This window comes from Aminobacter sp. MDW-2 (assembly GCF_014250155.1).
In the GTDB taxonomy this organism is placed as follows: Bacteria; Pseudomonadota; Alphaproteobacteria; order Rhizobiales; family Rhizobiaceae; genus Aminobacter; species Aminobacter ciceronei.
Genome location: NZ_CP060197.1, coordinates 2,581,014 through 2,635,967, shown reverse-complemented (window position 1 = coordinate 2,635,967; position 54,954 = coordinate 2,581,014). Strand labels below are relative to the sequence as shown.

Annotated in this window: 60 protein-coding genes (2 of these 60 running past the window's edge); 27 read left to right on the top strand and 33 right to left on the bottom strand. The window is 63.4% G+C overall.

The features are described 5' to 3' along the window. A protein-coding gene (gene trxB, locus H5P29_RS12880; RefSeq protein WP_154384817.1) for a thioredoxin-disulfide reductase crosses the window boundary here: on the bottom strand, positions 1-813 show its 5' portion. 162 nt of this gene lie to the left of the window's left edge; only the first 813 of its 975 coding nucleotides appear in the window; its start codon is at positions 811-813; the stop codon falls past the left edge of the window. Positions 814-1,054: 241 nt separating this feature from the next. Between trxB and H5P29_RS12875 the strand changes: the two genes are divergently transcribed. After that, entirely contained in the window at positions 1,055-1,525 is a 471-nt protein-coding gene (locus H5P29_RS12875; protein ID WP_067959664.1) for an Lrp/AsnC family transcriptional regulator, read from the top strand. 28 nt (positions 1,526-1,553) lie between these two features. On the opposite strand, the gene H5P29_RS12870 is transcribed toward H5P29_RS12875, so the two are convergent. The 6 genes from H5P29_RS12870 to greA form a co-directional block, all read right to left on the bottom strand. Further along, positions 1,554-2,426: an FkbM family methyltransferase gene (locus H5P29_RS12870; RefSeq protein WP_154384816.1), complete on the bottom strand. Its 873-nt coding sequence runs from the start codon at positions 2,424-2,426 to the stop codon at positions 1,554-1,556. A gap of 102 nt (positions 2,427-2,528) precedes the next feature. Next, positions 2,529-3,320 carry a glycosyltransferase family 25 protein gene (locus tag H5P29_RS12865; RefSeq protein WP_182573288.1) on the bottom strand — a complete coding sequence of 264 codons (792 nt, stop codon included), beginning with the start codon at positions 3,318-3,320 and terminating at the stop codon, positions 2,529-2,531. A 44-nt stretch (positions 3,321-3,364) separates the two neighbouring features. Then, positions 3,365-4,138 carry a glycosyltransferase family 25 protein gene (locus H5P29_RS12860; RefSeq protein WP_067959657.1) on the bottom strand — a complete coding sequence of 258 codons (774 nt, stop codon included), beginning with the start codon at positions 4,136-4,138 and terminating at the stop codon, positions 3,365-3,367. 12 nt (positions 4,139-4,150) lie between these two features. After that, positions 4,151-5,005, bottom strand: coding sequence for a glycosyltransferase family 25 protein (locus H5P29_RS12855; RefSeq protein ID WP_185910350.1), 855 nt, complete (start codon positions 5,003-5,005; stop codon positions 4,151-4,153). A 295-nt stretch (positions 5,006-5,300) separates the two neighbouring features. Continuing rightward, positions 5,301-6,386: a glycosyltransferase family 4 protein gene (locus H5P29_RS12850; RefSeq protein WP_371818634.1), complete on the bottom strand. Its 1,086-nt coding sequence runs from the start codon at positions 6,384-6,386 to the stop codon at positions 5,301-5,303. Between the two features lie 43 nt (positions 6,387-6,429). Continuing rightward, positions 6,430-6,903: a transcription elongation factor GreA gene (gene greA / locus H5P29_RS12845; RefSeq protein ID WP_115731214.1), complete on the bottom strand. Its 474-nt coding sequence runs from the start codon at positions 6,901-6,903 to the stop codon at positions 6,430-6,432. Between the two features lie 281 nt (positions 6,904-7,184). Here greA and H5P29_RS12840 point away from each other — a divergent pair, with 281 nt between their 5' ends. After that, positions 7,185-8,318, top strand: a complete 1,134-nt coding sequence (locus H5P29_RS12840; protein WP_154384813.1) for a PQQ-dependent sugar dehydrogenase — start codon at positions 7,185-7,187, stop codon at positions 8,316-8,318. A gap of 122 nt (positions 8,319-8,440) precedes the next feature. Here the strand turns inward: H5P29_RS12840 and H5P29_RS32330 are convergent, their stop codons facing one another. The 5 genes from H5P29_RS32330 to H5P29_RS12815 all read right to left on the bottom strand — a co-directional run bounded on the left by H5P29_RS32330 (position 8,441) and on the right by H5P29_RS12815 (position 11,632). Continuing rightward, complete coding sequence (locus tag H5P29_RS32330) at positions 8,441-8,731, bottom strand: hypothetical protein (RefSeq protein ID WP_210252515.1); 291 nt, start codon at positions 8,729-8,731, stop codon at positions 8,441-8,443. A 268-nt stretch (positions 8,732-8,999) separates the two neighbouring features. Continuing rightward, positions 9,000-9,509, bottom strand: a complete 510-nt coding sequence (gene msrA, locus H5P29_RS12830) for a peptide-methionine (S)-S-oxide reductase MsrA (RefSeq protein WP_067959640.1) — start codon at positions 9,507-9,509, stop codon at positions 9,000-9,002. Beyond that, positions 9,506-9,964 carry a peptide-methionine (R)-S-oxide reductase MsrB gene (gene msrB, locus H5P29_RS12825; protein WP_210252518.1) on the bottom strand — a complete coding sequence of 153 codons (459 nt, stop codon included), beginning with the start codon at positions 9,962-9,964 and terminating at the stop codon, positions 9,506-9,508. The genes msrA and msrB overlap by 4 nt, the downstream gene beginning before the upstream one ends. Positions 9,965-10,034: 70 nt before the next feature. Then, the gene (locus H5P29_RS12820; RefSeq protein ID WP_154384811.1) at positions 10,035-10,934 is read right to left on the bottom strand and encodes a LysR family transcriptional regulator; all 900 of its coding nucleotides are present in this window, start codon (positions 10,932-10,934) and stop codon (positions 10,035-10,037) included. A gap of 158 nt (positions 10,935-11,092) precedes the next feature. Beyond that, positions 11,093-11,632: a tetratricopeptide repeat protein gene (locus tag H5P29_RS12815; protein ID WP_154384810.1), complete on the bottom strand. Its 540-nt coding sequence runs from the start codon at positions 11,630-11,632 to the stop codon at positions 11,093-11,095. A 126-nt stretch (positions 11,633-11,758) separates the two neighbouring features. Here H5P29_RS12815 and H5P29_RS12810 point away from each other — a divergent pair, with 126 nt between their 5' ends. Beyond that, positions 11,759-12,190, top strand: coding sequence for a hypothetical protein (locus H5P29_RS12810; RefSeq protein ID WP_154384809.1), 432 nt, complete (start codon positions 11,759-11,761; stop codon positions 12,188-12,190). A gap of 84 nt (positions 12,191-12,274) precedes the next feature. Here the strand turns inward: H5P29_RS12810 and H5P29_RS12805 are convergent, their stop codons facing one another. Then, a complete protein-coding gene (locus H5P29_RS12805) occupies positions 12,275-12,859 on the bottom strand; it encodes a tetratricopeptide repeat protein (RefSeq protein WP_067959626.1) in 585 nt (194 codons plus the stop codon). Between the two features lie 60 nt (positions 12,860-12,919). After that, the gene (locus tag H5P29_RS12800; protein ID WP_067959623.1) at positions 12,920-13,270 is read right to left on the bottom strand and encodes a DMT family protein; all 351 of its coding nucleotides are present in this window, start codon (positions 13,268-13,270) and stop codon (positions 12,920-12,922) included. 154 nt (positions 13,271-13,424) lie between these two features. Here H5P29_RS12800 and H5P29_RS12795 point away from each other — a divergent pair, with 154 nt between their 5' ends. The 5 genes from H5P29_RS12795 to H5P29_RS12775 all read left to right on the top strand — a co-directional run bounded on the left by H5P29_RS12795 (position 13,425) and on the right by H5P29_RS12775 (position 18,289). Then, a complete protein-coding gene (locus H5P29_RS12795) occupies positions 13,425-13,850 on the top strand; it encodes a DUF3775 domain-containing protein (RefSeq protein WP_185910348.1) in 426 nt (141 codons plus the stop codon). A 502-nt stretch (positions 13,851-14,352) separates the two neighbouring features. After that, positions 14,353-14,937: an extensin family protein gene (locus tag H5P29_RS32550; RefSeq protein WP_246670736.1), complete on the top strand. Its 585-nt coding sequence runs from the start codon at positions 14,353-14,355 to the stop codon at positions 14,935-14,937. 112 nt (positions 14,938-15,049) lie between these two features. Further along, a complete protein-coding gene (locus H5P29_RS12785) occupies positions 15,050-16,051 on the top strand; it encodes an extensin family protein (RefSeq protein WP_067959617.1) in 1,002 nt (333 codons plus the stop codon). Between the two features lie 147 nt (positions 16,052-16,198). After that, on the top strand, positions 16,199-16,906 hold the full coding sequence (locus H5P29_RS12780; protein ID WP_154384806.1) for an LssY C-terminal domain-containing protein: 708 nt from the start codon (positions 16,199-16,201) through the stop codon (positions 16,904-16,906). 93 nt (positions 16,907-16,999) lie between these two features. Next, complete coding sequence (locus H5P29_RS12775) at positions 17,000-18,289, top strand: hemolysin family protein (RefSeq protein ID WP_154384805.1); 1,290 nt, start codon at positions 17,000-17,002, stop codon at positions 18,287-18,289. Between the two features lie 225 nt (positions 18,290-18,514). On the opposite strand, the gene H5P29_RS12770 is transcribed toward H5P29_RS12775, so the two are convergent. Then, the gene (locus tag H5P29_RS12770; RefSeq protein WP_154384804.1) at positions 18,515-19,120 is read right to left on the bottom strand and encodes an NADPH-dependent FMN reductase; all 606 of its coding nucleotides are present in this window, start codon (positions 19,118-19,120) and stop codon (positions 18,515-18,517) included. A gap of 102 nt (positions 19,121-19,222) precedes the next feature. Between H5P29_RS12770 and H5P29_RS12765 the strand changes: the two genes are divergently transcribed. Further along, on the top strand, positions 19,223-19,591 hold the full coding sequence (locus tag H5P29_RS12765; protein ID WP_067959608.1) for a helix-turn-helix domain-containing protein: 369 nt from the start codon (positions 19,223-19,225) through the stop codon (positions 19,589-19,591). 194 nt (positions 19,592-19,785) lie between these two features. Here H5P29_RS12765 and H5P29_RS12760 read toward each other — a convergent pair whose 3' ends face one another. Continuing rightward, positions 19,786-20,178, bottom strand: a complete 393-nt coding sequence (locus H5P29_RS12760; RefSeq protein ID WP_154384803.1) for an acyl-CoA thioesterase — start codon at positions 20,176-20,178, stop codon at positions 19,786-19,788. A gap of 181 nt (positions 20,179-20,359) precedes the next feature. Between H5P29_RS12760 and H5P29_RS12755 the strand changes: the two genes are divergently transcribed. The 4 genes from H5P29_RS12755 to H5P29_RS12740 all read left to right on the top strand — a co-directional run bounded on the left by H5P29_RS12755 (position 20,360) and on the right by H5P29_RS12740 (position 24,646). Then, positions 20,360-21,976, top strand: coding sequence for a GMC family oxidoreductase (locus H5P29_RS12755; protein WP_154384802.1), 1,617 nt, complete (start codon positions 20,360-20,362; stop codon positions 21,974-21,976). 88 nt (positions 21,977-22,064) lie between these two features. Then, complete coding sequence (locus H5P29_RS12750) at positions 22,065-23,276, top strand: mandelate racemase/muconate lactonizing enzyme family protein (protein ID WP_154384801.1); 1,212 nt, start codon at positions 22,065-22,067, stop codon at positions 23,274-23,276. A 7-nt stretch (positions 23,277-23,283) separates the two neighbouring features. Beyond that, on the top strand, positions 23,284-24,201 hold the full coding sequence (locus H5P29_RS12745) for an NAD(P)-dependent oxidoreductase (RefSeq protein ID WP_185910347.1): 918 nt from the start codon (positions 23,284-23,286) through the stop codon (positions 24,199-24,201). Positions 24,202-24,424: 223 nt separating this feature from the next. Then, positions 24,425-24,646 (top strand): DUF6500 family protein, encoded by a 222-nt coding sequence (locus H5P29_RS12740; RefSeq protein ID WP_067959595.1) that lies wholly within the window; start codon positions 24,425-24,427, stop codon positions 24,644-24,646. 64 nt (positions 24,647-24,710) lie between these two features. On the opposite strand, the gene H5P29_RS12735 is transcribed toward H5P29_RS12740, so the two are convergent. Then, positions 24,711-25,649, bottom strand: a complete 939-nt coding sequence (locus H5P29_RS12735; protein WP_067959591.1) for a diacylglycerol kinase family protein — start codon at positions 25,647-25,649, stop codon at positions 24,711-24,713. Between the two features lie 248 nt (positions 25,650-25,897). Between H5P29_RS12735 and H5P29_RS12730 the strand changes: the two genes are divergently transcribed. Continuing rightward, positions 25,898-26,311, top strand: a complete 414-nt coding sequence (locus H5P29_RS12730) for a hypothetical protein (RefSeq protein ID WP_182573297.1) — start codon at positions 25,898-25,900, stop codon at positions 26,309-26,311. A 144-nt stretch (positions 26,312-26,455) separates the two neighbouring features. Here H5P29_RS12730 and H5P29_RS12725 read toward each other — a convergent pair whose 3' ends face one another. Further along, positions 26,456-26,698: a DUF1344 domain-containing protein gene (locus H5P29_RS12725; protein WP_067959585.1), complete on the bottom strand. Its 243-nt coding sequence runs from the start codon at positions 26,696-26,698 to the stop codon at positions 26,456-26,458. Positions 26,699-27,161: 463 nt separating this feature from the next. Between H5P29_RS12725 and H5P29_RS12720 the strand changes: the two genes are divergently transcribed. Further along, the gene (locus H5P29_RS12720; RefSeq protein ID WP_154384799.1) at positions 27,162-27,419 is read left to right on the top strand and encodes a SemiSWEET family sugar transporter; all 258 of its coding nucleotides are present in this window, start codon (positions 27,162-27,164) and stop codon (positions 27,417-27,419) included. Positions 27,420-27,530: 111 nt separating this feature from the next. Here the strand turns inward: H5P29_RS12720 and H5P29_RS12715 are convergent, their stop codons facing one another. The 3 genes from H5P29_RS12715 to H5P29_RS12705 form a co-directional block, all read right to left on the bottom strand. After that, positions 27,531-28,373 carry a DUF3137 domain-containing protein gene (locus H5P29_RS12715; RefSeq protein ID WP_348640613.1) on the bottom strand — a complete coding sequence of 281 codons (843 nt, stop codon included), beginning with the start codon at positions 28,371-28,373 and terminating at the stop codon, positions 27,531-27,533. A 216-nt stretch (positions 28,374-28,589) separates the two neighbouring features. Further along, a complete protein-coding gene (locus H5P29_RS12710; RefSeq protein WP_067966272.1) occupies positions 28,590-29,651 on the bottom strand; it encodes a CapA family protein in 1,062 nt (353 codons plus the stop codon). Positions 29,652-29,723: 72 nt separating this feature from the next. Further along, the gene (locus H5P29_RS12705) at positions 29,724-30,815 is read right to left on the bottom strand and encodes a glycosyltransferase family 4 protein (protein ID WP_154384797.1); all 1,092 of its coding nucleotides are present in this window, start codon (positions 30,813-30,815) and stop codon (positions 29,724-29,726) included. Positions 30,816-31,066: 251 nt separating this feature from the next. On the opposite strand from H5P29_RS12705, the gene H5P29_RS12700 reads away from it, so the two are divergent. The 3 genes from H5P29_RS12700 to H5P29_RS12690 all read left to right on the top strand — a co-directional run bounded on the left by H5P29_RS12700 (position 31,067) and on the right by H5P29_RS12690 (position 35,954). After that, entirely contained in the window at positions 31,067-31,501 is a 435-nt protein-coding gene (locus H5P29_RS12700; RefSeq protein ID WP_154384796.1) for an SH3 domain-containing protein, read from the top strand. A gap of 110 nt (positions 31,502-31,611) precedes the next feature. Beyond that, positions 31,612-34,665 (top strand): excinuclease ABC subunit UvrB, encoded by a 3,054-nt coding sequence (gene uvrB, locus H5P29_RS12695; protein ID WP_154384795.1) that lies wholly within the window; start codon positions 31,612-31,614, stop codon positions 34,663-34,665. Between the two features lie 116 nt (positions 34,666-34,781). Continuing rightward, the gene (locus H5P29_RS12690) at positions 34,782-35,954 is read left to right on the top strand and encodes a hypothetical protein (protein ID WP_154384794.1); all 1,173 of its coding nucleotides are present in this window, start codon (positions 34,782-34,784) and stop codon (positions 35,952-35,954) included. Here the strand turns inward: H5P29_RS12690 and H5P29_RS12685 are convergent. Next, the gene (locus tag H5P29_RS12685) at positions 35,940-36,200 is read right to left on the bottom strand and encodes a hypothetical protein (protein WP_185910346.1); all 261 of its coding nucleotides are present in this window, start codon (positions 36,198-36,200) and stop codon (positions 35,940-35,942) included. The two genes, H5P29_RS12690 and H5P29_RS12685, sit on opposite strands and share 15 nt — an antisense overlap. Positions 36,201-36,287: 87 nt before the next feature. Between H5P29_RS12685 and H5P29_RS12680 the strand changes: the two genes are divergently transcribed. Continuing rightward, entirely contained in the window at positions 36,288-37,160 is an 873-nt protein-coding gene (locus H5P29_RS12680; protein ID WP_067959567.1) for a LysR family transcriptional regulator, read from the top strand. Between the two features lie 197 nt (positions 37,161-37,357). Next, positions 37,358-37,780, top strand: a complete 423-nt coding sequence (locus H5P29_RS12675) for a glyoxalase/bleomycin resistance/extradiol dioxygenase family protein (RefSeq protein ID WP_067959564.1) — start codon at positions 37,358-37,360, stop codon at positions 37,778-37,780. A 42-nt stretch (positions 37,781-37,822) separates the two neighbouring features. Here the strand turns inward: H5P29_RS12675 and H5P29_RS12670 are convergent, their stop codons facing one another. Then, a complete protein-coding gene (locus H5P29_RS12670) occupies positions 37,823-38,440 on the bottom strand; it encodes a glutathione S-transferase family protein (protein WP_154384792.1) in 618 nt (205 codons plus the stop codon). 228 nt (positions 38,441-38,668) lie between these two features. Here H5P29_RS12670 and H5P29_RS12665 point away from each other — a divergent pair, with 228 nt between their 5' ends. The 3 genes from H5P29_RS12665 (at position 38,669) to H5P29_RS12655 (ending at position 40,447) form a co-directional block, all read left to right on the top strand. Next, the gene (locus H5P29_RS12665) at positions 38,669-39,100 is read left to right on the top strand and encodes a hypothetical protein (protein WP_154384791.1); all 432 of its coding nucleotides are present in this window, start codon (positions 38,669-38,671) and stop codon (positions 39,098-39,100) included. After that, complete coding sequence (gene dapA, locus H5P29_RS12660; RefSeq protein WP_067959555.1) at positions 39,075-40,055, top strand: 4-hydroxy-tetrahydrodipicolinate synthase; 981 nt, start codon at positions 39,075-39,077, stop codon at positions 40,053-40,055. Before H5P29_RS12665 ends, dapA begins: the two co-directional genes overlap by 26 nt. A gap of 128 nt (positions 40,056-40,183) precedes the next feature. Then, a complete protein-coding gene (locus tag H5P29_RS12655) occupies positions 40,184-40,447 on the top strand; it encodes a hypothetical protein (protein ID WP_154384790.1) in 264 nt (87 codons plus the stop codon). Positions 40,448-40,499: 52 nt separating this feature from the next. On the opposite strand, the gene H5P29_RS12650 is transcribed toward H5P29_RS12655, so the two are convergent. Beyond that, positions 40,500-40,868 carry a hypothetical protein gene (locus H5P29_RS12650; RefSeq protein WP_067959549.1) on the bottom strand — a complete coding sequence of 123 codons (369 nt, stop codon included), beginning with the start codon at positions 40,866-40,868 and terminating at the stop codon, positions 40,500-40,502. Between the two features lie 133 nt (positions 40,869-41,001). Beyond that, the gene (locus H5P29_RS12645; RefSeq protein WP_067966271.1) at positions 41,002-41,487 is read right to left on the bottom strand and encodes an Lrp/AsnC family transcriptional regulator; all 486 of its coding nucleotides are present in this window, start codon (positions 41,485-41,487) and stop codon (positions 41,002-41,004) included. Positions 41,488-41,589: 102 nt separating this feature from the next. Between H5P29_RS12645 and H5P29_RS12640 the strand changes: the two genes are divergently transcribed. Beyond that, entirely contained in the window at positions 41,590-42,786 is a 1,197-nt protein-coding gene (locus tag H5P29_RS12640) for a diaminopropionate ammonia-lyase (RefSeq protein ID WP_154384789.1), read from the top strand. 86 nt (positions 42,787-42,872) lie between these two features. Further along, entirely contained in the window at positions 42,873-44,228 is a 1,356-nt protein-coding gene (locus tag H5P29_RS12635; RefSeq protein WP_154384788.1) for a serine hydrolase, read from the top strand. A gap of 78 nt (positions 44,229-44,306) precedes the next feature. On the opposite strand, the gene H5P29_RS12630 is transcribed toward H5P29_RS12635, so the two are convergent. The 7 genes from H5P29_RS12630 to H5P29_RS12600 form a co-directional block, all read right to left on the bottom strand. Next, positions 44,307-47,450: an efflux RND transporter permease subunit gene (locus H5P29_RS12630; protein ID WP_067966267.1), complete on the bottom strand. Its 3,144-nt coding sequence runs from the start codon at positions 47,448-47,450 to the stop codon at positions 44,307-44,309. Positions 47,451-47,558: 108 nt separating this feature from the next. Beyond that, entirely contained in the window at positions 47,559-48,698 is a 1,140-nt protein-coding gene (locus H5P29_RS12625) for an efflux RND transporter periplasmic adaptor subunit (RefSeq protein ID WP_067959538.1), read from the bottom strand. Between the two features lie 52 nt (positions 48,699-48,750). Beyond that, on the bottom strand, positions 48,751-49,359 hold the full coding sequence (locus H5P29_RS12620) for a TetR family transcriptional regulator (protein WP_067959534.1): 609 nt from the start codon (positions 49,357-49,359) through the stop codon (positions 48,751-48,753). Positions 49,360-49,573: 214 nt separating this feature from the next. After that, positions 49,574-51,307 (bottom strand): cation:proton antiporter, encoded by a 1,734-nt coding sequence (locus H5P29_RS12615; protein ID WP_154384787.1) that lies wholly within the window; start codon positions 51,305-51,307, stop codon positions 49,574-49,576. Between the two features lie 222 nt (positions 51,308-51,529). Then, on the bottom strand, positions 51,530-52,057 hold the full coding sequence (locus H5P29_RS12610) for a GNAT family N-acetyltransferase (protein ID WP_154384786.1): 528 nt from the start codon (positions 52,055-52,057) through the stop codon (positions 51,530-51,532). 6 nt (positions 52,058-52,063) lie between these two features. Next, entirely contained in the window at positions 52,064-52,636 is a 573-nt protein-coding gene (locus tag H5P29_RS12605) for a helix-turn-helix domain-containing protein (RefSeq protein ID WP_154384785.1), read from the bottom strand. A 32-nt stretch (positions 52,637-52,668) separates the two neighbouring features. After that, the gene (locus H5P29_RS12600; RefSeq protein ID WP_154384784.1) at positions 52,669-53,277 is read right to left on the bottom strand and encodes a TetR/AcrR family transcriptional regulator; all 609 of its coding nucleotides are present in this window, start codon (positions 53,275-53,277) and stop codon (positions 52,669-52,671) included. 138 nt (positions 53,278-53,415) lie between these two features. Between H5P29_RS12600 and H5P29_RS12595 the strand changes: the two genes are divergently transcribed. After that, positions 53,416-53,901 carry a hypothetical protein gene (locus H5P29_RS12595; RefSeq protein ID WP_154384783.1) on the top strand — a complete coding sequence of 162 codons (486 nt, stop codon included), beginning with the start codon at positions 53,416-53,418 and terminating at the stop codon, positions 53,899-53,901. 33 nt (positions 53,902-53,934) lie between these two features. On the opposite strand, the gene H5P29_RS12590 is transcribed toward H5P29_RS12595, so the two are convergent. Continuing rightward, positions 53,935-54,600: a methyltransferase gene (locus H5P29_RS12590; RefSeq protein ID WP_169808321.1), complete on the bottom strand. Its 666-nt coding sequence runs from the start codon at positions 54,598-54,600 to the stop codon at positions 53,935-53,937. Between the two features lie 189 nt (positions 54,601-54,789). Here H5P29_RS12590 and H5P29_RS12585 point away from each other — a divergent pair, with 189 nt between their 5' ends. After that, positions 54,790-54,954, top strand: the 5' end (the start) of a protein-coding gene (locus H5P29_RS12585; RefSeq protein ID WP_154384782.1) for a polysaccharide deacetylase family protein. Its footprint extends 579 nt past the window's final position; 165 of the gene's 744 nt are visible here — the first part of the coding sequence; the start codon lies at positions 54,790-54,792; its stop codon lies beyond the right edge, outside the window.

The following is a 54,954-nucleotide window of genomic DNA, read 5'->3' as shown; positions in this document are numbered from 1 at the left end:
CGGCTCGGTCCAGAGATAGCCGTTCGGCTTCTGCTTGAGCTTGCCGACGAACAGCTCGACCGCCGGTGCATGGCCGATCGCCACGAACACGCCGTCCGTAGTCATTTCGGTGATGGCGCCGGTATGCACATTCTTCAGCCTCACGCCGTTGACCGACGGCGGCAGCGGCTTCTGCGCCGGCGCACCGACAATCTCCTCGACTGCCGAGTCCCAGATCACCTTGATGTTGGCCTTGGCAAACAGCCGTTCCTGCAGGATGCGCTCGGCGCGGAAATGGTCGCGGCGATGAACGACGGTCACCGTCTTGGCCAGATTGGAGAGATAGAGCGCCTCTTCGACCGCCGAATTGCCGCCGCCGACGACCACCACGTCCTTGCCGCGATAGAAGAAGCCGTCGCAAGTGGCGCAAGCCGAAACGCCAAAACCCTGGAACACCTGCTCGGAAGGCAGGCCCAGCCACTTGGCCTGAGCACCGGTGGCGATGATCAGCGCGTCGGCGGTGTAGATGGTTCCGGAATCGCCCTTGGCGCGGAACGGCCTAACGTCGAGATCGACCTCGGTGATGATGTCGTTGATCATCTCGGTGCCGACATGCTCGGCCTGCAGGCGCATCTGCTCCATCAGCCACGGGCCCTGGATCGGCTCGGCGAAGCCGGGATAGTTTTCGACCTCGGTGGTGATCATCAGCTGGCCGCCCTGCTGGATGCCGGCGACGAGCACCGGTTTCAGCATGGCACGCGCCGCATAGATCGCGGCCGTGTATCCGGCAGGTCCGGAACCGATGATGAGAACTGGCGCATGTTTGGCGGTCATCGAAGGGCCTTCGTGGTCGATGGAAAATGCAGCAGCCGTCAAAACGGGCTGCGGATCGTCCCTAATCTAGGTGTTCACCCACACCCCGCGCAAGGCGGCAAGATGTTACTCCCCCGAAAGCTGCGCAACTAACGGTGCAATTGTTCCGTCTGCGGCGTTTCACCGGCCATGGGCTTCCCAAGGGCTTCGAGTAGTTTTATTACGTCATTGCGCAAGATTCTTGCGCAAACGCGGAGCACATATGCCGATCAAGGCCGACCTCGACGCCATCGACTGGAAGATTCTGCGTGAGCTTCAGGACGACGGCCGCATGACCAATGTCGAATTGTCGCGCCGCGTCGGTATCTCGGCGCCGCCCTGCCTGCGCCGCGTCAAGCGGCTGGAAGACGAAGGCATCATCCAGCGCTACCGCGCCCTGCTCAACGCGCCCGCGCTCGGCATGGACGTCGTCGCCTTCTGCCTCGTCGGCCTCAACCGCCAGTCGGAAGTCGACCTCAAGGCGTTCGCCGACCGCACCCGCAACTGGCCGATCGTCCGCAGCGCCTGGATGGTCTCGGGCGAATCCGACTTCATGCTGCACTGCCTCGCTCCCGACCTCGGCACCTTCCAGGGCTTCGTCATCGAGGAACTGACCTCCTCCCCCAACGTCGACACGGTGCGCACGGCGCTGACCATCAGGCAGGTCAAGGACGACGGCCTAGTGGCGATCTAGGCACAACCCTCGCCCTGCCTGCCAAGCGTTATGGCAGCAGCAGGATGTTTGTTTGGGCGATGCTGATCGGAAGGTCGACGACCTTCATCTCCGCTTGGTTATGTCCATCGAAGATCATGCACTTTTCGTAGTAGCGCGACAGAAGCGCTATGAACTCACGAGCGGTTCCCGGTGGATAGACGCCAGGCGAGTACTCGAACATGACCGGCACACGACGCTCGAAAAGTTCGTGCATCGATTGGCTGGCAAGGGGCTCCGCCCCTTCGATGTCCATCCACACGAAATCGATGTCGGCGGCAAGAACATCAGCCTCTGCAAGCACCTGCGCCATGGGCTTGATCGCGACCGCCACCTCGCCTTCAGAATTTGGCAGCGGAAACAGACTGCTGCCGCCGAAATTGCCTTCAGCGCGATGCAAATTGCCTGTCGCGATATCGTTTCCGACCGCACAGGGGATGATGGTGACACGTTGCTCAAGATCGTTGTCCGCAACATTGCGCCGAAGCAAAGACAAGTTTCTCGGATCCGGCTCGACGGCGATAACCCTCGCCACTTTGCCAGACCGGCAAAAATACACCGTCTGAGTGCCGATGTTCGCGCCTATCTCCAGCACGGTCGCCCCACCGCTCGGCAAATAGCCTCGACGAGATAGGAAGGCGACCAATGCGTCAGAGAGATGCCGATCAAAATCTCCCGAGAGAAAAATACTTCTCCCGATGTACTCATGTGGCGAAAAAGACATGAAGTGGTCATCGAATTTCATAGTGACCGAGGTGACGTTCGTCAAAAGCACCTCGGATGAAACGCGTCGGCCATGCTTGCCGGAAACCAGTTTCCGGATGAACGCAACCTTCCAATTTCTCAGGGCGTTTTCTATTCCCTTTAAAGCGGCGATCTTCACAATCCCTCAATCCAAAACGTCTGTTTCAGTCCCGTATTTTCCAACGTCCAAATACAGTATCTGCAAAAATGGCCTGTAGCCGGCCACAGGGGTAAACAAAACTCAGGAAAAAGGAACCCTGATCCTCTCAAGGCCGCGCAAGCGCGAGTTCAAGAACATCCACGCCTGCCGTAAGGGTCTCATGATTTCTCTTAGCGGCTTGCTCAGCCGCTCTTTTTGGCTCTTGAGTTCGGGCCGCTCATCTTCGAGAGTACTTTGGAAACCGACAACCTGGCTACCTGCTCCAACCAGCATATCCTGAATGCAGATTGCTGGCGTCAACTGGTAGATCGTAAGATCAGCCCAAGCCGTACAAGCCGGATTGAACATGAATTGATCGACCGGATCGACAAAATCCTCACTCAAAGCAATGAGCTTCCGAGCGGCCGACTTCGACAAGATGTAGCCGCTTGCACCAGTATGTGTTGACCGAAGCCTCTTGAGAGAACGTCCCAGGGCAAGCTTGTTGCCCGTTCTGTCGAGGAGGGCATGCACCCTGGTGGTCTCCAGCTTCACCACGTCGGCATCGCCAGGAATCCAGGCATCGTTGCTCAGCAATTCGGCGAGGCCGGATCCGAAATGGACGTCGTCCTCGAAGACCGCCCCATGGTTCTGCTCGGCGTTGGCGATCGCCTCCCAGCACGCCCGGTGGCTGAGAAAGCAGCCTGTTTCCCCAGGTCCGAGCTGGTAGATCAGCCCTGCCCGCTCAGGTCGGTGCAGTTTGCCCTCGGCAATCAGCTTCGCTCCGTCGACAGCCGGCATCCTTGTGAAGTCGAGGCCGAGATCGCTGAAGATCGTGGCCATACGCTGCAGGCGATCGGGCGAGCGATCCAGATTGATCAGGTAGATGTTCATTGGATGGTCGTTCAATTCCTGCCTCAACAAGTGGCCGGCGCCGGTCAGCGGAACCGCACCTTGCCCCATCGCTGCCCCCGAAGACCTGCGCCGACGGACGCGGCAAGGCGCCCAAGCGGTCTGGCAATCTCCCGCATCAGCTTTTCCGTGCCGCGCGCTTTTTCCTGCACCGGCCGTTCGTGTTTCAGCCCGCTGGCCAAGGCATCGGCGGCACCATCCTTGCCGACGACCACCTCCTGGACACAGATCGCCGGGTCGACCTGATATATCGTCAGCGCATTCCAGGCGACGGAGACCGGATTGAACATGAACTGGTCGACCGGATCGGCGAAATCCGCGCTCAGTTCGAGCAGCTTGCGCGCCCCCTCGCGCGACACGATGTAGGCGCCCGTCCCCGGATGCGTATCGCGCAAGCGCCGTACCGAGCGGTCGCCGGCACGGGCAGCACTGTCGCGGTCGACCAGCGTCCGCACCAAGGTGGTTTCAAGCTTCACCACGTCGGCATCGGCTGGAATCCAACTGGTGTCGACAAGCAGTTCTCGTGCACCGGCTCCGAAGTGGACGTCATCCTCGAAGATCGCGGTGTACTCGCCGTCTGCCTTCGTCGCAGCGTCCCAGCACTTGATATGGCTGAGAAAGCAGCCGATCTCGCCACTGCCCAGGTCGTAATACATGCCCTTGCGAGCCTGTCGGCCAGCCAGGTCCCGGCCGTCGACGGCCGACACCCTGGTGAAGTCGAGCCCCAGCTCGCCAAACAGCGACGCCATGCGCTCGAGGCGCTGCGGTGCGCGGTCCAGATTGATGACAAAAATCTTCATTCCCGCGTACGCTTACCCTGCGCGCTGCGTGTCAGATCGCACCGTCAATTCGATGGACACCTTCTTGAACACCGACTGCCTGGCAGTCGCCAGCAGCGCCATGCGGAAGGGACTCGCCAGCTGGCGCCCGACCCGCCAAAATTCATGCGTGAGCTTCGCGATCCCTCGCCGTCTTGCGGAACGAGAATCGCTGCGGTGAAACTGGCGCCGGTCCTGGGCAATCTGGCTCGTCAGCGAGCCGCCGACGGTAGCGTTCGGCGCCCACATGTCTTGAATGCAGGCCGCCGGCATCAGCTGCAGCACCACGAGTTCATCAAGGATGCCACGCTCCGGAGAATAAAGAATGACGTCGGCTGGTTCGCAGTGGCGCTCGGTATAGCCGAGCAGGCGGCGCGCGGCAGTCCTCGACACGAAGTAGCCTGCCGACCCCAGTTGCGCCGATTTCAGCCTGCGCAGTTCGTGTCCGGCAGGCTCGCCCCAGGTCTTGTGGGACAATTCGGCCCGGGCCAGATCCGTTTCAGCCCTGACCAGATCCACCCCCGCCGGAATCCAGCGGTCGGACTTCAGGAAGCTCGCGGCATCGGCGGAGAAATGGATGTCGTCTTCGGCGACGAAAGCCCAGTCGTCATCGCCTTCGGCCACCAGCGCCCACGCCTTGCGGTGGCTGAGCAGGCAGGCCACCTCGGCGGGCGACATCGAGTTGACGCCGGAGGACAGGCACCGCAGCCGCTCGAACTCCCGTTCGGGCAGCTGTTTGGCGTCGACCGCCGGCACACGGACTGTTGCAACGTCCATGCCGGCGACCTGCGCCATGAACCAATCGAGCCGGCCTGGCGACCGGTCGAGATTGATGAAATAGATTTTCAAAGCACGATCTCTACCATAGTCGTGCCCCCGACCCGCGGTTGCCATAAGGCAAGCGAGGGCGGGCAGCAAGCCGGGGGCGCATTGCGGTGCAATATAGAGCATCCTTGATCAAGAATTCAGCATTATTTCAGGCGCCCAAGTGTTTTTCCGCATTAATCGCCTTGTTGCAGCTTCCGGTGGAGAACCGGAAAGCAAAACTGACTTAATACGAGAAATTCAAAGCATTTAAGCGGGCGTTACATTAGAATCGGCGGAGAAACTCGGGCCAATGCGGCAAGCCGGCTCCAGGCCCCTGTCAGCCCTTCGCCCACACCTGGTCATAGATCTCGCGCAACCCGGCCGCCTCGTTTTCGAGCCGGAAGCGTGTGGAGACGTCTTCATGCCCGGCAGCGCCATGAGCCTCGGCAAGAGCCGGATCGGCGAGATATGGCCTGATCGCCTCGCGCAAGGCATTTCCGTCATTGGCGGCAACAAAATCGCCGGTCACGCCTCGCGTCACGATCTCCGAATAGGAGCCGGCGTCGCTGGCAACGACAGCCGTGCGCGATGCCATCGCCTCGAGCGGCGTCAGCCCGAAGCCTTCATTGCGCGACGGCGCGACATAGAGTGTGACGCGCCGGTACCACACGGCAACGTCGGGCACCTCGCCGAGCAGCAGGATCCGTTCCGACAAGCCGGCTGCCGCGATCCGCTGCCTTAGCTCGTCGCCGAAACCCTTGTGCTCCGCCGTGATGCGCCCGGTGATGACAGCCGTCCACTCGGGATAGTGCGGCAGCAACGCAATCATCGCATCGACGAACAGGTCGGTGCCCTTCGAATGCCTGACCCTGCCGAAGCAGCCGATGGCATATTTGCCGGGCAACCCCGCGGCTGCAAAGGCGTCGTCGGGCCCGCGCGGCGGGTGGAACTTTTCGAGGTCGACCCCGTGCATCACCACCTTGTGCGGCACCTCGAGGAAACGCCCTGACATCAGGCTGGTCGCGATCACGCCATCCATCTGGCGGATCAGCCATTTGGTGAAGGGCCTGTGGTCGCGCTGTGCCGCCGAGGTGAACACCAGCCTGATCTGCGCCCGAAAGAAGTGGCGCAGGACAAGCCCTGCCACCATCTCTGTGTTGCGCCTGGCGTGCCAGATGCGCGGCCGCCCGGTCTCAGGCCGCCTGAGCAGCCAAGGCAGTTGCCACCAGCGCATCTTGGGCAGGCTGTCGGGCAGACCAGGCCCGAACACGGCAATGCCGAGGTTGCGCGCCTGCACCGGCACCAGTTGCACGATGGTGCTGGTGACGCCGGAAAGCCGGTGCTTGAGATTGGGCGCGATCACTTCGGTGCGCGCCATGTCGACCGCGCCGGCGTTTTCGGCGCGGTTGCCTGCCTTGTTCATCGTGTCTGATCCGGCATCGCCACAGCCAATGCCACCTGTTGCCTCAGATGAACTGGACCTGGACGATCTCATAGCCGCGTGCGCCGCCCGGGGCGTTGACCTCGATGGCGTCGCCCACTTCCTTGCCGATCAGCGCGCGCGCTATGGGCGAAGAGATCGAGATGCGGCCCGACTTCACATCGGCTTCCTGGTCGCCGACGATCTGGTAGGTCTTTTCCTCTTCGGTATCCTCGTCGAGCAGCACGACGGTGGCGCCGAACTTGATCTTGTCGCCATTGAGCTTGCTGACGTCGATCACCTCGGCACGCGCGATCAGGTCCTCGAGTTCGTTGATGCGACCTTCGTTGAGGCTCTGCGCTTCCTTGGCCGAGTGATACTCGGCGTTTTCCGAAAGGTCGCCGTGCGAACGTGCCTCGGCAATGGCTTCGATGATGCGCGGACGCTCTTCCTGCTGGCGCCAGCGCAGTTCTTCCTTCAGCGCAGCGAAACCACCCGCAGTCATCGGAACCTTGTTCATAATCGACCTCTCCTGGCCTTTGCCGCGCGGCCTTATGCTGCCGCGAGGCACAAAAAAAGAAAACGGTCCGGCAGCCTCGGCTAACGGAACCGTCTCACCTCTATCTCCATTGAATATAGCAACCCTGTCGCAGAATTCACGTCAAAAAATGCGTTGGCCACCACTGACGTTGCAGCAGCGCAACCTGACGCTGCGCCCCCTCACCCGCTTGTGATTGAAGCTGTCGCGCTTTGATGCTCTGTAGCGGTTGCCGCAGCAGCCAACGCACCTATGTCGGATAGATGAGCATCAACACACCGCATTTCGTTTTCATCTTCGCATTGGCCGCCTCGCCGGCCTTCGCCCAGACCCAGAGCTTCAACACCGAAGCCGTCACCGTGCGCGCCGACGTCATTGCCGGAGGGCTCGATCATCCTTGGGGCCTCGATTTTCTGGCCGGCAACGAGGCAATCGTCACCGAGCGCTCGGGCCAGATCCGCATCCTGTCGCAGAACGGCTTGTCCGAACCCGTGTCGGGTGTGCCCGAGGTTGCCGCAAGCGGCCAGGGCGGCCTGCTCGACATTGCCGTCGCCCGCGATTTCGCAACGTCTGGCACGATCTTCGTCAGCTTCTCCGAGCCGGGACGCGGCGGCGCCGGCACAGCGCTTGCCCGGGCCAAGCTGGTCCGGGACGGAGCCAAGGCGCGGCTCGAAGATGTCAAGGTCATATTCTCGATGAACCGCAAGAGCGGCACCAGTCACCATTTCGGCTCGCGCATCGTCGTCAATGACGACGACACATTGTTCGTCACGACCGGCGACCGCGGCCAGGGCGATCGCGCCCAGGACATGCAGGACCATGCTGGCGCGGTCATCCGCATCAACACCGACGGCTCCATCCCCAAGGATAATCCCTCGCCCGACGGCAAGGCCATGGCAGCCGAAATCTGGTCGAAGGGCCACCGCAACCTGCAGGGAGCGACCTTCGATCCCGTTCTGGGCAGCCTCATCACTGTCGAGCATGGCGCCAAGGGCGGCGACGAGTTGAACCGCCCTCAGGCCGGCAAGAACTATGGCTGGCCAGTCATCACCTATGGCCGCGACTATTCCGGCGCCAAGATCGGCGTCGGCACCTCGGCCAAGGGCTACGAGCAGCCGCTCTATTACTGGGATCCGTCGATCGCGCCTTCAGGCCTCGCCAGCTACCAGGGCGACATGTTCCCGGAATGGAAGGGCGACCTGCTGATCGGCTCGCTGAAGTTCGAGCTTTTGAGCCGCCTCGACCGCGACGCAAAGGGCAACATCCTGGACGAGGAGCGCATTCTCGACGGCGCCTTCGGTCGCATCCGCGACGTCAACGTTGCGCCCGACGGCTCGATCTGGCTTCTGACCGACGAAGGCGACGGAATGGTCGTCAGGCTGTCGCGCGGCGACTAAAGCAATTCAAGGAAAAGTGTGCAGCGGTTTTCCGTCCGGAATTGCGGAAAACAAAGCGATAGAGAGATTCCGCGATTCGAAGAAAAGCGAAATCTCTCTAGCGCCCGCGTGGTTTCAATGCGTCAGGCGGTGGTCGGGCTGCTCATCGCCGAGATCAGCAGGTCGGCATCAATGTGAAAGTCGTTGAAGACGACCTTGCCGGCCGGATCGATGATAATGAACCACGGCGTGCCGCCGGTACGATAGTCCTGCATGACAGTCGGATAGTGTTCGCCCTCCGGCGGGACGTCGTGCCCGAACGGGATCATCAGCCTGTAGCGCGCCTGTTCGAGCTTCGGCTTGTCGTCGGTGTTGATGCTTGCACCCTCGAACACCGTCTGGATGGCGGCAAAACCGAACTTGTCGGCCGGCAATGCCTCGACCAGCCGCTTCAGCGTCGGAAATCCACGGGCATGGCATCCGGGACACCAGTGCTGGAAGCAGTAGAGTATCTTGCAGCCGTCGCCCAGGTCGGAAAGCAGCAGCGGCTGCCGGCGTCGATCCAGTTTCCGCCCCTGAGCTCAGGGGCGCGACGCCCCAGGAGTCCGAGTTCCATGGCATCCTCCTAGACACGCTAAACCGTTCCGGACGCCCGCGTCAGCAAGGCGTCCGGTTGCAGTTCTTTGCGGTGACGTCGTCAGATCAGGCGGCGCTCGACCGGCGCGGCAGCTTCCAGCCCGGGCGGACGAAGTGGCAGGTGTAGCCGTTGGGATAGCGCTCCAGATAGTCCTGGTGCTCGGGCTCGGCCTGCCAGAAGTCGCCGGCCGGCGCCAACTCGGTCACCACCTTGCCCGGCCACAGTCCGGAGGCATCGACGTCCTTGATCGTCTCCTCGGCAATCTCCTTCTGCGCCTCGGAGGTGTAGAAGATCGCCGAGCGATAGCTCGTACCGCGGTCGTTGCCCTGCCGGTCCTTCGTCGACGGGTCATGGATCTGGAAGAAGAACTCCAGCATGCTGCGGAAATCCGTCTTCGACGTATCGAACACGATCTCGATCGCCTCGGCGTGGCTGCCATGATTGCGATAGGTCGCGTTCTGGACGTCGCCGCCCGAATAGCCGACACGGGTGGAGACGACGCCGGGAAGCCGACGGATCAGGTCCTGCATGCCCCAGAAGCAGCCACCGGCCAGAATTGCAGTTTCGGTTGTCATGCAACGTCTCCCTTGTTCACGAATAGCTTCACATAGTGCCCGAGGCCTTCGCTTTCGAGCTCGTCGACCGGCACGAAGCGCAACGACGCCGAGTTGATACAATAGCGCAAGCCGCCAGCGTCGCGCGGGCCATCTGGAAAGACATGGCCGAGATGGCTGTCGCCATGCGTCGAGCGCACTTCGGTGCGCACCATGCCATAACTGCGGTCGCTGATCTCGACGACATTTTCGGCATCGACCGGCTTGGTGAAGCTCGGCCAGCCACTGCCGCTGTCGAACTTGTCGACGGAGGCGAACAACGGCTCGCCGGAAACCACGTCGACATAAAGGCCCGGCTCCTTTTTGTCCCAGTACTCACCGGTGAAGGGACGCTCGGTCCCATCCTTCTGGGTGACGCGATACTGCTCCAGCGACAGTGCCGAGACGGCGTCGGGATTCTTGTTGTAGGCCCTCATCATCTGCCCTCCATTTCGGTGATGAGGCAGAGATGGGTATCGGAGGGGTGCCTGCGCCAATGCATGTTGGCTATTGTTTCGATGCACCGGCTGAATGCGGCCAGCGATGCGAGCCGACCATCATGCGCAGATGGCGCAGTGCCGGCGCATTGCCCGATCCGCTGACCGAAACGAAGGACACCTGGCGCTCGAGATTCAGCCCCGATACCGGGCGCAGGGCCAGCCCCGGCACGATGGCGGAGAATTCGGGCAACAGGCAAATGCCGGCGCCATCGGCGACGGCCTGCTGCATCCAGTCCTCGCGTTCGGACTGAAGCCGAGGCTGCATCACCAGCTCGGCGTTCATGAAATAGTCGATTGCCTGGCTGCGAAAATCGCAGCCGAGCCGGTCGAGATAGCTTTCGACACCAATTTCCTCCGGCGGAACCATGTCGAACTTCGCCAGCCGATGGCTGCTCGCGCAAGCCAGCATCAGCCTCTCGCTGAACAGCTCGATCACCGACAGCTTCGGGTTGTCGGCGGGTTTGTCGGCGAGGAAGACGCCGTCCAGCGTGCCGGCCAGCAGCAGTCCCGACCCCATCTTCCCGTCGATTGGATGAAGCAGGATCTCCAGCATCGGCATCTCGCCGAGCGCGTGCGTGATGAACCGGCTGATTGGCGCCGGCGCCACCGAATGCGCAATCCCCAGATTGAGGCGCTCGCGCCGGCCCGAGATGCGACTGTTGACCGAAGCACGGATCCTGTCTTCGGCGCCGACGATGGCCGCGAACTCCTCACGGACATCGCTGCCGAGCGAAGTCAGCCGTGTGTCCTTGCCGTCCCGGTAGACCAGCGTGCCGCCAAGCTCATGCTCGAGCTTCTGGATCGCGCGCGTCAGTGTCGGCTGCGCGACACCGCACAATCGCGCCGCGTCGGTGAAGTTCAATGTTTCGGCAAGGGTCAGGAAGTAGCGGATCTGGGCGAGGTTCATGGCCCAACCCTAAGCAATTCCGGGAAAAATGTGCAGCGGCTTTCAGTCAGGAGTTGCGCAGAATGAAGGCCGCGCGACCTGCACTGCCGTCACCGCATTCGTGTCAAGGAAAAGGACCGGGCCAAGCCCGGTCCTTTGGATCATGTCATCGGCACAAATCAGCCGGCGCGCAGATAGGCGTCGATCTGCTCTTCCAGCATGCCGTATTCACGGCAACCCTTGCCACAGCGCTTTTCGATTTCCGACAGCTGCAGGCGGGCGGCCGCGACGTCGCCGAGCATCAGATGCGCCTCGCCCATATATTCGCGCACCAGCGTGTAGTCGGGGTTGTTGCGCAGTGCTTCCTGGTAGTAGCCGAGGCCGACGAGCACGCGGCCGGCCTTGCGGTGGGAATAGCCAAGATAATTGAGGATGCGCGGGTCGGTCTTGTCCTGGGCCAGCGTCAGAACCTTGATCGCCTCGTCATACTTGCCGTCCATGGCAAGCGCACGTCCGGCCGAATAGAGGCTGTCGTCGTCGATCATGCCGGCCTTGGGCGGTTCGCATTTCTTGGTCTTCTTGTTGTAGACTAGGCCATTGTCGCATTTCGGCTCGTCACCGCTGCTGCTTCCGCCACTGTCGGCCGAAAACACCGGCACTGCCAGCAAGGGCAGCGACACCATTGCACCTGCAAGCACTTTCACAAATCGGGTCTGCATCGCTACCTCCTAACATGCGCCCATCGACAGACTAACGCAGATCGAGCTGCTTTTCATCCCGCGCTGAAATCGCGTAGCGAACCGTTCATGCCCAGCTGCTAGCGTGGACGCGCGGAGGCTTGCGGCATGGACGAGATTGACGGCGACGGGCTGCTGCAGCACGACATACCAGCACCTGCCCTTCGCGTCGGCCTGGTCGCCATCGGTGCCTTCGTCGTCAGCATCGCCACCTGGGAGCTTTACCGTGGCGTCTGGCCGCTCAATGCCACGAGCCCGTTCTTCCTGTGCCTCATTCTCGGCGCCTGGTCCGTCGGCGTGCCGGCGATCTGGGGCGGCCTGACGGGGCCGGCGATCCATTGGACAGTCGGCTCCGGCCGCATCGAAATTGTCGAAGCGTTCAGTCAGGCCAGGCATCACCTCTTCGGGCCCGACCAGATCGAACGGTTCGAAACCCGGAAATGCCCTGCCATGGAAGGCGCCAGCAACTGGCGCGTCACCATGACCGCCCGCGACGCCACGCTTCGACACCCGCGACTTCGGCACCCGCAACACCGCTGACGCTTTTCGCGAACGCGTCGGGGGCCTGTTCAACAGTTGACCGCCGCAGCGGCGCCTGCGACGACCTCCGGCAGGCCACGCCTGTCAGCCCTTCAGATAACCGTCGATCTGCTCCCGCAGCAGCCCGTACTCGCGGCAGTCGATGCCGCAGCGCTTCTCGATCTCCGACAGCTGCTGCCTGGCACCGGCAACGTCGCCGAGCGTCAGATGCGCCTCGCCCATATATTCGCGTACCGGCATGTAGTCGGGATCGTCGAGGATCGCCTCCTGGTAATAGCCGATGCCGACGAGGATGCGCCCGGCCTTGCGGTGCGAATAGCCGAGATAGTTGAGGATGCGGGCGTCGGTCTTGTCGTGCGCCAGCGTCAGCACCTTGATCGCGTCGTCGTACCGGCCGTCCATGGCCAGCGCCCGCCCAGCCAGATAGAGGCTGTCGTCATCGATCATGCCGGCCTTGGGTGGCTCGCATTTCTTGGTTTTCTTGTTGTAGACGAGGCCGGTGCGGCATTTCACCGGGTCGCTGCCGCCGCCACTGCCGCTGCCGCCACCCGTTCCGCCGCCACCACCGCCTCCTCCACCCCCGCCTCCGTCGGCGGAGATCACGGGAACGGCAAACAGCGGCAGCGCCACCAGCGCGCCGGCCAGAAGCTTCAGATATTGGCTATGCATGGCCACCTCCACCGATGCGTCCCCCGTCGAGGCAAACGCATCGGCTGAGCTCTTTCGTCCTCAGCCGCGGAAAATTAGTGCTGCCCCGCCGGCGATCAGCGCGAAACCCATGGCGTGGTTCCAGGTGAGGCCTTCCTTGAGGTAGAAGACCGAGAAGATGACGAAGACGCTGAGTGTAATCACCTCCTGCATCGTCTTCAGTTCCGCCGCCGTATAGACCTCGTGGCCGATGCGGTTGGCCGGCACCGCCAGCCAGTATTCGAAGAAGGCGATCAGCCAGGAGAAAATCACCGCCGCATAGAGCGGGGCCGCCTTGAACTTCAGGTGCCCGTACCAGGCGAAGGTCATGAACACGTTGGACGCAATCAGCATCAGCACAGGAAGAACCTTGGGCGAAAGCAGAAAAGCCATGGGGAATACCGCCTGGAGGGGGGAGGAAGGCGCGCTATATCCGCCTCTCCTAAAGTCATGTCAACCACGGCAACCCCGCCGCGAATATCGAGGCAGTGACGTCGCCGCCAAATGCGCTATCATCAGCCGGGGGGAAGGCAACAGGAGCACGCTCGTGCAGCAGCGGCGCGAAAAAGAGTGGGACCTGACCATTGGCCCGGACACCGTCCGGCTGTTCATCCTCAAAGCCAAGGCGATCAGCGCCGGCGTCAACGAAGACTATGAAGACGGCGCCGAGCACGAGGTCGAATATGACGGCGACACCCACGACAACCATCGCCATGATGGCCTCGCCGAGGAAGAGGCGGAAAACCTCACCGAAAAAGAGCTATGCGGGCTGATCGCCGACCTCAATGTCGACCAGGCTGCCGAACTGGTGGCGCTCGCCTGGGTCGGGCGCGGCGACTACGACGCCGCCGAATGGGCGGACGCGGTCGCCGAGGCACGGCAGCGCGGCAATCGTCGTACCGCCAAATACCTGCTCGGCATGCCGATGCTGGGCGACTGGCTCGAGGAAGGCCTCGAGGCCCTGGGCGCCTGAAGCATCGCTCGACACTTCCGCCAGATGACAACGCCGTCACCGAATTTGATCGCGCGGCAGCGTCCCCTCGGCAACCGCGAACGATCGACAACGTTGAGCGGCGATGCACACAGCCAAATCCCGCCTGCTTTCCCTGATCCTTGTCCTGCCGCTGGCGGCCTTCGCAGCGCCCCCGCACGGCTTTGCCGAAGCCAGCAAGGTCGAAGCAAGCAAGACGTCACTACCCAATCGAGCTCCGGTGCCACAGGCCGCACCCGTGCAGGCCATGCCCAAACCGCCCCCGGCTGCGTCGACACAAGCCGGGCAGGCTTTGGTTCCCACACCCGAGCCGCGTCCCGACGTTCCCGACCAGCGGCGAGCCCGAGAAATGTTCGGCCCGCCAATTCCTGAAGCGATGTCGAAGGCTGAAGCAATACCAACAACCGTCCCCATTCCGTCCTCGCGCCCGGATCGCCCCGAAGCACCACGTGGGCGAGAGACGTTTGGTCCGCCGGCGCCAAAGATGCTGCCCGACAAGCGTTCCTACGTCGCGCGGCCGGCAACGATGCCGATCGAGGAGACCGCCTGCCGCACGCGCCTGAAGGTGCTCGGCGCCGAGTTCGAGGAACAGGCGCCGCAAAGCGACGCCGACGGTTGCGTCCTGCCCTTTCCGCTCAAGCTGAAGCGTCTCTCGCGGTCCATCGACATCGAGCCCGACGCGATCATCAACTGTGCCACCGCCGAGACCTCCGCCCGCTTCGCCACGGAAGTCATCGCCCCTGCCGCGAGAACCGAGCTCGGCGAGGAACTGACCGTCGTCGGGCAGGCTTCGGCCTATGTCTGTCGGCCGCGCAACGGCACCCGCAAACTGTCCGAGCATGCCTTCGGCAACGCCCTCGACATTGCCCGTTTTACCCTGACCGGTGGCACGTCGGTCGAGGTCGAGCCGGCGCCGCCGGAGAAGAATGCCAAGTTCCTTGATGCTATACGCAAGGCGGCCTGCGGGCCGTTCAAGACGGTGCTCGGTCCAGGCAGCGACGCCGACCACGCCCGGCACCTGCATATCGACCTCGCCCCGCGCAAGAATGGCGGCACATTCTGCCAGTAGGCCTGCCCCGCCACCCACGCCGCAATTCTGCCCCAGCCGTAAACGCTGCCGCTGATCTTTCTTTTACCCTTGGCGGCTAGGCTTATTCCCTCAAGGGGACAGGAGCCTTCGCATGGCCGCAGATTCGCGCGCCACCATCCCGGTCGGATCGCCGCGAGCCGCGCGCCAGCGCGCGCTGCTGCTCGCCACGACCCTTGTCGCCGTCGGCCTCGCCCTCAGCTCATGCACATCGGGCGATGTGTTCGCGCTCCAGCCCGCCGTCGATGTCGGCTCCCAGACAGCGTCGCTCGGCCCCGTACAGGCCGCTCCTGTCATTGTCGAGCCGCAGTCCGATCCGGCGCTTGTCGCGCAGGCGGCGCCCATGATCGAGCCGACGCTCGACGCACAGGCCGCGCAGTTCGAGCAGATCCAGCCTGAAGCGCCACAGCCTGTGCAGACCGCCGCGCTCGCGCCTGCCCAGGGGCGCGGCATGCAGACGCTGGTGCCGTCCAACCCCTATATGGTCGCCTATCCCAAGCTCGACGATCCCTCCAACGAGCCACAAAGTGCGCCGATACGGCCTGCCGTCATGCCGGCCGACGAGGTTGACTGCCGCAGCGACCTGAAGAAACTCGACGTCACCTACCGCGACCTTCCGCCGATCCGCGACGGCGCCGCCTGCGGTATCGACTACCCGGTCAAGGTGTCGGCCATCGGCTCGGTGCAGATGAAGCCGGCAGCCGTCGTCACCTGCCAGATGGCGGCCAGTTTCGCCGCCTGGACCAAGCGCGACCTCGTCCCCTCCGCCCGGCTGCGCTATTTCTCCGGCGTCAAGACCATCCACCAGGGCTCGAGCTATTCCTGCCGCAAGATCGCCGGCACCCGCACCCTGTCAGAACATGGCAAGGGCAATGCGTTGGACATCATGCGCATCGAGCTGAACAGCGGCCGAGACATCGACGTCGAAAAGCCCGGCCTGTTCGCCTTCCGCACCCGCGGCTTCCTCAACACCATTCGCGCCGACGGCTGCAGCTATTTCAACACCGTGCTTGGCCCCGGCTACAATTACGACCACCGCAACCATTTCCACTTCGACATCAAGCAGCGCCGCAACGGGTACCGCGCCTGCCGCTAGCGTTTGCGCGCCACGTGTCATGAAGCCAGGCAAGATGCGCTTTACAAAAGACATCTCTAATACTTAATCTGCCGATGCAACCCATGATTTGTCCCGAGTTCAATGTCGCGCCACTGCTTTGGCTCGACCCATCGGCAGCGGGGTTTGATGCTACGGGGAAAACTGCACCGACAGGCGACCCTTTGGTTCATTGCGCTCTGCGTGAGCTATCTCGCGCTCGCCTATTTCGCGGCTCCTGAATTCTGGTCGCTCCGTTTCCTGCGCGACGGCCCCCGGCCTGAATCGCTGCTCACCACGACGGAACAAGGCATCCCGGGTGACCCGATCAATATCGGCCTCGTCGGCAGCGAGCTGGACGTGACCGCCGCGTTTGCCGCCGCCGGCTGGGACCGCGCCGACAAACTGTCGGTGAAATCAGCGCTGGAAATCGGCGAAAGCGTGCTGCTCGACCGGCCTTATGTCGACGCGCCCGTCAGCACGCTCTTGTTCAACGGCCGGCGCCAGGATCTCGCATTCGAAAAGCCTGTCGGCAAAAGCGCCGACGTCCGCCACCATGTTCGGCTGTGGCTGACCTTCACGCCCGGTGCCGACGGGCGCCCGACCTGGTACGGTGCGGCGAGCTTCGATCGCGGCATAGGCGTCAGCCACGACACCGGCGCCGTCACCCATCACATCGGACCCGACATCGATGCCGAGCGCGATTCGCTGATCGGCGATCTGACATCGGCCGGACGCATCATCGAGGTCAAGACGATGTCAGGCATCGGCCTGACCAAGGCCGGCCGCAATGGCGAGGGTGACCCCTATTACACCGACGGAAAGATGCTGATGGCAGTTCTGGTGCCTGACAGATAGCCCCAGCCTCGACCCGCTCTTGTGCCGCTGGGGAAGAGTATTTTTGCTGCCGTCTTTTCGAAAGGCCTTAAGCAATGCTATGCAGCGAGCATCATGTTATACGCTGAAATCGCTATCGTGGTCGTCCTCATCTGTGTGAACGGCCTTCTGGCAATGTCCGAACTTGCCATCGTTTCTTCCCGTCCAGCCCGCCTCAAGGCGATGATCGACCGCAACGTCAAGGGCGCCGGCCGCGCGCTCGAACTCGGTGCCAACCCCGGCAAGTTCCTGTCGTCGGTGCAGATCGGCATTACTCTCGTCGGCGTTCTCTCCGGCGCCTTCTCGGGCGCCACGCTCGGCGAACGCCTGAGCGGATTTCTCGCCGCCAACGGCATGAGCGCCGGCGCCTCCAACGCACTTGGGGTCGGCATCGTCGTTGCCATCATCACCTATGCCTCGCTGATCATCGGTGAACTCGTGCCCAAGCAGATCGCCCTGCGCGATCCCGAGGGCGTCGCCTCCCGCGTCGCCCCAGCCATGTCGACGCTCGCCAAGGTCGCGCTGCCGCTAGTCTGGCTGCTCGACATTTCCGGCCGCTCGGTGCTCTGGCTGCTCGGCCAGCGCGGTGAGAGTGAGGAAAAAGTCACCGACGAAGAGATCAAGATGCTGGTCGCCGAGGCCGAGCACCACGGCACCATCGAATCCGACGAACGGCGCATGATCGCCGGCGTCATGCGCTTGGGCGACCGCGCCGTGCGCGCCGTCATGACCCCGCGCACCGAAGTCGACTGGATCAATCTGCAGGCCGACGAGGCCGCCACCCGCAAACTTTTGATGGAAACGCAGCACTCGCGCCTGCCCGCCGGCGAAGGCTCGGTCGACGCCATGGTCGGCGTAATCCAGACCCGCGAACTGCTCGCCGCGCTGCTTGCCGGCCGCAGCTTCGACCCACGTAAGCATGTCCGCACCGCCCCGATCGTCCACGATCAGGCCGACGCGCTCGACGTGCTCGCCACCCTCAAGCAGTCCGAAGTGCCGATGGCGCTGGTCCACGACGAATACGGCCATTTCGAAGGCGTCGTCTCGCCCGCCGACATTCTCGAGGCCATCACCGGCGTGTTCCGCTCCGACCTCGACGAGGACGACGTCGACAATGCCGTCCAGCGCGAGGACGGCTCCTGGCTGCTCGCCGGCTACATGCAGGCCGACGAGATGGCCGACCAGCTCGGCATCGACCTGCCGGAGAACCGCGACTACGAAACCGTCGCCGGCTACGTCCTGTCGCATATGCATCACCTGCCCGCGACCGGCGAATGCGTCGACGCGCAGGGCTGGCGCTTCGAGGTCGTCGACCTCGACGGCCGCCGCATCGACAAGGTGCTGGCGTCGAAGCTGCCCGGCTGACACAGCGACCGGGTTGGTGCTGGCCCGGATACACCGGGCCGCTGAGCCACTGCAGCTCGCGTTGCGAGGCTTGGTGATGGTCTTGGGCCGACGTTTTGCCGTCATGGTTTTGGACCGTGTCTGACTCTTGGCTGTCACGGCATGGCAGGTGCCCCAAAGGCACAACGAAAAAGGGCGGCACAAGGCCGCCCCAGACTCCCTTGGGAGGAAAAGGTCCGAAGCTGCTCAGGCAGCCTTGGCTTCTTCAGCAAGAACGTCGGCCTCGCGCGCGACCTTCAGCGCCTTGGCCCACCAGGCGATCTCGGAGACCAGCCCGTTCGCCGACTGGTTGAGGTGCTCGAAGTCGGAGAGTTGCTTCTCGCCCTGGCGCACAGCAAGGAAGTCCGCCCAGACGATGTGCACGGCGGCCTTCGTCGGCGCCATCTGCAGTTCCACCGCATGCATGCGCAGCTGCTCGACGGCCCGCGCCCCGCCGACACCGCCATAACCGACGAAACCGGCCGGCTTCTTGTTCCATTCGGTGGCCGCATAATCGAGCGCGTTCTTCAGCACCGCGGTGGGACCGTGATTGTATTCGGCGGCGGTGAAGATATAGCCATCGAACTCGGCCACCTTCTTCTGCCAGCGCTGGGCAACCTCGTTCTGCGACGGCACCCAGGCGGACGAGGCGACCTCGTCGAAAAAGGGCAGCGGGAAATCCCGGAGGTCAACGATTTCGACCTCGATATCGGCGTGGGATTTTGCGATCCTGGCAATCCACTCCACCGGCGTGTCGGCGAAGCGTGCGGCGCGCGTCGAGCCGACGACGATGGCGATCTTGGGTTTGGACATGGTAGGAACCTTTCGGGCGTGAGTATCTGGACGACACTGGTAACAAATGGATACCTACGCTATATAGGTGACTGAAAATCAACCGCACAAGGAGGCACTTTTTTGATACCAAGGCACCCGCACCGCACCGAGGATTGCCGCGCCGTCAGCGATATCCTGCAGCGCGTCGGCGACAAATGGACGGTGCTCGTCGTCGGCAAGCTCGGCGACGGTCCGATGCGCTTCAACGAGTTGCGCCACGCTGTCGGTGGTATTTCGCAGAAGATGCTGACCACCACCCTGCGCGGCCTGGAGCGCGACGGCTTCGTCACCCGCACCGTCTTCCCGACAATCCCGCCGCGCGTCGACTACGAGCTCACCGACCTTGGCCGCGAACTGCTGGTGCCGGTGTTCGCGCTCGGCGAGTGGGCGAGGCTCAACCAGGCCCGTGTCGCCGAGGCACGGATGAAGTTCGATACGACGGTGGAGTGACGCGCGCGGCGGCATCTTCGCTGCGCCCTTTGAGAGCTCGCCGCGCACGCCGCGCCAAAATCACATAAGCCCTGCCGGCTCACACCTCAGGATGAGAACCGTGGCAGCGCCGGACATTAGAGCCAGCGCATTGCATCTATGGGCAGGTGAAGTGCTGACACCGCCGACGCACTCAAGCCTTGAGGGACGCGCGCCTACTCCGCCGGCACCGGCTTCGGCTTGCCCTGCCCGTCCAGCGCTACCATGATGAAATCGGCGTCGGTCACCTTTTCCATCAGGTCGGAGAGATAACGCTGCGCCCAGGCCTCGACCTTGAGCGTCATCGAGGTGCGGCCGACACGCTCGACATGGGTGTAGATGCACAATGTGTCGCCGATCTTCATCGGCTTGGCGAAGGCCATTTCCTTGACCGCCGCTGTCACCACGCGACCGCGCGCGCGCTCGGCGGCGCGAATTCCGCAGGCAAGGTCCATCTGCGCCATGACCCAGCCGCCGAAGATGTCGCCGGCTGCATTCGCGTCGGCTGGCATCGCCAGCGTCCGCAGCGTGAGCTCGCCCGTCGGCTGGCCATCGGCATACTGAACCATCGTCTTTTCCCTCAGAATTTCCTCTGACCACCCGTATCGTCGTGGCAGCAGCCGCGTCAACGACGCATCTCTTGCATCGCCCGGTCGTATTTTTCACAGGCCATGCCGTAAGCGACGCCGAAGCCTGCGACTGAGGCGATAGTCTGACCGCATCGTGGAATATCGACGGGCCGCCGACAGCATGCAGACGTTCGATTTCATTGTAGTGGGCTCGGGCTCCGCCGGTTCAGTGGTGGCCGAGCGGCTGTCGGCGAGCGGGCGCTTCTCGGTGCTGGTGCTCGAGGCTGGCGGCACCGACCGCCGTTTCTTCGTCCAGATGCCGCTAGGCTACGGCAAAACCTTCTTCGACCCCAAGGTGAACTGGAATTACGCCGCCGAAGCCGACCCCGGCCTTGCCGGCAACCGGGATCACTGGCCACGTGGAAAAATCCTCGGCGGGTCGAGCTCGATCAACGCCATGGTCTGGATCCGCGGTGCTGCCGAAGACTTCGACGCCTGGCGCGAGGCCGGCAATCCGGGCTGGGGTTTTGACGACCTCCTGCCAGCCTTCAGGGCGATCGAAGACAACCAGGCAGGCGGCACCGACCTGCGGGGCATTGGCGGTCCGATCCACGTCACCGACAACAGGAAGAACGTCCATCCGCTGACCCATCGCTTCCTGTCTGCCGCGCAAGCGGCCGGCCTGCCCTTGAATCAGGACTTCAACGGCGCGGCCCAAGAGGGCGTCGGTGTTTATCAAATCACCACCAAAGGCGGCCGCCGCATGTCGGCGGCGCGCGGCTTCCTGCGCCCGGCGATGAAGCGCGCCAACGTCACCGTCGAGACAGATGCACTGGTCACTAAGGTGCTGTTCGAGGGCAAGCGCGCCTGCGGCGTCGAATATCTGCAGAACGGTGCCAAGCAGACGGCCCGCGCCGGGCGCGAAGTGATCCTGTCGGGTGGTTCTGTCAACACGCCGCAGTTGCTGCAGCTCTCCGGCATCGGCCCAGCAGCCCTGCTCACCGATCTCGGCATCGATGTGCTGCACGCAAACGAACATGTCGGTCGAAACCTGCAGGACCACCAGGGCATCAACTACACCTGGAAGGCCAAGGTGCCGACCCTCAACCAGCTGTTACGCCCGTGGTGGGGCAAGGCACTGGCGGGCTTGCAGTATCTTCTGCTGCGCTCGGGCCCGCTGTCGATGAGCATGAACCAGGGCGGCGGCTTCTTCCGCACCGACTTGAGCCGCGCCCGCCCCAACATGCAACTCTATTTCCAGGTCTTTTCCACCGTGCTGCCCAAGGCCGGCGAGCGCCCGATCCTGACGCCCGACCCCTTCCCCGGCTTTTCCATCGGCCTGTCCAATTGCCGCCCGTCGAGCCGCGGCGAGATCATGATCCGCTCAGCCGATCCGACCGTGCAGCCGCGCATCACCGTCAACGCCTATTCGACCAACAGCGACGTCGCCGAGATGCTCGACGCGGTCAAATTCCTGCGCCGCATCGCTGCGCAATCGCCCATCGCGGACGTCATCGCAGAAGAGGTTTTGCCAGGCCCGTCAATCACTTCCGACGCCGACCTGATTCAGGATTTCCGCAAGCGCTCGGGCACCGTCTATCACCCGGTGTCGACCTGCCGCATGGGCCCGGATCCGACGAGCTCGGTTGTCGATCCCCGGCTGCGCGTCCACGGCCTCACCGGGCTTCGCGTCATCGACGCCTCGATCTTCCCCGACAACATCACCGGCAACACCAACGCCGCCTCGATCATGACTGGCTGGAAGGGCGCGCAGCTGGTGCTGGAGGATGCGGGGTGAGCAGTTTCCGATGTTGGCGCAGCCGCTCATCCTTACCCTGAGGGCTACGCCAAAAATCGACGATTTCACGCGACCGGGAGGACCATCGATGAAGATCACCGACGTCAAGACCTTCGTGGTCAACAACCCGCCGCCCGGCATCGGCGGCAAGTATTTCATCTTCGTCAAGCTCACCACCGACGGCGGCGTCGTTGGTTATGGCGAGGCCTACAACGCCACCTTCTCCGCCCATGTCACCGCGCGAATGATCGAGGACATGGCCGAGCGCTACCTCGTGGGACAGGACCCGCACGACATCGAAAACCTGTTCCGCCGCTGCTATTCCTCCGGCTTCACCCAGCGCCCCGACGTCTCGGCCATGGGCTGCTTTTCGGCGCTGGAAATGGCCTGCTGGGACATCGTCGGCAAGGAGGCCGGCAAGCCCGTCTACAAGCTGCTCGGCGGTCAGGTGCACGAGACGCTGCGCTCCTATACCTATCTCTATCCACACACCGGCAGCGTCCATACCGAGGACGTTGCTCCCAAGAACGTCTACAACGACCCCGACATGGCAGCCGAATGCGCAGCTCTCTATGTCGACCAGGGCTTCGACGCCGTGAAGCTCGATCCGGCCGGTCCTTGGACCGCTTATGACGGCCACCAGCCCCGCCTCATCGACATCGACCTGTCGGTGCGCATGCTGAAGGCCATCCGCGAGGCCGTCGGCACCCGTGCCGACATATTGTTCGGCACGCATGGCCAGTTCACCGCCTCAGGCGCCCTGCGCATGGCTCGCGCCATCGAGCCCTACGATCCCTTGTGGTTCGAAGAGCCGGTGCCGCCCGACATGCCGGAAGTGATGGCCCAGGTCGCGCGCGGCACATCGATCCCGATCGCGACAGGCGAGCGGCTGACAACAAAATTCGAGTTCGCCCGCGTCATCGAAAACCGCGCCGCCACCATCCTGCAGCCCGATCTCGGCCGCTCCGGCGGCATTCTCGAGACCAAGAAGATCGCCGCCATGGCCGAGGCCTACCACATCCAGATCGCACCCCACTGCTATTGCGGCCCGATCGTCGGTGCAGCCAACATCCAGCTCGCCGTCACTCTACCCAATTTCCTCATCCTCGAATCGCTCAAGCAATGGGACGGCTTCCACGCCAAGCTGCTGAAAAAGAAGATCGAATGGCAGGACGGCCATGTCATCCCGTCGAAAGAGCCCGGCCTCGGCGTCGAGCTCGACGAGGCGGTGTGCGAGGCCAATCCTTATGACGGTCCCCACCTGCACCTGCAGATGGTGCAGACCCCGCTGATGCCGTGAGGCGCGCGTGACCCAGTCCCTCGCCTACGCCTTCATCGGCCTTGGCCATCTCGGCGCCAATCTCGCGGCATGCCTTGTGCGCGGCGGCTTCGAGGTCGTCGTCTACGACCGCAACCCCGAAACCGTCGAGCACCTCGTTGCGCAGGGCGCCGCCGCTGCAAAAAGCCCTGCGGACGCGGCCGCCCGCGCCGGCAATGCCATCACCTGCCTGCCCTCGCCCAGGGTTAGCGAGGCGGTGCTGGTCGGCCCCGACGGGCTGCTGTCAGGCCTGCCCAAGGGCGGCACCTGGATCGAGATGTCGACAAACGGCCGCGACGAGATCCTGCGCCTTGCCGACCTCGCAACTGAGGCCGGCGTCTATACGCTGGAATGCCCCGTCACTGGCGGCGTGCATCTCGCCGCCGAGGGCAAGATCACTGCACTTGTCGGCGGCGACGCGGCGCTCTACGAGCGCCACCGAGCTGCAATTGAGGCGATGTGCGCCCGCGCCTTCCTGATGGGGCCGATCGGCTCGGCGGCAGTGATCAAGGTCATCACCAACATGCTCGCCTTCATCCATCTCGTCGCCGCCGGCGAGGCGCTGATGCTGGCCAGGAAGGGCGGCCTCGACCTCGCCCAAGCCTACCACGCCATCGTGGCCTCCTCGGGCAACAGCTTCGTCCACGAGACCGAGAGCCAGTTGGTGCTCAACGGCTCCTATGACATTGGCTTCACCATGGACCTTGCCCTCAAGGACTTAGGCTTTGCGCTCGCCATGGCGCAGGAGGGCGGCGTCCCGCTCGACCTCGCCGCCCGCGTCAACACCATCTTCCAGCAGGGCAAGGTGGCTTATGGCGGCGACGCCTGGTCGACGATGATCGTCAAACTCCTGGAGGACGCGACTGCCACCGACCTGCGCGCGCCCGGCTTTCCGGCGAAGCTGTGAGGCTGACGTCTCTAAACCCTTCCCCTTGTGGGCAGGGTCGGCGCGTAGCGCCGGGGTGGGGTAGTCGAAAGCTCTGAGCCCAGCCAGCCTCCCTTCCGCCTCGCGGATCGGCCTCCCACAGGGGCGGGCAAACGCGTCTGGCACCACCCCTTCTCGCCCCGGTTTGACACCCGCCCTCGGCTCGACTTACCTCTCGCCACCACCACCCGGGAAGGATTCTCCGATGCGGCCTAGCCTGCGCGCGAAAATACTCGACGTCTGCGCGCGCAAGATCGCCGCCAAGGGCCCTGATGTCGGTCTGTCCTTCTACGCCTTCTTCGCCAACAGGAACGACGACCCAGAGCTTCTGATGGAGGCCGCCGAATGGTGGATCAGGACCCAGAAGCTCGACCACTTCGAAAAGGCCGCCAAGATCGAGGCGATGGTCAGGGCGATGGACGCCTAACTTCCACCCCTTCAATTTCAGCGACTTACGCCAATCCCCGGACTCAGAATCCGAGCCCCTTGAATCAACACCTCACCTTCAAAGCCTTCGCCACCATCTCGTAGGTCGCCGGAATATGCCCGGGCGACTCGCCGTCGATATCGACGAGTGCGGCATTGGCGAGCGGATCGCCCAGCGGTTCGACCGTCACCTTGCGTCCGCGCAGAATGGTGATGGCGGGATGGTTGCGGTGGCGTCCGCCATAAAGCAGGCGCAGGTCGAGAATCAGCTTGAGCTTGCTCGCCGCGCGCAGGATGACGATGTCGAACAGCCCGTCATCTGGAACGGCATCGGGGGCGATCATCATGCCGCCACCGAAGAACCGCTCGTTGGCCACCGCCACGAGCGCCACCCTGGCCTCGACCGGTTCGCCATCGTCGACGGTGATGCGTACGTCCTGGAAGCGGTAGCGCACGAACTCGATCACCGTGCGCCAGAAGAACAGCGCCTTGGCCGGCACCCAGCGCTTGCGCCGGTCGTTGTTGACCGCCCGCACCGTCGCCCCCGACATGCCGAGACTGGCGATGTTGACAAAATGTCGGCTCGCCAGCCGGCCATGGTCCTCGACGAAGGAGATACGGCCAGCGTCGATCAGACGGTCGCTGCCCTCGGCAATGCGCGCGATCGCCGAAGATATTTCGACGGGAATGCCCATACCGCGAGCAAAGTCGGAGCCGGTGCCGCAGGGCAGCACGCCGAGAATGGCCGCATCGCCGGTTTCGGCCTGCATCTGCAAAAGCCCGTCGGCGACCTCGCTGATCGTGCCGTCGCCGCCCGCGGCGACGACCAGTTCGCAGCCAAGCGCCACCAGGTCGCGGGCAAGAACCGCGCCGTCGCCCGGCTCGGTCGTCTCGCGAAACTCGACTTCGCCGAAGCGCTGCGTCAGCGCTGCCGCAACCTCGGTCCAATGCGTGTCCAGTCTGCCGCCGCCGGCCACCGGATTCCTGACGACGCCGACTTTCACGAACGCACCCTCCCCGGCAGCCAACGCGCCGCCGCCTCCGCCTTATTGTTAGCCGCAGAGGCAAATGCGCAAGGGAAAGGTTGCGAAGTTCACATCCTGTCGGCCGCCTTGGCGGAAGAACATGTCGCCGGATGGCTACAACGCTGCCGCGCATGCATAACGCCACCGTCATGCCATGATTGCGGCCAACTGGCGCCGCGATCGGAGCGGAGAAATCGCGGCGTCAACAATCCTTGAGGATTCGGACCGTGATCAAGTCTGCCCTTGTCGCCATGACCATCGTCGGTTGCGACTGCGACGCCAAGCTTTGCGAATATATCGGCGAGACGCCGGCACAGTGGACGTCAGTCGCCGACTGCGAGGCGGCGATGAAGAGCCGCATCCTGCGAGAAGGCAACCACGCCTATCCGTTGGTGACCGGCATCTGCCGCACCACGGTATTTGCCGAGCCGCAGTTGGCATCGGCCCCGGCCGAAATCAAGGAAGCCGAGCCAGCCGAGCGGACCACCGTTGCCGGCATCGTCGAAGGCGGACGCTCGGTCCTCTATCGCACCGCCAATGGCTATGCGCTGGCGCGCAGCGGCCTCAGCGATGCCGCCGCCGGCACGGTTGCCGCAGCAAAACGCTCGTCGAGCTGGCTGGCGGCCAATATCGGCTTCTGAGCCGACCGTCCGGCGGCATGAAAAATAGCCGACCTCGGGAAGAGGCCGGCCATAGTTTGGTTCTGCGTCTTGGAAGGTCTCAAGAACGTCACCCACCCCGCCTGGCGCATGGCAGTGCCGGCAGGGCGGTTGTGCAGACGGCCGTTACGAGGCCGCTTCGATCGCGGTCACAGCACCTGTCGTGTCGTCCACTGTTACCTTGACCTTGGCGCCGGCGGCCAGGCCGTCGACCTTGAGGGTTTCGGGGATGACATAGGTCTTGCCGTCGTCGAGCGTGATCGAGCGTGTCGCCGGATCGACCGACTGGACCGTGCCCTGGACCTCGGCGGCATAGGCGGCACCGATGAAGGCGAGCGAAGCGACGGTCGTTGCAAGGATCTTGTTCATGTCTGGTACTCCCGTTCAGGTCTGTCCCGGCTGGTCCTGCCCTCGTAGCAAGGCCCGCCGAACGAGATGGAGACTGACCTGCGGAATGGTCCGACGCAAATCACGAAGCGTGAAATTATCGAACGTAATCATAGGCTTATTTCCGCCGCATTTGACCGCAACCGGCACATGTCTGGATGCTTCGCCATCACCCCGATCTCGCCCTAGCCCTTGCCAGCCATACGCTGACCGGCGTCACACCGCCGTCATCGCGCCGCCACCCCAAGGTCCGATTCCGGAATGGCCGATCACGAAACGCCGTTCGACATCGGCGTGGACAGATTTTTTCCGCGCGGGCCGCCACCCTCCCGCGACGTTTTGCGCCGTCGTTTCGTTGGTCCAGCTCGCCCGGTTGCCTTCACAGCAGCCGGTGATTCTGGCATAGCTCGCGCCGCACGATCTGTGCTTTTGGGAAGCTCCCGTCTTGAACCCCCTGTTTGAAATCGTCGGCGCCGTCGCCGCCATCCTGACCACTTTGTGCTGGTTGCCGCAGATCATGAAGATCCTGCGCGAGCGCAAGACAAGCGACATCTCGCTCGGCACCAACGCCGCACTCGCCACCGGCATCTCGCTGTGGATCGTCTACGGCATCGCACTCGGCTCGCTGCCGGTCATCGTGTCCAACATCGTCACGCTGGTTTTCATCCTCGCCATCGTCGGGCTCAAGCTCCGCTTCGGCTAGCGGATCGGCCCGAATACCGGATTCGGATTTCGGAAAGCACGATACAGCGCTTCAAGGTATTGGAGCATTCTTTTGCGCGTCCGTACGGACGCGCGCCGCTCCAACCGCGCCCTACGACCCGATTTTGCGCACCAGCGAGGCCGTCGCCAGGATCGTCGCCATGTCGGCGATCATCGGCTCGACATGCACCTTGTAGTCGAGAGCCACATCCGACGCCGGCAGCTCGAAAAAATCCTTCTGGTGTGGCAACAGCAGAAATCCGCTCGTGCCCGACAGCGCGATCCGCGCCGGCTCGCCCGGCCATGCCTCCTTGAGCCAGGTCAGCGCCTGCGCCATCTGCCCCGACACCAGCGGCTGCGCAGCCTCGACATTGTCGCTGCGGAACTCGTAGGCCATATCAAGGTCCTGGACCCCCGACCGGAGTTCCTTCAGGCCACTGCCAAAGAGTTCGCCGAAAAAGCTCAGGACCGCATTGGTCCGGATCGTTGCGACCAGCGTACCCTCAAACGGCTTCTTCAGTCCAAACGCCACGATCACGCCCTGAAAGGTCGTGGAGTCGTGCTTTTCCGCCCGTTGCGTGAGCAGTGTTTCGTACAGCTCGAAATCGAAACCATCGTAATTGCCGGAAATGAAATCATCGATCTCGAGGTTGTTGTACTTGCCAACCGTAGATTCCGGTAAGTTGACAAAGGACGGTGGCGTCGCGCCCCGTTCATGGCGCATATTTTTGATGAAGCCGAAGACGATCGGCAGCAGCTTGTTTCGAAACGATGCGTTGGCGGCTTCGAGCGGCCGCATCGCACGGAAATAGGCGAAGAACGCAGCGATGAAGCCCACGACATAAAGATAGACATGCGGCGTCGACAGCCACTGCTCATTGAGGTCGGCTATGAAGTTGAAGATCAGCGCCAGAACCAGAACTGCAACGATCACGCCGCCGAGATAGAGGGGCACCCGCCACACCGTCGAAAGCCTGATCGCATTGCGCTCGGCCTGATAGGCTTCGAGGTCCTTCTTGATGCCCGCGGTCGTCTCCTCGTCGGGCATGAAACCAGCTGCGCTCATATGTGCCCCCATGGCGCGCCGAGATCGTGCCGCCCACTTACCGGATGATAGCGGCTTTTCGCCAAATGTCGCGGCGTAAACAAGGAGATGCAACGGTATCCGGACTCAGCTGGTGAGGCTGGCGGCAGCGGCTCCGTAAACCGCCTGCCAGCGCGCCCGCACTTTCGTTCCAAGCTCGCCGTCGACCTTGTCGAGCGGCACCATGCTCTCGTGCGCGCCGTCGCGCTGGCGCATGAACGGCACCAGCCGGTAGCTTGCAATCTCGCCGCGCGTGGCAGCGTCGGCGCTGACATCGACGACGAGGATCGCGCCGATCCGTCCTGGCCAGGGCTGCCGCGCCAGCGCCGTGCCGAGAAAATCGCCCAGGCCGTAGGCCACCAGTGTGTCGTCGGCGCGCGCCATCGGCTGCACGACATGGGCGTGATGCCCGACAACGAGCCCGACACCCAGCTCAGCCAGTCTCCGCGCCCAGCCACGCGTGACGGCGCACGGAAAATGCCGGAACTCCCAGTCCCAGTGCGGCACAGCGCAAACGAGATCGGCCCCTTCTGCGCCCGCCAACCCGTTGCCGGCCGCGGCAAAGAAATCGTCGGCCATGGCAACGCGCCCAGCGAAGGCCTCCGCGGGCGCATTGCGCCACTGCGTGAATGCGGCGAGCCCCAGCGTCAACGGGCCGGCTGCCACCTTGCTCACCTCGGTGGTCGTCCCGATAGTCGCAATGCCAAGCCTGCCCAATGCCGCAAGCGTCGCATGATAACCGTCTGCCCCCTGGTCGAGCACATGGTTGTTGGCCAGCGACAGCACCAGCCGCTCCGGCGCGATGGCAGCCGCCGCCAGCGTTCCGGTGAGAAATTCTTCGGTCATCGCATGATGCGTTCCGAGCCGCGTTCCCAGCCGCGCGCTCGGCCGCTCCACGACAGGGCTCTCGCAATTGCCGACCACCAGATCGGCCGCGGCCAGGAGCGCCGTCAGATCGCGGTCGAAAACAGGCGGCTGTTTGTTGGCGACGGCGGAAATGTCGCCGACGAATGCCAGGCGCACGCTCTGCCCCGGCTTGGGCAGGAAACGCACCTGATCAGGCAGATAGCCCGGACCGGCACGCCGCAGCGACGGCCTGATGAACCGCGCCGGCCAGGAGATCTTGTAGGAGAAAGGATAGTTGGACACGCCACGCCTGAAATTGACTGCGGCCACCCTAGCAGCTTTTCATTGCGTACAGCTGGCGCTTTCGGCCGGCCGTTACTTTTGCCGCAGCTTCTTGCTCGAGCGGCCGATGGCCAGGCGATAGATTCTGTCGATCTCGCCGACGATCCGCTTGGGGTCGAGCTGCCGTGCGATCTCCTGTCGCCCCGCCTGCCCGACGGCTCGACGCTGCGTCGCGTCGCGCAGGTCGAGTGCTGCCGCCGCCATGCCATCGACGTCGCCGACGGCAAAGCTCTGCTCCCTCGGCAAGAGGTCGACCATGTTGCCGACCCGCGTCGACAGAACCGGTAGCCCGGCCGCCATCGCCTCCAGCGGCGCGATCGGCGCCTGCTCGTCGCGCGAGGTCATCAGAAACAGGTCGAAGGCCGGCAGCAGCTCGAGCGCGTCGTTGCGCAGTCCCGGCAAATGGATTCGGCCCGTGAGCTCAGGCGCCGCGATCGCCGCGTCCCACTCGGCCATGATGTCGTTGCCCTGATTTGTCGAGCCGATGACCAGCAGTTCGGCGTCGACATCCTCGTCCAGCAGCTTGCGCAGCACGCGCACCATGTCGATCTGGTTCTTGCGCCCGCCGAGTTGGCCGACCGAGCCGATCAGAAACGCCTCGTCGCGAATACCGAGGGCAGCGCGAGCCCGCGCCCGCGAGGCGACCGACACCGGCTCGATCCGGCCGACGTCGAACATGTTGGGCAGCAGGTGGATGTGCCGGCGCGAAACCAGCCAGTGCTTGACGTAATAGTCCACCGTCCACTGGCTCAGCCCGATGACCTCATGGGCAAACAGCCATGGCAGCTGGTACTGGCGCGCATGCGCCGTCATCACGATCGGCGTGCCGGCCGCGCAGCGGAACACCAGCCCGAACTTGTTGCCGCGGCTGCCATGGCAGTGCACCACGTCCTCGCCCCAATCGCGGATGGCATAGCCGACGCGGCGGATTTCCCTTGGCGTCGTGGCGAAGTTCGATCCCATCATCCGGACCGGGCCGTCGAAATGCTGATGCTCGATCCACGAACCCAGCGAATGCACCAGCATCACCTCGTGCTCGGCGTCGAGCTGGGCCTGGATCAGGATCCTGGAACTGGTGGCGACGCCATTGAGCGCGCCATGGCCGACAAGATGCGCGATCTTCATAGCGCCGATGTCTGCTGCGGAAAGTGGATCGGAAAGGTCATCTGGCGTCCGGGTCAGGAACTGAGTGCACGCTCTCTAACATCCCGCGACGATCAGGCAAACACGGCTTATGGACGCCACCTCGCCGCGCCCGCAGCTCTTGCCGCCTTGTTACCCAGGCATAAAGCATGATGCCTTCAGCACACTGGCGCGCGCAACATTTGCCAGTAATCTCAAGCAGTTCGCAATGAACGGGTCTGGAGGGACTGCCCATGATGCTTCGAAGACTTGCCACCGCTGCGGCCTTGCTGGCCGGGTTGATGGCGTTGCCTGCCGGTGCGATCGCCGCCGAAGCCTACACCACCGGCAACGTCAACGTCCGCAGCGGCCCCGGCATTGGCTATGCCAGGATCGGCATTCTCTACGAGGGCACGCGCGTCGACTTGCGCGGCTGCGACGGCAACTGGTGCAACGTCTACGGCCCGCGCCTGCGCGGCTGGGTCTCGGCCAACTATCTCGACGAATATGTCGGTCGTCCGACGGCCGTGGTCGTCGCGCCCACCATCATCGTGCGGCCACCGCATTATCGTCCGCCGCACTGGAACCGCCCTCCTCACTGGAACCGCCCGCCCAAGCCACGGCCGCCGAGGCCACGCCCGCCCGGCGCCAACTGCAAGATCGCGCCCGGCTTCCCCTGCCCAAGGTGACAACCTCCTGACAGCCTGATGTCAGGAGCCGAATTACCTCTCCATGCGGGTGCCGGCTTTCCGGCATCCGCGCCCTTTCCATTTTTGCCGAGACCGCCCATATTTCGCTCATGGCCAAATCTCCTGACAAGAAATCGCCCGCTCTGGGAAGCGACAACCGTGCCGCACAGCGCAAGCGCGGCGGCAATGGCGTAACCGACTTCCTCGACGCTTCCGAGCCGTTGCATCGCCCCGGTTTCGGCGAAGCGCCGCAGGCCGCGTTCTCGGGCGCACCGCTGTCCGGTTCGATTTCGGATTGGGCCGAAGAGATTGCCCGCGAGGCTGAGAAGCCCCAGCCCAAGGCCAAGAAAATCCCGGAGAAGAGCTCGGCCCCGACCCGTTCGGCGCGTGGCACCTCGATGGGCGGTGCTGCCTCCGCCAAGGAGCGTGCCGCCGCCGGTCTCAACCCTGTCGCCGGCCTCGACATTTCGTTGGAGGACGCGGCGTCGCTGTCCAACTCCGGCGTCACCGCCACCGTCGCGGCGCTCTCGGCCCTGATCGAGAGCGGCAACCCGCTGCACAAGAACGGCGAGATCTGGGTTCCCCACCGCCCCGCTCGACCGGAAAAATCCGAAGGTGGCATCCAGATCGTCATGCAGTCGGAATTCGAGCCGGCCGGCGATCAGCCTACTGCCATCAAGGACCTCGTCGAGGGCGTCGGCAATGCCGACCGCACCCAGGTGCTGCTCGGCGTCACCGGCTCCGGCAAGACCTTCACCATGGCCAAGGTGATCGAGCAGACGCAGCGCCCGGCGCTGATTCTCGCGCCCAACAAGACGCTGGCAGCCCAGCTCTATGCCGAGTTCAAGAAGTTCTTCCCCGACAACGCGGTCGAGTATTTCGTCTCCTATTACGACTACTACCAGCCCGAGGCCTACGTCCCGCGCACCGACACCTATATCGAGAAGGAATCGACCATCAACGAGCAGATCGACCGCATGCGCCATTCGGCGACGCGCTCGCTGCTCGAACGCGACGACGTCATCATCGTCGCCTCGGTCTCCTGCATCTACGGTATCGGCTCGGTCGAGACCTACACGGCAATGACCTTCCAGATGCAGGTCGGCGACCGCCTCGATCAGCGCCAGTTGCTCGCCGACCTCGTCGCCCAGCAATACAAGCGCCAGGACATCAATTTCGTCCGCGGCTCGTTCCGTGTCCGCGGCGACACCATCGAGATCTTCCCCGCCCACCTGGAAGACTCGGCATGGCGCATCTCGCTGTTCGGTGACGAAATCGATGCCATCACCGAGTTCGATCCGCTCACCGGCCAGAAGACCGGCGACCTCAAGTCGGTCAAGATCTACGCCAATTCGCACTATGTGACGCCGCGGCCCACCTTGAATCAGGCCATCAAGTCGATCAAGGAAGAGCTGCAGCATCGCCTGCAAGAGCTTGAAAAGGCTGGCCGCCTGCTTGAAGCCCAGCGCCTGGAACAGCGCACCCGCTTCGACCTGGAGATGCTGGAAGCGACTGGCTCCTGCGCCGGCATCGAAAACTATTCACGCTATCTCACCGGCCGCCGCCCCGGCGATCCGCCGCCGACGCTGTTCGAGTACATCCCCGACAATGCGCTCGTCTTCATCGACGAAAGCCACGTCACCGTGCCCCAGATCGGCGGCATGTACCGGGGCGACTTCAGGCGAAAGGCGACGCTGGCCGAATACGGCTTCCGCCTGCCCTCCTGCATGGACAATCGGCCGCTGCGTTTCGAGGAATGGGACGCCATGCGCCCGCTCTCGGTCGCCGTGTCGGCGACGCCGGGGAGCTGGGAGATGGAAGAGACTGGCGGCGTCTTTGCCGAGCAGGTCATCCGCCCGACCGGCCTGATCGACCCGCCGGTCGAGGTGCGCCCGGCCAAGAATCAGGTCGACGACGTCGTCGGCGAGATCCGTGCCACCACCCAGGCCGGCTACCGCACGCTGGTCACTGTGCTGACCAAGCGCATGGCCGAGGACCTGACCGAATACCTGCACGAGAACGGCGTCCGCGTCCGTTACATGCACTCCGACATCGACACGCTGGAGCGCATCGAGATTCTTCGCGACCTGCGCCTTGGCGCTTTTGACGTGCTGGTCGGCATCAACCTTTTGCGCGAAGGCCTTGATATTCCCGAATGCGGTTTCGTCGCCATTCTCGATGCCGACAAGGAGGGTTTCCTCCGCTCGGAAACCTCGCTGATCCAGACCATCGGCCGCGCGGCTCGTAACGTCGACGGCAAGGTCATCCTCTACGCCGACCAGATCACCGGCTCGATGGAGCGCGCAATGGCCGAGACCACGCGCCGCCGCGAAAAGCAGATGGTGTGGAACGAAGCCAACGGCATTACGCCGGAGAGCGTCAAGTCGCGCATCTCCGACATCCTCGACTCGGTCTACGAGAAGGATCACGTCCGCGCCGACATCTCGCAGTTCACCGACGGTGCCGGTGCCATGATGGGCAACAATCTGAAGGCCCATCTCGAAGCGCTCGACAAGCAGATGCGCAACGCCGCCACCGACCTCGATTTCGAGAAGGCCGCCCGCATCCGCGACGAGATCAAGCGCCTGCGCGACATGGAGCTCGCCATTTCGGACGATCCGCTGGCGCGCGAGGTCGAGGGCCAAAGCCCCGCTTCCGGCCGCGAGAAAGGCAAGCACAACAAGGGCGTCGCCAAGCACCGCACGGTCGAGGAACAGGAGCGTTTCCGCAAGCTGGACGAGGCCCGCGCCGCCGAGGAAGCGGCCAAGGCTGCCCGCCCGAACCTGTTCCGCAAGCCGAAGCTCGACGAGATGGGCGCCGACGGTACGGTTCCCGCAGGCAAGTCGCTGTTTGCCAAGCCTCACATCGACGACATGGGACCAGGCACCGACATGACCACGCCCGCCGGCGCGGTCTCGCGGTCGCTGTTCAAGAAGCAGTCGGCCGCCGAAGCCCACGGCTCCGATTACGGCGTCCCTGACGACGGCAAGTCGCTGTTCAGGAAGAACGACCTCGACGAGATGACCGTCCGCCGCACTGAAAAGCCGGTCGAAGGCGTCAAGCCGATCAAGCGCGCCAAGATCGGCGCCGGCTCCTACGAGGATCCGGCCGAAGCCGCGCGTGCGAAAAAGAAGCCGGGCAAATCAGGGCGGCCAGGGCAATAGCCGCCGTAAAATTGTTGCATATGTATTGAGAATACTGACGGTACCAACAACAGGCGAGAGAGCAGCAGGAATTGCGCGAGCTAGAACCTAACGAGATTTGCGGCTGTGGCTCAGGCTTGACCTACGTCAAATGTCACAAGAAAACTTCAAAGAAATACTTTATTGACAAGAATGGAAAATATAGCCTTCAAGTTCCATATTCCCCAAAACTGCAGGAGAGCCTGACCGATAGCAGGAAGCGGTTTAAGAAAATCTTTGGGCGCGCGCCACGGAACAATGAGCCAATCATATTTGAAAAATTCAGAATCGGTGAAGAGACGCACTTTTTTGACAAGGCCTTAAGAGCTGCAAACAGCGCCGGTGTAGACGAGGCTCTTATTTATGCATGGCGCAAGACCGAAGTAATCATCTCAGAGGAAACTCTACACTTATTCACCAAGGAAGAAAAAGAGGAGTGGGGCGACGCCATCGCTGAATATGAGGAAATACTGGATAGCGGAGTAAACCCGTTTTATATATTCACTTACCTTGATTCAGAAGAGTTTGAATCTTTTTTGGAAATGAAATCAGTATTAAAAGAAATCATATCAGTCGCCGACCTATCTCTAGACAAGATAACAAACAAAATAAATATAACATCGCAGAAAGACAAAAATCTACCAATACTCCTTAGTTACAACTCAGTATTACATGCAATATACACGATAAGCAATATAATACAAGAAAGATACAGTGATGATTGCCTTTCGATTGGAAGGGGCATCTTCGAACAATATCTAAGATGCAAGACTCTGCGAGTTGGCACCTTAGATCCTGAAGCCATCCTATGCGCATCCCTTGCAAGTCAAGGAATCCTTGAATACGCAAGGAAGAAAAGTGGAAAAATCGACTATTCCAGAGTAATAAATCTAGACGGCTCCCATGTTGATGTTTCGCTAACTTACTCCTCTCTAGCTCAAAAAACTGGAGAACCGGAAGATTATATTTTTTACAATAATATATACAAGAACCTATCTTACTATGTTCACAGGGACCTGAGTCAAAAGCTCATAAATTCCTTAACAAAAGGAAGATTACAGCTCACTGCAGAAGACGACGAGATAGCTGGCGTATACACAATATCAATTATTGTCTTCATGTTTTTTGAGGAAATACTTAAGAACGAGTGGGTTCCATCCCTCGCTAGAAAGGACCTTACATACAAGATTTCTCAGCTGGAATACAATCTTTCGGTAATTTCAAAGAACAAAAATATTAGATCAGGAAAAGTTCCCTTACTTTTCATCTGAAGCACGGTCATTCATCGCCCTGCCGCCATCCGTCCGTTCCCGCACCAGCCAGTCGATGTTGCCGCGCGGGATGCAGAGGTCCTTCAAGGTGGCATCGTCCAGCCGCGACAGGCTGCGCGCGGCGCGCCATTCGCCCAGGGCCGATGCGGCCGATCTGACTGATGCCAGCACGGCGCGGGCGAGCAGCGCGAAGGACTGACGGCCGCGATGTGCGGTCTTGCCTTGATTGTCGATCATGGTCGTCATGGCCGTTCTCCAGGGTTGGGAACAGGCTAGCGACGCGATTGGCATAATGGAAACGAATGCATATTATGGCCTCAATAAGAGGTTCTTATGCCCCATAATATCGACATCAGCTTGCTGCGTGCATTCTTGGCCGTCGTCGATACCGGCGGCATGACCAGTTCGGCCAAGGTGCTCAACCTCACCCAGGCAGCCGTAAGCCAGCAGGTGAAGCGGCTCGAGGACAGCTTCGGCTGCGCACTCTTCGAACGCGACCGCAAGGGCCTGAAGCTGACGCCAACGGGCCAGCGCCTTGTCGTTCAGGCGCGCCGCCTTGTCCGCAACAATGACGAGGTCTGGTCGGCGATGAACGAAGCCGAATTCGAGGGAGAAATCCGTCTCGGCATGCCTTCCGATTTCGTCCGCTGCTTCGGCGCACCGATCCTCAGGCAATTCGACCAGGCTTGGCCCCGCGTGCGGGTGTCCCTTGTCTGCGGCTCAAGCCAGCGCCTGCTTGAAAAGCTCGACGGCGGCGAAGTCGACTTGACCTTCGCGGTGGAGAAAAAATGTGGCCACAATGGCGAGACGCTACTATCTGACCCACTGGTCTGGGTCGGTGCCAAGGGTGGCCAGGCCTTCGAACGCGATCCCCTGCCGATATCGACGGACGACGAAACCTGTTTCCTCAGGCCCTTCGCGCTCAAGGCTCTGGCAGACCATGGGCGCGTCTGGCGCTGGGTCTGCGAAGACAGCAATTTCGATCCCATCCTGGCGACACTCGACGCCGATATTGCGGTAGCACCGCTGCTGGCCTCGACCATACCGCCGGGTTTTGAAGTTCTGGGCGAGCGGCATGGGCTGCCGTCCTTGCCAAGCTTCTGGATCAATCTCTATCAGCCGCATGCTGGGCCGACGCGCCTCTCGGCAGAATTGGCAGTGCACATACGCGACGTGGTCGGCACCCGTTCGCAGTTGGTAGCGTGATCCAGGTCGTTGTTTGCAACGGAGCCGCACGCTTTCAGCCTACTTCGGCTCCGATACAAAAGAATCTCGCCGACCATGTCGGATGTGGCGGTCGCCGCTCGTCCTTGCAGTGAGGCATCGGCCGACGGCGGCTACGGATGTCCTGAAATGCGCCACCGCAAGTGGCAATCGGCTCAAGCGAGGAACGGAGACAACTGATGTCGGAAGCTCAAGCATACCCTGCCCCGAAGGTCCTTGGTGGCCTGATCGCCTACTTGCAGGTCGACGGCGCCTTCAAGGCGGCCGAGTTCTACAAGCGTGCCTTCGGCGCCGAGCAGGTCTTCGCCTACCCCGCCGATGAGCAGGGCCGGACCATGCACTGCCACCTCTACATCAATGGCTCGTCGCTGATGCTGAACGATGCTTATCCCGAACACGGCCATGCGCACGAGAAGGCGCAGGGCTACGTCATGCAGCTCATCCTCGGCGACGACATCGATGCCTGGTGGAAGCGCGCCGTCGATGCCGGCTGCGAAGTGGTCGTGCCGCTCGACATCATGTTCTGGGGCGACCGCTGGGGCCAGCTGCGCGATCCGTTCGGCGTCGCCTGGGCGATGAACGCGCCGGTCAAGCCGGCCTGACAGTCCTAAACCACGCTGCGCGCCGCCAAGGCGCGCAGCGACCTACCGGTCGTGCGTCTCGCCCGACAAGGGTGTCGCCAGCATCGACGGACGTTGCTCGAACGCGTCGAACCAGGCCGTCAGCCGCGCCCGCCCGCGAAACGACGGAAGCTCGCGAAACGCCATCCACGACAGCGCCGTCGCCACCGCGATGTGCCCGACATTGAGCGGCGCATCGGCATCGATGGCACCCTCAAGCCAGTCGTAGCTCGCCTCGATCTTGTCGCTGTAGCCCTCGGCAAGGGGCTGATAGCGCAGATGCTCGGGTCGCCGTTCCGTCTCCCAGCGCAGGCCGATGCCCGCCTGCGCCAGCCCCTGCGCCACTGCCTGCAGCCGCAGGGCCCGCCAGCGCGCCTCGCCCGCCTCAGGGATCAGCTTCGCACCGTCATGCAACGTGTCGAAATAGGCGCAGATGACGTCGGAATCGAAGATCGGCCCGCCGCCGTCGCGCAAAAGCACCGGCACCTTCCCGAGCGGGTTTTCGGCGTAGACACGCGCATTGCGCAGGGTCGGGCTTGTCTCGTGGTGGATCACCTCCAGCCAGTCGACGATGCCGGCCTCTTGGGCGAACACCAGCGCCTTGCGGGCGAAAGGCGAATGCGTCTGGTAATAAAGGATCATCGTTTTCCCATGCAGGTTGGCACCAGTTAGCTACGCCGTTCTAGCCTGCACGCAGCGAGAATTGCGCTCTCATTGGCGCACGCTGGCGCAACTTCATTGCACGCCTGCCTGCCGTTTCGATACGTTTCCGCATATGGCAACAGGCCGCTTCGTCCCTATGCGATTCATATAAAGCAGCCCGCTTCCCTCTCTCGAATTCACATGGCGCGAAGGACTATCTCTTCCGTCATGAAGCCGGAAACCATCGCAGCCCTGATCGACCGTGTCGCCGACGTCAGGATCCTCCGCGAGCACCACGTCTGGGCAGCCGCCGAAATTTTCGGCTTCGATGACCTCGACAGCACGATGCGCCGCAAGTTCAGGGCGCTGATGGAAGCCGACGCGCTGCTCGACGCGGTGCTGTCGCTTGCCGCGAGCGCCGACCCGCCGAGATCGGTCGGAAACGTCAGGAATCAGAGAGGACACTGGGTCTGTACCGTGCGCTGCGACGCAGCCGGCAACAGACGAACCGCCACGGCCGAACACGCCGATTTCGCCGCCGCCGTTCTTGCGTCACTGCTGGCCAGCCTCCAGCAGCCGACTGTGGCGCACCGCCACCGCCCCCCTTCCCACCAGCATGATGGATCTTCCAGCCATGAACACCAACGCCACGCACAATGACCAGCTTCGCGGTCGCCTTTTCGGCGCCATTTCAGCGCTGCCCACACCTTTCAGGGACGGTGAAGTCGACCTGAAAAGCCTCGCAGCTTTTGTCGACTGGCAGATATCAGAAGGCATCAACGGCCTCGTTCCCTGCGGCACCACGGGCGAAGCCCCGACGCTGTCCTGGCATGAACGCATCATGGTGATCCGCAAGACGGTCACAGTGGCGAACGGGCGCGTTCCGGTCATCCCGGGCACTGGTACCAACAGCACCGAATCGACGATCGCATTCACCGCCGCGGCGCGCGATTTCGGCGCCGATGCCGTGCTGGTCGTCACGCCCTATTACAACCGGCCGAGCCAGGCCGGCATCGTCAGGCATTTCGAGACCATCGCCGCCAAGGTCGACACTCCTATCATCGTCTACAACGTGCCGGGCCGCACCGGCGTCGACCTGACACCTGCCACCATCGAGCGGCTGGCCGACATCCCCAACATCGTCGGCTTCAAGGACGCGACCGGCGACCTGTCGCGCCCAATGGCGTTCGCCCAAAGGTTCGGCGAGCGCTTCGTCTGGCTGTCCGGCCACGACGCCACCGCCTTCGGCTTCAACACCATGGGCGGCAGTGGCACCATCTCGGTGGTTTCCAACATCGCGCCGCGCCTGTGCGCTGCCATGCACAACGCCTGCCGCAACGGCGACCCGCACGCCGCCCGCGTCATCAACAACCGCCTGCGCCCGCTCATTGCGGCACTCGAACTGGAAGTCAACCCGGTGCCGGTCAAGCATGCGCTTCACCTGATGGGCAAGATGGCATCGGACGTCCGGCTGCCCCTGGTCGAGGTCGAACCGAATACTGCATCCGCTATCAGCGACAACCTGTCGGTGCTCGACGCGCAGGCCCGCCCCTCGCGCGCGCTTCGTTCCGTCCGGATGGCCGCCCGCGCGGCCTCCAACCCCAGGCATTTATGAGATCTGAATTTCTTCGTCCCGCGCCGCCAATCGAATTCATATGGCGAGGGCATCACATCGTGAAATGCAACGAACCTCTCGAGAGACGGCAGCACCGTTCCCGGGAACTTCAGGAAAGGCACGACATCATGGGTACTCTTGCTAGCGACATCCATCCGGCGCTTCACGCCCACCGCTTCATGGTCGGCCGCGACCCGCAGGGGCGCTGGGTCGTCAGCGACGAACTGGGCATGGTCGGCGGCATCTTTGCCGACAAGGATTCGGCGGTCCGCTTCGCCATGGCCGAAAGCGACCAGACGCCGGGCGCGGTATTCTGCGCGCCTTGCGAGGTCACGCTCAACATCGAGCCGATCTCGGCTCACGAAACCGCAGCCGGCACCGGCCACCACTAGCCCTGGAGCAGTAGCTCCAATGTGCGAATTCACGCCTCCCGCCTAAGTGTGTTCAATGACCCTCATGGCTGCCCCCTCCGGGGCCGCCGGCGGGAAAGGAGCACGGCGCCATGGCAGGTCTCAGCACATTCGCCTTCGCGGCAGGCATCCTCGGAACAGTAGTGGCATTCTCGGTCGCCGATGCGGCGCCGATGGTATCAGCCCCAGGTGACCCGGCAGGCCTGTCCCGCAACGATGACCTCATTCTGATCGGCAGCAGGTCGGTCACCGTCTCGAAGTCGACAAGCAAATCCAGCTCGCGCTCGAAAAGCTGCTCCAACGGCAGTTGCACCACCGACAGCGACTCCCAGAGCAATACGGGTACCAGTTCCTCGACAAGCACCTCGACGAGTACCAACTCTTCGAGCAACTCGAACACCAATTCGAACTGATCCGATATCGCTCCATTCAGTTTTCAATGCCGATCCCCAGCACCTCACCGACCCGCTCCGGCGGGTCTCTTTTTTCGCCCATCGGGCCGTTGGGATTCAGATCAAGTCGGCCTCATGGGAATATCAAGCACCCAGCGGTACCGTCAGCCCGGCCTTGACCCGGTCCATCGCCACCAGCGTCCGGAACTTCTTGATGTTGGGGTTGGCGAAGAAAAGCCGCCGCGTCAGCGCCTCATATTCGGCCATGCTGGCCACCGTCACCACCAGCACGAAATCCGCCTCGCCGGTGACGTAGTAGCACTGCTGCACTTCGGGTGCCGCGCCAAAACTTGCCTTGGTGGCATCGAGCAGGTCGATCTGCTCGCTCTCGATTGAAATCTCGATGATGATGGTGATCGGCCGCCCGACCTTGTCGGGGTCGACGACAGCGACGTTGGCCGCGATGACGCCCCCCTCCTCCATACGCTTGATGCGCCGCTGCACCGCCGGCGCCGACAAATGCACCGCCTCGCCGATCTGGCGCTGCGGCGTTGCATTGTCGCGTTGCAGAATATCGAGGATCCTCAGGTCGAAATCGTCGAGCTCGACAGCTTTGCCGACATTCCTCAAGACATCGTCCCCGCGATACAAACTTGCACAATACTGGCCAGATAAGAGCGCATTTCTCATGACCGGTGCAATATGAATGCGTCGATCGAGGAGATATCGCCCATGCTTATCCGCAACCAGCACGCCGACTATCGCAAGCCGCTCGAAGCGGTCGATGCGGAAACGCTTGGTATCGAAGCCGCCGAGACGGTCGAACGCTTCCTGTCGCACCGGCCCAACCATCGCCCGACTCCGCTTCGCTCGCTGCCGGCGCTGGCCCGGGAACTTGGCATCGGCGCCGTCCATCTGAAGGACGAGGGTTTTCGCCTCGGCCTCGGCAGCTTCAAGGCCCTCGGCGGCGCCTATGCCGTCATTCGCCTCGTGCTGGAGGCGGCGGAAGCGCGGCTCGGCCGTCCGGTCGCCATCGCCGAACTGCACAGCCCCGAAGTGGCAAAAATCTCCGCCGCCATGACTTTCGGCTGCGCCACCGACGGCAACCACGGCCGCTCGGTCGCGCAAGGGGCGCAGCTTGTCGGAGCGCGCTCGGTGATCTTCGTCCATGGCGGGGTCAGCGACGCGCGCGTTGCGGCCATCGCCCGCTACGGCGCTGTGATGGAGCGCGTCGCCGGCACCTATGACGACTCCGTCGCCGAGGCGGCGCGGGTCTGCGAGGCCAATGGCTGGACCGTCGTCTCCGACACCTCCTGGCCCGGCTACGAGCGCATCCCGGGCCTAGTCATGCAGGGTTACACGGCGATCTTCCGCGAAGCCCTCGAAAAGCTGCCTGAAGCGCCGACCCATGTCTTCATCCAGGCCGGCGTCGGCGGCATCGCCGCTGCCGCTGCCGGCTATCTCGCCAACCGCTATGGCGAGGCGCGCCCGACCTTCGTCGTCGTCGATCCCGCCCGCGCCGCCTGCATCTTCGAGACCGCGCGGCAAGGCAAACCGGTCAAGATCGCCCATGGCGAACCGACCGTCATGGCGATGCTCGAATGTTACGAGCCGTCGCAGGTCGCCTGGCGCGTGCTGTCGCGCGTCGCCGATGCCTTCATGACCGTCGAGGACGAGACAGCCGTCGAAGTTATGAACCTGCTTGCCCGCCCCTTCGACCATGATCCCGTGGTGGTCGCGGGCGAAAGCGGCGGCGCCGGCCTCGCCGGCCTGCTCGTCGCCGCGCGTGACGCCGGCATGCGCGCCGCTATCGGCCTCGACGTACATTCGCGCGTCCTGCTCGTCATCACCGAGGGTGCCACCGACCCCGACCGCTACCGCGAGCTCGTCGGCCTGACGCCGGGAGATATTGCCATCGCGGGGAAGTGACGCACGGCAGCGCTTCATCGCGCCATGCTAGTGCAATGTCCGCCGCCTATCAGCGATTTCCAATCTGATATGAGGGCACGTCCGAGATGACCTTTTCTGCCGCGGCAGTTTCCTCCAACCCGCACTTTCCATCCCCGGCCGAGATCAAGCGCATCCTCGTTGAGCGCATCGACCAGCAGCGCCAGAGCGTCGGCATCGTCGTCGGCACTTTCGGCCCGGAGGGCCGCGTCATCGTCTCGCATGGCAATTTCGGCGCCTTCTACGCCCGCCCGGTCGACGCCGACACCGGCTTCGAGATCGGCTCGATCACCAAGGTCTTCACCACGCTGCTGCTCGCCGAGATGGCTGGGCGCGGCGAGGTCGGGCTCGACGACCCGGTCGCCATGCATCTGCCAGCCACCGTCCATATGCCGACGCGCGACGGCTGCGAGATCACCCTGACCGACCTCGCCACCCACACCTCCGGCCTGCCACGTCTGCCCGAAAACATGGCACCGGCCGACGACGACAATCCGTATGCCGACTATTCCGTCGATCAGATGTACGCGTTCCTGTCGGCCTACGAACTGCCGCGCGCCATCGGCAGCCAGTACGAATACTCCAATCTCGGAATGGGCCTGCTCGGCCATGCGTTGTCACGCCGGGCCGGTCTGAGTTATGGGGCGCTGGTGCGCGAGCGCATCCTTGCGCCGCTCAACATGCACTCCACCGCCGATACGCCGGCCGTCTACATGAAGTCGCGCCTGGCCAATGGCCACGACGCCCAGTTGATGCCGGTGCTGAACTGGGACCTGCCGACGCTCGCCGGCGCCGGCGCCCTGTTGTCGACCGCCGACGACATGCTGAACTTCGTCGAGATGCTGGTGGATGCGCCCGCTTCGCCGCTTCATGCGGCCCTTGCCACCACCTTGGCCATCCGTCGCCCGACCGGCGCCGAAGGCGACGAGACCGGGCTCGGCTGGGTCATCTCGGGAAGTGGCGACGACCAGGTCATCTGGCACAATGGCGGCACCGGCGGCTATCGCTCCTATCTCGGCTTCATGCCGGCCAAGAGTGTCGGGGTTGTAGCCCTTTCCAACACCTCGACCGAAGCCGGCGTCGACGACATCGGCCGACACCTGCTCGACAGCAAGAACCCGCTCGCCGAACCGCCAAGAGAACGTGTCGCCATCACGCTCGATCCGGCGATCTACGACCGTTATGTCGGCGTCTACAGTCTGGCCCCGGAGTTCGAGATCGCCATCACCCGCGAAGGCTCAAGCCTTTTCGCCCAGGCGACCGGCCAGGGCCGCCAAGAGATTTTTGCCGAGAACGACAGCCAGTTCTTTCTCAAGGTCGTCAACGCCCAGCTCAGCTTCGACGTCGGCGCCGACGGCCGTACCACCGGCATGACGCTGCACCAGAACGGTATCGACCAGCGGGCGCCGAAGGTGGCGCCCTAACCACGACGGCCTGCACAAACGAACACCGGCCCCTGCATGCGGCAGGAGCCGGTTGAAAGCTCAGCGCTTGGCGCGCGACTATTCCGCCGCCAGCGCCGGGTGCTGAACGACCGCAGCGGTGTTTTCGCCCTTCGCCGCGAGCGGTTCGGCCGACTTGGTCTTCGGCTCACGGCCAAAGAACAGCGCATAGCCGGCCGGCAGCACCAGGATGGTCAGCAAGGTGGCGACCAGGATGCCGCCCATCATCGAATAGGCGAGCGGGCCCCAGAACACGCCCCAGGAAATCGGGATCAGCGCCAGCACCGCCGTCATCGCCGTCAGAACGATCGGCCGGAAGCGGCGCACGGCAGCGCCAATGATCGCCTCTGAGCGCTCCATGCCCGCCGCGATGTCCTGGTCGATCTGGTCGACGAGGATGATCGAGTTGCGGATGATGATGCCGAGCAGCGCGATGACGCCGAGGATCGCCACGAAGCCGAACGGCGCGCCTGAGATCAACAATGCCGCAGCGGCCCCGATGATGCCGAGCGGACCTGTCGCCAGCACCAGCATTGCCTTGCCGAAGTGCTGCAATTGCACCATCAACAAAAGCACGATGACGAGCAACATCACCGGCGCCTTGGCGGCGATCGAGGCCTGGCTTTCGGCCGCGTCCTCGGCACCGCCCTGGATCTCGACCTTGTAGCCGGGAGCCAGGCCGTCGCGCAGCGGCTTGAGATCGGCATAGAGCTTCATCGCCACGTCGTTGGGCTGGATGTGGTCGGGCAGCGTCGCCCTGACCGTGATCGTCGGCAGGCGGTCGCGGCGCCATTCGATGCCCTGCTCCATGACAGGCACCACCTTGGCCACCTGCGACAGCGGCACGAACCCACCAAAGTCGGTCGGAATATAGACCGAGTTGACCGCCGTCAGAAGGTGACGGTTGGCCTCCGGCTCGCGGGCGACGATCGATACCGTCTCCTCGCCGTCGCGGAAATTGTCGAGCGGCGCGCCCTGCATCGTTGCCTGCAGCATCTGGCGGATGCGTTGCGACGATACGCCAAGCGCCCGCGCCCTGTCCTGATCGACCACCAGCTTCATCGCCGGCACCTGTTCCAGCCAGTCGTCATGGATGGCGCCGAGTTCCGGCGTCGCCGCGAACTTGGCCTTCACCTCGTCGGCGATGCGGCGCACTTCGGCCCGGTCTGGCCCCATGACGCGCAGCTGCACCGGCCAGCCTGTCGGCGGTCCGAGGAACAGGCGATCGACCTTGCCGCGGATCGAGGGGAAATCCTCGGCCAGGATGGTGCGCAGCTTGGTGATCAGTCGTTCGCGCGCCGGCTCGTCATTGGCCATGATCAGAAGCTGGGCATAGTTCGGGTTGCGCAGCTGCTGGTCCAGCGGCAGGAAGAAGCGCGGCGCGCCCTCGCCGACATAGGTGGCGATGAACTTCTTGTCGGGGTCGTCCATCATGCGCTTTTCCAGCGCCTGGGCCTGCTTTTCGACCTCCTTGATGCTGGTGCCCTCGGGCAGCCACAGGTCGACGAGAATTTCCGGCCGCGACGACTGCGGGAAGAAGTTCTGCGGGATGAACTGGAAGGCAAACAGCGAGCCGAAGAAGGTCACCAGCGTCATGACAAGCACGATGATGCGGTGGCGCACGGCCCAGCTCACCGTCGCGCGCAGGCGGCGGTAGAAGTTGGTATCGAAGGCATCGTGATGACTGCCGGCATGCTTGCGCTGCTTCAGGATCATGTTGCCGAGCCATGGCGTGAAATAGACGGCCACGAACCACGAGATGACGAGGGCGATACCGACGACATAGAACAGCGAGCGCACATATTCACCCGCCGTGGATTCGGCGAAGCCGACGGGAATGAAGCCTGCCGTGGTGATCAGCGTGCCCGTCAGCATCGGGAACGCCGTCGAGGAATAGGCAAATGACGCCGCCTCGACCTTGACCAGCCCCTCCTCGAGCTTTCGCTCCATCATCTCGACGACGATCATCGCATCGTCGACGAGCAGGCCAAGCGCAATGATCAGTGCGCCGAGCGAGATGCGCTGCAGGTCGATGCCCAGCTGGTACATGACAGCGAAGGTGGCGGCGAGCACCAGCGGAATGGTGATCGCGATGACCAGGCCCGAGCGCCAGCCAATCGACAGGAACGACACCACCAGCACGATCAGCAGCGCCTCGATCAGCGCCTTCATGAACTCGCCGATGGCTTCCTTGACCACTTCCGGCTGATTGGAGATCTGGTCGACCGACACGCCGTAAGGTAGCGATTCCTCGAAACGCTTGTAGGTCTCTTCGACAGCCTTGCCGACGTCGGTGACCTTGAAGCCCTTGGCCATCACCACGCCGACCTGGACGCTGTCCTGGCCGTTGTAGCGGAACTTGCGCTGGTAGGGATCCTCAAGACCCGATGTCACCGTGGCGATGTCGCCGAGGCGGGTGACCTGGTTGCCGGCGCGCAGTCGCAGCTCGCGGATATCGGCCGTCTTGGACAGGTCGCCCTCGACCGAGATGCGCACCGAATGCGTGCCGGTGTCGACAGCACCCGCCGGGTCGATGTTGTTCTGCCCGGCGATGGTGTTGCGCACGTCGTTCAGCGTCAGGCCGCGTTCGGCCAATGCCTTGGACGAGACGTCGATATAGATGCGCTGCGGCTGGTCGCCGAGGATGACGGCCTTTTCGACGCCGGGCGTCGTCAGCAGCATGTCGCGTGCCTTGATCGCCAGCGTCTTCAGTTCGGGATAGCTGTAGCCCTCGCCCGCGATCGAGTGCAGCGTGATGAAGGTATCGCCAAACTCGTCGTTGAAATAGGGTCCGAGCAGGCCTTGCGGCAGCTCGCTCGAGATGTCGCCGACCTTCTTGCGCACCTGATAGAAGGCGTCCTTCACCTCGGCGGTGTCGGTGTCGCCCTTGACCTGCACGGTGATGATGGCGCTGCCGGCGCGCGTGTAGGACTTGACCCAGTCGAGATGCGGCGTTTCCTGCAGCTTGCGCTCGATCTTGTTGACGACCTGGTCCTGCATCTCCTCGATCGAGGCGCCCGGCCACACTGCCTGCACCACCATGACGCGGAAGGTGAATTCCGGATCCTCACTCTGGCCCATGCGCATCAGGCCGAGCGCACCGGTGATGATGATCAGCCCGAACAGGAAGCGTGCGATGCTCGGATGTCCGATCGCCCAACGTGACAGGTTGAAGGGCTGCTTGTCCTGGCTGGAATTGTCCATGGCCGTGGTTCCGATAAGGCGCACGCGGCCGGTATCCGGCACAGCAGATGCGCAGGTTCAAATGTGAATGGCGTTCGCGGCGGCCCTCGGCCGCCGCCTCATGCTGTCTTAGCGGACGGCCGCAGTGGCTTCGTTCGATGCCGCACGCTGCTCTGCTGTCGGCACCTTGACCCTCAGATTCTCGGCCATGAACTGCGTACCGGCCGCCACCACCAAGTCACCCGGCTTCAGGCCGTCGGCAACCTGGACGCCGGCGTCGGCGAAGCCCGCCACTTTGATGTCGCGGGCATGTACCTGTTCGCCGTTGACCACCCAGACGATGTCCTTGTCGCCCTGCTTGGCGAGCGCGCTGAGCGGGATCGCGACGAACGCCTTGCCGTTCTCGACCGACGCCTCGATCGTCGCGCTCATGCCCAAAAGCACCCTGTTGTCGTCGGGCAGGCTGACGCGCACCGAAAACGTCCTGGATTGCGGGTCGGCGCTGCCAGCGACCTCGCGCACCTTGCCGTCGAGCACCAGCCCGGCGTCGGACCAGAAGCTCACCTTGACCGGCTTGCCCTGCTGGAACTGGGCAATCTCCAGCTCGGGCACGGCGATCTGCACTTCCTTGTCGCCATCGACGGCGACCGCGACGACAGGCGTTCCGGCCCCGACCACCTGACCGGTATCGGCGCTGACCGAGGTGACGATGCCGTTCTGGTCGGCGCGCAGCTCAGCATAACCGACCTGGTTTCTCGCCTGCTTCAGCGACGAGGCAGCAGCGTCGCGCTGCGACGACGCCTGCCTGTAGGCAAGTGCCGCCTGCTCGCGCTGCGCTTCGGAGGCGAACTTCTTGGCATAAAGCTGGGTCGCGCGTTCGTCGGCCAGGCGGGCCGTCTCGACCTGCTTTTCCGCCGCGTGCAGATTGGCTTCCGCCGTGCTGACACCCAGTTGGTAGTCGGTCGCGTCGATGCGAGCGAGCAGGTCTCCCGTCTTCACCTTGTCGCCGATATTGACCACCCGTTCGGTGATCTTGCCGGCGACGCGGAAGCCGAGATTCATCTCGGTGCGCGCCTTCACCGAGCCGGAATAGTCGAGCTCACGGGTCGTGCCCATGCTGGCGATCTCGACCACCTTGACCGGGCGGATCGCTTCGACCGTCTCGGTCTTGGCTTCGGAACAGGCGGAAAGGCCAACGCCAAGCAGCGACACCAGAGCCAGGCTGGCAAGAGGACGCAGGTTCGCATTGAAGGTCTTGAACGAAATCATCGTTCGCACTCCTGGTTGTCTATTGATCTGGATGTCGGCCCGAGGGCCCCGGCTATTTCTTCAGCGCCCTGAGAGCGTAATCAGTAAGTTCCTCGAACGTCGCCCGATTGGGCTTGTTGACGCACTGCGAGACCATCTGCGGATGGCACAAAGTAGCTGTTGCGGCACCGAAGCAGCGCGCGGCGATCCGCGGATCCTGCTCGGCAAATTCGCCGGCGGCGATGCCCTGGGCGATGACTTCAGCCATCAGATCATGCAGTCGGTCGATATGCTTTTCGATGACGTGCCAGTCGCGCTCCAACGCCACGATCACCATCTCATGCACTTTCTCCTGGTCGAGCATCGTCTCGACGGTCAGGTTGTGCTGGGCATAGATGAAACTGCGCAGGCGCTCGGTGGCACTGCCTTCGGCACGCAGGATCTGGCAGGCCATCTGATAGACGGCGCCGAGCATGCGGCCGCAGATCGCCTGGTGGATTTCCACCTTTGAGGCGAAGAAACGATAGATATTCGCCGGCGACATGCCGAGGTCGCGGGCGATGTCGGCGACATTGGTCTTGGTGTAGCCGTAGTGCCGGAACAGCCGCTCGGCTGAATCGAGAATGCGCCCGACAGTCTCCTGTCGCGCCAGATCCACGGGGCTTTCGGCTACATCGTTCATTTCGGGTCGCTCGATTTTACGACTGACGATTTTCGAATTTCGTCAGTCGTAAAACGTAATTCATCTCGCGTCAATCCACTGCACCGCAAAAAATGCAGCCTACTGACACGGCCTCGCGGCTGCCCCTTCGCCGCGAGCGACGGCCAGCGGGAGCGAAAAACGTTCTGACTTCGTCACTTACGCCGCCCAACTGAATCAATCTTCGAGCAGATGACTACTCCGCCCCGGCGCGCTGGTATTCGACGCTGCGCTCGGTCGCGATGCGGTCCTTCAGCACTTCATTGGAGTAGCCGAACTCCAGAAGCGCCCGTCCCGCCAGCTGCAAACCCGCCTCGACGGCGTCGGGAATAACGAATTCCGCGCCCGCCTCGTAGAGCTGGCGCGCATGGGCGGCATCCTGGGCCCGGGCGAGCACGGGCGCATCGCCGCGCATCTGCCGGACAGCATTGACCATCGCCGCCGCGTCCCTGGCGTCGTCGACGGTGACGATGAACAGGCTCGCGCCCGCGGCACCGGCATGGGCCAGGATTTCGGGGCGCGCGGCGTCACCGAGATAGATCTTACGGCCCGCCTTGCGCTCGCGCGCCACGATCTCGGGATTGCGCTCGAGCGCGACGATGTCGGTGTCCTCGGCATCGAGGATGCGGGCGATGGTGCGCCCGACCCGCCCGAAACCGGCGATGACGACATGCCCCCGGAGGTCAGGATAGGTCTCGGTCGAAACCTCCACCGGCTGCCTCGCATCGATCCGCGCGGCGATCCGCCGGCCGATCATCGCCACCAGCGGCGTCACCAGCATCGACAGACCGGCAATGCCCGTCACCAGCGTCGCCGTTGGCGCGTCCAGCACATTGGCTGCCGCCGCCGTCGTAACAACCACGAAAGCGAACTCGCTTGCCGGCGCGAGCAGGAAGCCGGTCTCCACAGCCCGTCCCCGCTCCAGCCCGAAGGCGCGGCAGGCAAAGGTAACGATGGCCGCCTTGACCACCAGCAGCGCCACCAGCCCGGCCAGCACGATCGGCAACTCGCTCCACACCATCGCAAGGTCGAGACCGATGCCGACAGTCATGAAGAACAGGCCGAGCAGCAGCCCCTTGAAGGGTTCGAGGTCGACCTCGGCCTGGTGCTTGAACTCGGTTTCGCCGAGCAGCAGCCCGGCCATGAAAGCGCCGAGAGCCAAGGACAGGCCGGCAGCCGCCGTGAACACCGCGCCGCCGACGATGACCAGCAGCGTCAGCCCCATCAGGAAATCGCGGCCGCCGGCGCGCGCCGCCAGTCGGAACGCGTCCTTGAGCACGAAGCGCCCGAACAGCAGGATGATGACGACGGCGATGCCGCCCTGGATCAGCGCCTCCAGCAGCGCCGGCAGCAGGTTGGCGTCAGGCCCCTGCCCGAGAAAGCCGATGAGGATCAGGATCGGCGCCACCAGCATGTCCTGGAACAGCAGCACCGCGAGCGCCGCCCGCCCCACGGGACCGGCGACGCGCTTCTGCTCGGTCAGCGTCTGCATGACGATAGCCGTCGACGACAGCGCCAGGGCAAGACCGATCGCCAGTGCGACGCGGCTTTCGGCTCCGAACCACGCAGCAATGGCGGTGATGCCGGCAACGCTCGCAAGCGCCTGCAGCCCGCCCGCGCCGACCACCAGGCGCCGGAGCGACCACAGCTTCTCGAAGGACAGTTCGAGCCCGAGCAAAAACAGCAGGAACAGCACGCCGAGTTCGGCAAACGGCTTCGCCGCCTCGGGATCGGCAAAGGTGAAATGGCTGAGCACCGGCCAGCTTTCGGCCAGCGCGCCCATGCCGAACGGCCCAAGCGCCAGGCCGGCAAGCAGGAAGCCGAGCACGCTCGGAATGCACGCCACCCGCATCAGCGGCACCAGCACACCCGCCGCAAACAGGAACACCAGCGCATCATTGAGCCAGATGTTGTGAAGGTCCTCGCCCATATGCGTCCCCGGCGGATCGGCTTGCGTGCCGAGACCGACTCAACGTCAGTCTCGCCGATCATTTATGCCCTCGGGAACGAGGGATGCGAAGAAAGAATATGGCAGCCAGGGATTTAGCCGTATTTCCGGAATCGGTTTCCGAGCCCGCGCCTACCGGACCTTTCGACCCGCGCCGTCAGAAGCCTGCCTATTCCGGCAGCATCAGGCCCTCCGGATTCCTTGCTACAGCAGCTTGTACATCACAGTCGTCGCATCAAGCCGGTCGCTACCGAAGGGATCGCGGGCATAGGCAGGGATTGTTCCCACCATCTGGTAGCCCAGGGCCGTGTAGAGCGGCTCCGCACTGTCGCCGGTGCGCGTGTCGAGCGTCAGCAGGCTGCGCCCCAATTCCCGCGCCCGCCCCTCCACTTCCCGCATCAGCAACCGCGCGATGCCCTGGCGGCGGAGGTCGGGATGCACCATCAGCTTGTTGACGTCGGCGCGGTGCGGCTGGTTGGGCATGGTATCGCAGCCCAGTTGCACGGTGCCGGCGATGCGCCCGTCCTTGTGCGCCACCAGCATGATGCGCATCCCGGCGCCCACGCCCGGCAGCACCTTGTCGCGCCAGAACGCCTCGGCCTCGCTCTGGGCGTATGGCAAAACGAAGCCGATGCTTGCCCCGTCATGCACACAGGCATGCAGCAGCGCGCCGAGCTCGCCGAGATGATGCGAAATGTCCTCGGCCGAAAATGTCGAAATGGCCACGCTCATGAAACCTCACACGACAAACAGAAAATACCTGGCGCCCGTCTCCGCCGGTGTGGCGAAGGCGCTCGGACCGAACAGCTGGTATCTCAGGCAGTCGCCGGGCCTGAGCTCATGCGCCCGGCCGTCGACAGTCACCGTGAGCTGCCCCTCGACCAGCACCAGATGATGCTCGAGCCCCGGCCGCGGCGGCGCGTCATAGGTGATCGTGACGGCCGCATCGAGAGTGCATTCCAGCGCCTCGCCGGCCAGCATCTGCGCCGGCGGCGAGATCGAGCGGCGGCGAAAACCGACCTCCGGGTCCGACCAAACCGTTTGCGCCTCACGCCGCACGAGCGGCGCGAACTCGCCTTCCACCATGTGCATCAGCCGCGACATTGTCAGCCCGTAAGCAGCGCAGAGCTTGCCGAGCACGCTCGCCGTCGGGCTGACCTCGGCGTTTTCCAGCCGCGACAGGGTTGCCCGGCTGACAGTGCTGCGCCGCGCCAGCTCATCCAGCGGCCAACCGCGCCCGGCCCGGAGCGAGCGCAGCCGCTGGGCAATGCGCCGGTCAATGCCAGTCTCATCAGCGAGAGAACATTCCATATATGAGAAATATTCCCATAATAGAGAAGGAGTCAAGCACCGGAAAGCGACTTTACCACCCGTTCGTCCGCACCGATGAACGGCGTGGCGACATCGGCTGGCAGTCCGCGCAAGAGCAACTGCCGGAATAGCGCGTCGGCCTCGGCGGGTGCCATGGCAGGTCGGTGTTCCCGCCACCAGCGCAAGGTCGTGTTGAAGGTCGCCACCATGTGCTGGATCACCAGTTCGCGCGGCAGCCCGCCGGCGGGGCCGGCACCCATCGTCTGGCGCAGCACATCGGCCAGCACCTTGTCCACCGCCTCGCGCAGCACGGCCCCGCCATGGCCGCCGGCCAGAGCGGCCTGGACGTCGGCATATTCGCCGACATGCTCGAACAGCGCCCGCGCTGGATCCCAGCCGCCCTCGACGCCGTCCAGTGCCCCCTGACGGACCCCGACGAGCAGGTCACGCAGCCTCTCCAGGCTGCGCTGCAACAGGTCGTCCTTCGAGGTGAAATGGGCATAGAAGGTCGAGCGCCCGACATTGGCTTCGTCGAGAATGTCATCGACGGTGATCGCTTCATAATCCTTGGCGCGGATCAGCGCCACCAGCGCGTCATAGAGTGCCGTGCGCGTGCGGACCACCCGCCGGTCGATGGCCATTTTAGTCTCCGATTTTCCGGACGTTCCCAGCCAGCGGTCCGTTTCCGGACTTTGGCCCACCCACTGTCCGGCAATTTCCGAACACCGTGTCCGGTATCGTGATAGCCGATGCGCCTTTCGTCAACAGGAGACAATTCCATGACAGCCGCTTCGACGCCCGCCATCTCGGTCAACACCCATCTGCGCGTCGCCGCGAGCGCCTTGCTGCTGCTCGCGCTGACCTCGCTGCACCACGCTTATGGCGCCGTAATCTTTGGCACGCCCTGGCGCCTGCATGTCCTGCTTTTCGTCGCGCCTGCGGCAATCATCATCGCTGCCCTGCTGTATGCTGGTTGGTTTGCCAACACGGAGCGCTCTGCACGCCTGCTCACCTGGGCGGCGGCAGCCGTCGTTTTCGTCGTCCCCATCGTGCTGGTCGGTTATGTCGAGGGCGGCTACAATCATGTCTTCAAGAACATCGTCTATTTCGGCTTCGGCAAAGCGGCCTTCCACGCCATCTTCCCGACCCCGCCCTACGAAATGCCCAAGGACCTGTTCTTCGAGATTTCAGGTCTCGCCCAATTTCCGCTCTCGGTGCTGACCACGGTCCTGACGATCCGCATGCTCAGGAGCTTCGGCAAATGACCCTGCATCCTGACTGTCGAATCGGCTGCGACCTCAGCCGAACGAAAACACCGCACTCGGCTTAGTCGTGGCCGCTTGGCCGGTGCCGACATCAGCCACCGCATGTTCGGCAACCAGTCGAAGCCGTGCATGCGGAAGGTGGGCCCGGCCGGGGTCACCGACGAGCGCCTCGATGCCTGCGTCGACGCAGCGGTCGAGAAAGGCGGTCACCCGCGCACCCAGTTCGGCGTCGTAGAACAGGTCGCCGACCGCAACGATATCCACCTCGGGCACCCGGCCGCCGGTCACATCACCGCTGATGGCAATGATGTCGACACCGTTCAGCGCCGCATTGAGCCCGATCGCGGCCACGCCATTGCGGTCCACCTCGGCCGCGAGCACGGAACTTGCCCCCGCCATACCAGCGGCGATGCCGACCAACCCCGAACCGGCGCCAAGGTCGAGCACGCGCCGCCCCCTCACTGTCTCGGGTCGCTCCAGAAAATGTCGCGCCAGAACCAGCCCGCCGGCCCATTGATAGGCCCAGTAGGGCGGCGGCGCATCGTCGCCGGCGTCATCGGACGCGAGCCGCCACAGCCCGCTGCCCGGATGCGCGGAATAGAGCCTGATTTCGGGAACCGAAGGCACCGCCACGACATGCATGTTCGCGACGATGAAATCGGCGATGTCAGGCTGCTGCGTCATGCCCTGATGGTTCAATGTCCGGCCCCGGCAAACTTGCCGCGACATCTAGCACGCAGCCGGCCACCGCACCGCTGAATTCAGTAGGTCCAGACCCCACCTTTGCACGCCCTGTAATCACAGGGTACCGATGGCGCCGGTGAGAGGTTGCGAGTCACAGGCAGAACGATGCTGAAAGCAGCAGGCAAAAGGCATGGCGCTCCGGGCATGACCATCCTCTGGTTGTTGGCCGCCCTTGTCCTGGCCTGCTCGCCGGTACAGGCGGCGGACCGCACCATCTATCTCACCTTCGACGACGGCCCGCTCGACGGCACCGGCAACATCCTCGATGTGCTGCAGGCGGAAAACGTGCCCGCCACCATGTTCATGGTC

Bases quoted from the DNA above. Each gene is read 5' to 3' on its own strand.
- H5P29_RS12875 (WP_067959664.1), top strand. From the start codon at position 1,055: ATGCCGATCAAGGCCGACCTCGACGCCATCGACTGGAAGATTCTGCGT.
- H5P29_RS12865 (WP_182573288.1), bottom strand. From the start codon at position 3,320: ATGAACATCTACCTGATCAATCTGGATCGCTCGCCCGATCGCCTGCAG.
- H5P29_RS12860 (WP_067959657.1), bottom strand. From the start codon at position 4,138: ATGAAGATTTTTGTCATCAATCTGGACCGCGCACCGCAGCGCCTCGAG.
- H5P29_RS12850 (WP_371818634.1), bottom strand. From the start codon at position 6,386: ATGAACAAGGCAGGCAACCGCGCCGAAAACGCCGGCGCGGTCGACATG.
- greA (WP_115731214.1), bottom strand. From the start codon at position 6,903: ATGAACAAGGTTCCGATGACTGCGGGTGGTTTCGCTGCGCTGAAGGAA.
- H5P29_RS12840 (WP_154384813.1), top strand. From the start codon at position 7,185: ATGAGCATCAACACACCGCATTTCGTTTTCATCTTCGCATTGGCCGCC.
- msrA (WP_067959640.1), bottom strand. From the start codon at position 9,509: ATGACAACCGAAACTGCAATTCTGGCCGGTGGCTGCTTCTGGGGCATG.
- msrB (WP_210252518.1), bottom strand. From the start codon at position 9,964: ATGAGGGCCTACAACAAGAATCCCGACGCCGTCTCGGCACTGTCGCTG.
- H5P29_RS12820 (WP_154384811.1), bottom strand. From the start codon at position 10,934: ATGAACCTCGCCCAGATCCGCTACTTCCTGACCCTTGCCGAAACATTG.
- H5P29_RS12815 (WP_154384810.1), bottom strand. From the start codon at position 11,632: ATGCAGACCCGATTTGTGAAAGTGCTTGCAGGTGCAATGGTGTCGCTG.
- H5P29_RS12810 (WP_154384809.1), top strand. From the start codon at position 11,759: ATGGACGAGATTGACGGCGACGGGCTGCTGCAGCACGACATACCAGCA.
- H5P29_RS12805 (WP_067959626.1), bottom strand. From the start codon at position 12,859: ATGCATAGCCAATATCTGAAGCTTCTGGCCGGCGCGCTGGTGGCGCTG.
- H5P29_RS12800 (WP_067959623.1), bottom strand. From the start codon at position 13,270: ATGGCTTTTCTGCTTTCGCCCAAGGTTCTTCCTGTGCTGATGCTGATT.
- H5P29_RS32550 (WP_246670736.1), top strand. From the start codon at position 14,353: ATGCTGCCCGACAAGCGTTCCTACGTCGCGCGGCCGGCAACGATGCCG.
- H5P29_RS12785 (WP_067959617.1), top strand. From the start codon at position 15,050: ATGGCCGCAGATTCGCGCGCCACCATCCCGGTCGGATCGCCGCGAGCC.
- H5P29_RS12780 (WP_154384806.1), top strand. From the start codon at position 16,199: ATGCTACGGGGAAAACTGCACCGACAGGCGACCCTTTGGTTCATTGCG.
- H5P29_RS12775 (WP_154384805.1), top strand. From the start codon at position 17,000: ATGTTATACGCTGAAATCGCTATCGTGGTCGTCCTCATCTGTGTGAAC.
- H5P29_RS12770 (WP_154384804.1), bottom strand. From the start codon at position 19,120: ATGTCCAAACCCAAGATCGCCATCGTCGTCGGCTCGACGCGCGCCGCA.
- H5P29_RS12760 (WP_154384803.1), bottom strand. From the start codon at position 20,178: ATGGTTCAGTATGCCGATGGCCAGCCGACGGGCGAGCTCACGCTGCGG.
- H5P29_RS12755 (WP_154384802.1), top strand. From the start codon at position 20,360: ATGCAGACGTTCGATTTCATTGTAGTGGGCTCGGGCTCCGCCGGTTCA.
- H5P29_RS12750 (WP_154384801.1), top strand. From the start codon at position 22,065: ATGAAGATCACCGACGTCAAGACCTTCGTGGTCAACAACCCGCCGCCC.
- H5P29_RS12740 (WP_067959595.1), top strand. From the start codon at position 24,425: ATGCGGCCTAGCCTGCGCGCGAAAATACTCGACGTCTGCGCGCGCAAG.
- H5P29_RS12725 (WP_067959585.1), bottom strand. From the start codon at position 26,698: ATGAACAAGATCCTTGCAACGACCGTCGCTTCGCTCGCCTTCATCGGT.
- H5P29_RS12705 (WP_154384797.1), bottom strand. From the start codon at position 30,815: ATGAAGATCGCGCATCTTGTCGGCCATGGCGCGCTCAATGGCGTCGCC.
- H5P29_RS12700 (WP_154384796.1), top strand. From the start codon at position 31,067: ATGATGCTTCGAAGACTTGCCACCGCTGCGGCCTTGCTGGCCGGGTTG.
- uvrB (WP_154384795.1), top strand. From the start codon at position 31,612: ATGGCCAAATCTCCTGACAAGAAATCGCCCGCTCTGGGAAGCGACAAC.
- H5P29_RS12685 (WP_185910346.1), bottom strand. From the start codon at position 36,200: ATGACGACCATGATCGACAATCAAGGCAAGACCGCACATCGCGGCCGT.
- H5P29_RS12680 (WP_067959567.1), top strand. From the start codon at position 36,288: ATGCCCCATAATATCGACATCAGCTTGCTGCGTGCATTCTTGGCCGTC.
- H5P29_RS12675 (WP_067959564.1), top strand. From the start codon at position 37,358: ATGTCGGAAGCTCAAGCATACCCTGCCCCGAAGGTCCTTGGTGGCCTG.
- H5P29_RS12670 (WP_154384792.1), bottom strand. From the start codon at position 38,440: ATGATCCTTTATTACCAGACGCATTCGCCTTTCGCCCGCAAGGCGCTG.
- H5P29_RS12665 (WP_154384791.1), top strand. From the start codon at position 38,669: ATGAAGCCGGAAACCATCGCAGCCCTGATCGACCGTGTCGCCGACGTC.
- dapA (WP_067959555.1), top strand. From the start codon at position 39,075: ATGAACACCAACGCCACGCACAATGACCAGCTTCGCGGTCGCCTTTTC.
- H5P29_RS12655 (WP_154384790.1), top strand. From the start codon at position 40,184: ATGGGTACTCTTGCTAGCGACATCCATCCGGCGCTTCACGCCCACCGC.
- H5P29_RS12640 (WP_154384789.1), top strand. From the start codon at position 41,590: ATGCTTATCCGCAACCAGCACGCCGACTATCGCAAGCCGCTCGAAGCG.
- H5P29_RS12635 (WP_154384788.1), top strand. From the start codon at position 42,873: ATGACCTTTTCTGCCGCGGCAGTTTCCTCCAACCCGCACTTTCCATCC.
- H5P29_RS12630 (WP_067966267.1), bottom strand. From the start codon at position 47,450: ATGGACAATTCCAGCCAGGACAAGCAGCCCTTCAACCTGTCACGTTGG.
- H5P29_RS12625 (WP_067959538.1), bottom strand. From the start codon at position 48,698: ATGATTTCGTTCAAGACCTTCAATGCGAACCTGCGTCCTCTTGCCAGC.
- H5P29_RS12620 (WP_067959534.1), bottom strand. From the start codon at position 49,359: ATGAACGATGTAGCCGAAAGCCCCGTGGATCTGGCGCGACAGGAGACT.
- H5P29_RS12615 (WP_154384787.1), bottom strand. From the start codon at position 51,307: ATGGGCGAGGACCTTCACAACATCTGGCTCAATGATGCGCTGGTGTTC.
- H5P29_RS12610 (WP_154384786.1), bottom strand. From the start codon at position 52,057: ATGAGCGTGGCCATTTCGACATTTTCGGCCGAGGACATTTCGCATCAT.
- H5P29_RS12605 (WP_154384785.1), bottom strand. From the start codon at position 52,636: ATGGAATGTTCTCTCGCTGATGAGACTGGCATTGACCGGCGCATTGCC.
- H5P29_RS12600 (WP_154384784.1), bottom strand. From the start codon at position 53,277: ATGGCCATCGACCGGCGGGTGGTCCGCACGCGCACGGCACTCTATGAC.
- H5P29_RS12595 (WP_154384783.1), top strand. From the start codon at position 53,416: ATGACAGCCGCTTCGACGCCCGCCATCTCGGTCAACACCCATCTGCGC.